Source organism: Rhizobium gallicum bv. gallicum R602sp (assembly GCF_000816845.1).
GTDB classification, from domain to species: Bacteria; Pseudomonadota; Alphaproteobacteria; order Rhizobiales; family Rhizobiaceae; genus Rhizobium; species Rhizobium gallicum.
Genome location: NZ_CP006880.1, coordinates 747,072 through 804,742, shown reverse-complemented (window position 1 = coordinate 804,742; position 57,671 = coordinate 747,072). Strand labels below are relative to the sequence as shown.

Genomic DNA, 57,671 nt, shown 5'->3' with positions numbered 1-57,671 from the left:
CACGCGCACAAGCCTGCCTTCGGCGATCAGGTCTGTTACGAGACACCATTGCACCTGTCCGATCCCCCGACCCGCCAGGAGCGTGTTGAGAAGAACGTGAGCGTCATTCGTCCGGAAGACAGGTTTGACCGGAATCTCGATTGTCGGAGATGCAGATCGCATCAGCGGCAACATATTCTTGCCCGACAGGACGACGAAGGTCGAAATTATGCTGAGACTTGACAACTGCTCCGGAGACCTCACCTCGCCGACGCGTTCGAGATAGCTGGGAGCGGCAACGAGAATACGTTGCATCCAGCCGAAGCGCCGGGCAATGACCTCCTGAGCCTCTATCCGGCCATAGCGTAGGGTGAGATCAAAATTCTCATAGATGAGATCGACGGTACGATCGTCCAAGACAAGATCGACGGCAATTTTTGGATACAGGTCCTGAAAATCCAGAAGGATGCCGTGAAGGTGCTTTGAACCGATACAGGATGGCGCGTGAATGCGGAGGTTGCCTTCGATGTCGCCTACGTTCAAGCGGATACCCTCAAGGGCAGCATCGATGGATGCGATCGCGCCGCGGCTTGCCTCGTAAAGTTCCACACCGTGTGCGGTCGGGCGGATATTCTGCGGCGATCGCTCGAGAAGCCGTGCATTCAGATGTCGCTCAAGATTGAGAAGATGTTTTGTAACAGCGGGCTGCGAGATACCGAGATCTCGCGCCGCGCCGGTCATGGAGCCCTTCTCTACTGTTCTGATGAATGCCTTCAGGGCTGCGTTCAAATCCACTTATAACTCCTGGCTATCACATCGGTGATGCCATAACTAAAATGCGAATGTGGCCATGCCGCGACTGATCGTGAGTTCAGAAGCCCGTATTTCGAGGTTTAAGGTCGGGGCCTTTTGGGGTGAGCTGATTCTCTGCCTCGAACTCAGTCGTGACGACCACTGCAACGTTCCCGAACGTTGTCCGAAGGATGTATGACTAACGCGCCGCGCGCTGATTTTTCTCGGTTGTGTGCTTAGCGCCGGAAAGGCGCTTCCAAGCGGGGATCGGACTGCTCCCAGAGCATTTTCCAAACTCAGACAATGTTGCCGCAATCTTCTCCTGCTCTGTGGGGTTTTGGCTGGTCATGGCGGCCGCGGGGCGCCGCTGTGTCTCGCTCGCGTCGCCAACAAACCACCAGCGCTCATTCTCGAAAGGAGATCAACAGAATGCTGCAACGCCCTTCCATTGACAATCGTCGGCCCGCGGTAACCATCCTCTCCATCGCCCTTCTTGGCCTCGCTTTATCAGCGTGTGTGTCGGCGGAAGAACGGCAGTACAGGGACGCGAATACCTGCCAGAGCTTTGGGGCACCCTACGGGTCTCGCGCTTATACGAACTGCATGCTGGAACAACAGGCGCGGCGCGACAACGCGCGACGGGAGTCGCTCGAGCGGACCCGATTGACGCAAGAGATTGCGAGAGACGCTCAGGTTATGGCCGATCGCGCGCGCTGGGACCGCTGCCGGCGGGATCCTGATCGGCGCGAGTGCAGGCGATAGTCGGCCGCTGATATTTCTGTACGCCGGCTCCACGTCGCCGCGGCAGACGCTGCGGCGCCCGACAACAAGGGGTTCCTCATGAGATTGCTTATCCCGCACTTTTTATGGCGCAGGTCCTCACCCAAGCGCGAGGCACGGCGTTCGTTGCGAACGGGGCTGGCCGCCCTGTCGGCGACAGCATTGGCCATTGCTCTCCTGCCGCAAATTAGCGGGGCTTCCGAAAACAAGGGAAACACGATGACCTATCCGCCCACCGAGCGCACCGACACGGTCGACACGCATTTCGGCACAACGGTGGCCGACCCCTATCGCTGGCTGGAAAGCGACATCCGTCGCGATGGGAAGGTTGAAGCCTGGATTACCAAGCAGAAAAATTTGACCGAAGACTACCTCGCCACGCTTCCAGGTCGCGACCTGTTCAAGCTGCGCCTCCAGGCGCTTTTCGACCACGAACGCTCCCGATGCCACCTGAAAAGCGCGGCGATCGTTATTTCTTCGTCCGAAGTGCCGGTTTGGAGGCGCAACCCGTCCTGTATGTCCGCGAGAACGGAACGGATCGCGTTGTAGTCGACCCCAACAGTTGGTCTGAGGACGGAGCAACCGCGCTCGCCGAATGGGCGGTTTCGCATAACGGCCGCTATCTCGCCTACGCCATCCAGGAAGGCGGCGCCGATTGGCGGATCATACGCGTGATGGATATCGACACCGGCAGGATCCTCGATGACGAGATCCGCTGGGCGCGCTTCACGAAGATCGGGTGGGCGCAGGATGATTCCGGCTTCTTTTACTCCCGCAATGCCGAGCCAGAAGAAGGTGCCGCCTTCGAAGCGCAGGTGCTCGAGCATACCGTCAACTTCCACCGACTTGAGACGCCGCAGTCACAGGACCGTCTTATCCACGCTTCCGACACTGATCAGCCGCTCATCCACATGGCGTTGACGACGGCGGACGGCCGCTATGTCGTGATCTATTCATCGCGGCTTGGAGGCGGCAACGGCATTACCGTCATTGATCTGGCGGAGGGATGGACGCCCGAAACGCTGGTCTCCTCGCTCGATCATGCATGGACCTTGATAGGAAACGTCGGCGCGCGGTTGTTCTTCACCACGCAGGAAGGCGCCGAACGCGGCAAGGTCGTCGCCATCGACTTCGATGCGAAAAAGCCGGCTTTCCAAGACATTGTCCCGCATCGGGACGATGCCGTCATTCTCGGAAGCAATATCGTCGGCGATCGGCTCGTGGTTTCCTACATGGTGGATGCAAAGACGCAGGTCGAGCGCTTCAAGCTGGACGGCACGCGCGATGGTGTTGTTGAACTTCCCAGCACCGGCACGGCTGGCGCCTTCAGGGGGGGGCCTGGCGACAATGAGTCATTCTACGTCTTCAGCAGTCAGGATACGCCAACTACGATCTATCGTTACGACGTGGCGACCAACACGAGCACTGTCTGGACGAAGCCCCGGATTGCGAGCGATCTCGATCAACTCGTCGTGGAGCAGCATTTCTTTGCCTCGAAGGATGGTACACGCATTCCGATGTTCGTCATGAGGCGTAAGGACGTGACAGGCCCGGCGCCGACCATGCTGTACGGCTATGGCGGCTTCGGAATTCCGCTCATCCCATATTTCTCTGCGGAAGCGCTAGCGTGGGTGGAGCAAGGCGGCGTCTACGCCATGCCCAATATCCGCGGCGGTGGCGAATATGGCCGGGCGTGGCACGAAGCCGGGCGGCTAGCGAACAAGCAGAACAGCTTTGACGACTTCATCGCCGCTGCGGAATTCCTGACGCGCGAGGGCATTACGCCGCCCGACGGGCTGGCGATCCACGGCGGATCGAACGGTGGCCTTCTGGTTGGAGCGGTGGTGAACCAGCGTCCGGATCTCTTTGCCGCGGCCTTGCCCGATGTCGCCGTGCTGGACATGCTGCGCTTCCCCCTGTTCACGGGCGGACCGTTCTGGACTCAGGAATACGGTGACCCGGCGGTGCAAGCCGACTTCAAGAACCTTCTGTCCTATTCACCGCTCCACAACGTCCAGGACGGCACGGACTATCCTGCCATCCTGACCACGACCGGCGACACGGACGATCGAGTAGTGCCGGCGCACTCGTTCAAATATGTGGCCGCGCTCCAGGCAGCCGCCCTTGGAAATCGGCCTCGGCTCCTACGCGTCGAAACGAAAGCGGGACACGGAGCGGGCAAGCCGACGGACAAAATCATCGCGCAGACGGCGGACATGTGGGCCTTCGCGGCACACTGGTCAGGCCTGCGCCTCCAAACCGGAAGGTAACCGACGGCGGCGGCCGTCCCGCCTTCGTCGGCAGCGAGTTCGTGGCTCGCTTGGTGTGCGCTTGTTGCTGATGGCGACAAGCGCACACGTCCATTTCGGGGATTTAGCGTCTGATCGCAGTGCTCTGGCGTGGTGGAGCGCAGTTTTGGGCTATTGTGGGATACTGTAGCGTGGTTGCGGGGGCGGGATTTGAACCTGCGGCTCTTCACGCTCGCGCCCATAGGAGCTAACTGCGTCGTGTCACCATGGCAGCCTCCACAGCACTCAAGCCGGAGGAAAGCGCCTTTAGGCCGTCCTCGCCAAGAAGGAACGCTACTTCCGCCGAATAGTTAACGGCGAGCATCGTCAGCTCGCCATAGGCAGTGCTTCCGGCAGCCGTCAACTCGAGATATTCGAGGCGGCGGTCGTCTTCGTGCTGCGTCCGCTTCAGCCAGCGGCGTCTCTCAAGTGAGAAAACCGCCCGGCTGACCTTGGTCTTGTGCATAGTCGAATGAACGCCGATCTCCTTTGCCGTCATACGCCCCGAACTCCCAAGTGCTGCCAACGTGCGCCACTCCGGCCGCGTCAGGCCATACTTGGCCTTGTAGGCGGCTGCAAAACGCAGCGCGATGAACTCCGCGGCGCGATTGAGGCGAAACGGCAGGAACTGCTCGAGGTCGAACTCGCCGTTATTCATGGCTTCCTTGATAGTTACAAAATCGACAGTTACGTTTGTAACCATATCTGCAGAGGAGGTGCAAGCGATGCTGGACAAGACGAGGAGCACGGCTGCCGATGCCGTCGTCAACAATCCGCAATACATGCCGGGCTTTGGCAATGATTTCGAGACGGAATCCTTGCCCGGTGCGCTGCCGCAGGGCCAGAACAGTCCGCAGAAATGCAATTACGGGCTCTATGCCGAACAACTGTCAGGCTCGCCTTTCACCGCGCCGCGCGGCACCAACGAACGGTCCTGGCTCTACCGCATTCGCCCGAGCGTGCGCCATACAGGCCGTTTTTCCAACGCCAGTTATCCCTTCTGGAAATCAGCACCCTGTCTCGATGATCATTCGCTGCCGCTCAGCCAGCTGCGTTGGAACCCGATCCCGGCACCGGCGGAAGAACTCAGCTTCCTCGCCGGCATCCGCACGATGACGGCGGCCGGCGATGTCATGACCCAGACCGGCATGGCGGCCCATGCCTATGTCTTCAATGGGGACATGGTTGATGACTATTTCTTCGATGCTGATGGAGAATTACTGGTCGTGCCGCAGCTTGGCGCCATCCGCGTGTTCACCGAAATGGGCATCATCGACGTCGAGCCTTTGGAGATCTGCCTTATTCCCCGCGGCATGATGTTCAAGGTAACGCGCCTCGGCGAGGGCGCCGAGTGGCGCGGTTATATTTGCGAGAACTATGGCGCCAAGTTCACGCTGCCAGATCGCGGACCGATAGGCGCCAATTGCCTTGCCAACCCGCGCGACTTCAAGACGCCGGCGGCCGCCTACGAGGACAAGGAAATCCCGTGCCGTCTCCACGTCAAATGGTGCGGCAAGTTCTATGCGACAGAAATCGGCCATTCGCCACTCGACGTCGTGGCCTGGCACGGCAACTATGCGCCGTTCAAGTATGATCTGCGCACTTTCGCACCCGTCGGCGCAATCCTCTTCGACCATCCGGATCCCTCGATTTTTACTGTGCTGACGGCGCCTTCGGGCGAAGAAGGGACGGCCAATGTCGATTTCGTCATCTTTCCGCCGCGATGGCTGGTGGCAGAACATACCTTTCGTCCGCCCTGGTACCACCGTAACATCATGAGCGAGTTCATGGGGCTCATCCATGGTCAATACGATGCCAAGGCGGAGGGTTTCGTGCCGGGGGGGATGAGCCTGCACAACATGATGCTGCCGCATGGGCCGGACGCCATGGGCTTCGAAAAGGCATCCAGCGTCGATCTGCAACCCGTGAAGCTCGACCAGACGATGGCCTTCATGTTCGAGACCCGCTATCCGCAGCAACTGACACGATACGCAGCCGAGCTTGAGACCCTGCAAGATAACTATCTCGAATGCTGGGACGGCCTGGAGCGCAAATTCGACGGAACACCCGGCATCAAGTGAAGCCGCTTACCGGCTACTCAAGAAACGGAACTCAAACGCATGAAGCTTGCAACCCTCAAGGACTCCACCCGTGACGGCCGCCTTGTCGTCGTTTCCAAAGACCTCAGCCAATGCTCCGAAGTCGGCCATATCGCGCGGACGCTTCAGGCCGCGCTCGACGACTGGGCACACGCCGCGCCACGCCTAGCAGCCGTTGCGGAGGGTCTGGAAACCGGCGCGCAGCCAGCCATGCGTTTTCACGAGCACGATGCCGCATCGCCGCTCCCGCGCGCTTATCAATGGGCGGATGGTTCAGCTTACGTCAACCACGTCGAGCTGGTTCGCAAGGCGCGCAACGCCGAGATGCCGGCAACCTTCTGGGCCGAGCCATTGATGTATCAAGGTGGCTCCGACAGCTTTCTAGGGCCACGCGACGCCATTTTGATGGCGGACGAGTCCTATGGTATCGACATGGAAGCGGAGATCGCCGTCATCGTCGATGACGTGCCAATGGGCTCCACCATCGACGAAGCGCGCAGCGCCATCCGGCTCGTCATGATCGTCAACGATGTTTCCCTGCGCGGCTTGATCCCGGCCGAACTTGCAAAAGGTTTCGGATTCTTCCAGTCAAAACCCTCCTCTGCATTCTCGCCGGTTGCGGTAACCATAGACGAGCTTGGTGATGCCTGGCATGGCGGCAAGCTGCATCTGCCGCTCCTCGTCGACCTCAACGGCCAGCCCTTCGGGCGCGCTAATGCCGGTATCGACATGACCTTCGATTTCGGTAAGCTTATCGCCCACGCTGCCAAGACCCGACCGCTTGGCGCCGGCACCATCATCGGCTCCGGGACGGTCTCCAACAAGCTGGAGGACGGGCCGGGTAAACCGATTTCGCAAGGCGGCGCCGGCTATTCCTGCATCGCTGAGATCCGCATGATCGAAACGATCGAGACCGGCGCGGCCGCAACACCCTTCATGAGGTTCGGCGATACCGTCCGCATCGAGATGAAGGATGCGCACGGGCGCTCGATCTTCGGAGCCATCGAGCAGGTCGTTGCGAGATACGAAAGGCAGTGAGGTCAGACATGGCCAGCGATACCGTTCTTTTCGATTACTGGCGCTCTTCGGCAAGCTATCGCGTCCGGATTGCACTCAACATGCTGGCAATCCCTTATCGGTCGGTTCCCGTCGATCTCCTGGCAAGCCAACACAAGCAGGCGGCTCATCTCGAGCGAAATCCCCAGGGTCTAGTTCCCGTGCTTGCCATCGACGACGAGATGCTGACGCAGTCGCTCGCCATCATCGAGTATCTTTCGGAAACGCGGCCGAACGCAGGCCTGCTGCCCTCGGATGCTTTGGGTCGCCAGCGCGTCAGGGCGCTTTCCTATGCCATCGCAATGGACATTCATCCTATCTGCAATCTGAGCGTCGTTTCCCACGTCATGCAGCAATCGGACGATCCGAACGCTGCCCGGCTGGCATGGATGGGCAAATTCATCCGCGAGGGTCTTGGCGCCTTTGAGCGTATGTTGAAGGCGCCGGAATCTGGTGAGTTCTGCCACGCAGATCAGCCCACCATGGCCGACCTTTGCCTCGTGCCGCAGTTCTACAATGCTCGGCGATGGAACGTCGATCTTTCTGCCTTCCCGCGCGCGACGGCCATCGCAGAGAAATGCGAAAGGCTGCCTGCGTTTGCTGCGGCTCATCCCGATCGGGCGGCGGCCTCGAATTCTTCGGCCAACTAGAAGAAGCACTTATTCATTCTTGAATACCAGGCAGACGCCGCCGCGCTTGCGCACCTCGGTGCAGACCTGATTTGCCTCCGTCCTCGTTTGACGGGCAGCGCGAGCGACATATCGCGGCCGGTAACCGAAGCTGCGGTCACGCTGGCGTAAAATCAGCGGTTTCTCGGCGTTCAGAGGCGCCGGCAACTTGCGAACGTCTTCGAGGAAAAGACTGCGTGCCGCTGCAGGATCGAAGTGCGCGGCGAGTTGCGCGCCCCAAGGCGCCCACTCGCCTTCGGGCTGCCAAGGCGCATTTTTTAAACGGCGGCTTTCGGCAAGAGCGGTGCAAGCCTCCAGGAAGGTCTTGTCCTTGTCGAGTTCACGTGCCGCTTTCTCGGGCGGGCTTTTTTTCCATTCTTCAACGCTGTGTGCGGTTATCGCCGTGACATAGCTTCGTGTTTCGAAAGGCAACGTGCCATGTTCGAGGAATGACGAAAGACCGTTTTCGCCGGCATTATAGGCTGCCGCCGCAAGCCCCAGGTTACCGAATCGGTTACGCAGTTCATTAAGATAGGCCGCCGATGCCTGCAGCGCACTCAGCGCATCATAACTGTTTTCCAAGCCGCGCAGCTTGGCAGTGCCCGGCATGAATTGGGCGATTCCTTCAGCGCCTTTCGGACTTAGCGCATCGGGGCGGAAACGGCTTTCCCGCCAGATGAGCCGTGCAAAATAATCAGGAGGAAGTCGGTTAGCACGCGCAAAATGATCGATGGCCGTGCAGATGTCGGCGCTGAAGCTCTCCTTTCTAACGCAAAGGGCCGGCCCGATTGCGGAAGCCTCTAGAGAATAAAGGCATGCCGGCGGCGCGGCACTCCATTCGGGCTGGGAATGCGCACGGTGGCTGCCAGAAAAAGTGGCAATGAACGCAGCTGCGATCGGCGCAAGTCTTTCAGCTGCCTTCCCTATGGAGCCCCTCATCGGTGCCCTCTCCCCTACTCCATCGGACCGTCGGGGCGAGACTATCACAAAATTGCGCGGAAGCCGCCTATCGCAGACGGCCGCGCAACTGCGAGATCACGCCAACATCGGCATTGGCGAAGGCGAGCCGGAGATAATTCTCCTGTCCCTCGCCGAAATAACTTCCGGGGATACAGATCACTCCAGCATCCTTCGCCAGCCTTTCCGCCACCTCGGCGGAAGGTGTGTTGCCGTAAGGATGCCGGATGAAGGCAAAGTAGGCGCCGACGGCGGCGATCGACCAGCCGTCCGTTGCTGCCATGACCGCTTTGAGCGCATCGGCGCGGCGGGAGATCTCCAACCGATTTGCTACGCGCCATTCCGCCAGGATCGGAAGCGCTGCCGCTACGGCGACCTGAGCCGCCCGCGGGGCGCAGATCTGCATGTTGTCCATGATCTTGGTGATCTCGCCGACAATGCGCGGACCTGCTGTGATCGCCCCCAATCGATGTCCCGGAATACAGAAGGATTTGGAAAAACTGTAGAGGAGGATGAGCGTTTCTTCCCAGCCCTCGATGGAGAGCAGGTCGTGCGGCGCTCCGGCATCGGTTGGCAGAAAGTCCCGATAGGTTTCGTCCAGGATCAGCCATGCCCCATATTTTTGGCAGAGCTGAAAGAGTTCGCGAAGCAGCGCCGGCGGATAGACAGCACCGGTCGGATTGTTCGGCGAAACGACCGCAAGGCCACGCGCTCCCGACAACAGGGCCTCTTCTGCCGATACCAGGCTCGGCAGGAAGCCTTTTGCGGCATCGCAATCGACGAGAACACGTCCGATCCCCAGCATCGAAAGCGTAGTTTCGTGGTTGAAATAGAAGGGATTGGTGAGCGCCATCGTCTCGCCCGCCTTGGCAAGCGCGATGGTGCTGCACATGAAGGCCTGGTTGCAACCGGAGGTAATATGGATGTTGGCGGCAGAAACGCTCGCGCCATAGACGGCCGACACATGTGTCGCATAAGCCTTCCTGAGCACCTCCTCCCCCTCGATCGCCCCATAGCTGGTCATGGCCGGAGAGGCGGCCGCCTCGCCGAGGAACCGCAGCATCTCGGGATGCGCCGGATAGCCGGGTACAGCTTGGGACAGATCAATCAGCGGCCCCTTGGCACCATCATAGTCACCCGCCCAGGCAAGTACGGAAGGAATGGGCGGCGGCGACAGACGGGCGATCAGCGGATTTGGATGAGCAAGCGGCATTCCAGGGCTTTCCTTCAGAGATCGATCAGGATTTCAAACGGCGCTTGACGGGCCGTTGTGCCGCAGCGCGGGCGCGGGAGACAGGCGTGAAGCTTTCAGCCGACCCCGCCAAGGCGTCAACGCGTCCTCGCCCGCGGATCGCACGGCGGGCCGACGCCTGCGGTTCTGCTCCGCGGTCGCTTTCCAGCGCTGAGAAGAACCAGTCGACAAAGACCTTGACGATCGGCGCGGAGCGCACTTCGTGTCGGCAGGCAACATAAAAGGCGTCACTGGCCGGAACGGAGAGATCGAAGGGGACGACGAGTTCGCCTTGAGCTATCAGGCTACCGGCCGTAATCGTATCGCCAAGTGCGACCCCCTGCCCGCTCAAGGCCGCCTCCGTCGAAAGCCGAGCATCGCTCATGAAGTGCTGCCTGCCCCGCGGCATGTCCAGCGCGTCAGCTGCCGCCAGCCACGTGTTCCATTCGCGTCCATCGTCGCCGTGAAGCAGAACATGGTCGCGCAGATCGCGCACCGAACGCACTGCCCGGCTGTTCATCAATGTTGGGCTGACGACCGGAAAAAGCTGCAGGTTGCTCCAAAGACGCGCCCAGCAGTCCAGCCAGGTCCCATCACCATAGAGAATACAGACATCGATATCCGGCGAGTAAAGCAGCTCAGGATCATTGGAGGCGACGAGCGTCAGGCTGATATCGGGGAACTGTTCGCTAAACTGGTGCATGCGCGGAATCAGCCAGAAGGACAGCAAAGCCGGAACGCATGAAATTCTAAGGCTCCCGCTTGTCGACGGACGGGTCACCAGGGCCGTTGCCGCCGCAATGTTCTCGAATGCATGTGTCAGAGCCGGCAATAGCAGGGCAGCCTGCGGCGTAAGCTTCAGGCGTTTGCCATTGCGCTCAAAGAGCGGCGTGCCGAAGACCGCCTCCAGCGCCTTGATCTGATGGCTGACGGCACCATGGGTAACATTGAGCTCGCGCGCAGCCGCCGAGACCGAGCCCCGGCGGGCAGCTGCCTCGAAAGCACGCAGAGAATTCAGAGGCGGCAGTCGGTTGAACATGGCTACCTGTATGTGAATAAATCTCACGCTTACTGCTATAACAATGTGAGTTGCATTTCCAACCGTTTTGTTGGGTAATGCAGAAAAAGCAAGAACGACGAGGGGAATGACGTGATGCCGCAGCAAGGTTCCGCTTCCCCGCCGTTAAAGACAAGAGGTGAACCGGAATGGTCTGGAATCAGACGAAGCTCGAAGAACTGCGCGCAAAATTTGCCAACAACCACGGCGGTGAGATATTCGATCCCGACTTTCGCAAGGTAGCCGACAAGATCTTTTCAAAAACCGGCACGCGCCTTGCGCCTTATGCCGGCGTTCCGACATTCCTCAGCGCACCCTATATGCAGGTTGCCGCCGACGAGCCGGATTTCGGCAATCTGCAGGTTGCAATCACCGGCGTTCCGATGGATCTCGGCGTCACCAACCGCCCGGGATCGCGCTTCGGACCGCGGGCACTGCGCGCAATCGAGCGCATTGGTCCTTATAACCATGTGCTGGGCACGGCGCCGCTGTTTGATTTGCGCGCAGCCGATATCGGCGACGTGCCCTTCCAAAGCCGTTACCGGCTGGAGCTCAGCCATGACGACATCGAAAAACGCATCGGCCAGATCGTCGAGGCAGGCGTCGCACCGCTTTGCGTCGGCGGCGATCACTCGATAACACACCCGATCCTCAAGGCCCTCGGCAAGAAGCAGCCGGTCGGCCTGATCCACATCGATGCGCATTGTGATACCGGCGGCGCCTTCGACCAGACAAAATTCCACCACGGCGGTCCATTCCGCAATGCCGTTCTTGACGGCGTGCTCGATCCGACACGCACAGTGCAGATCGGCATTCGCGGTTCGGCAGAATATCTCTGGGAGTTTTCCTACGAATCCGGAATGACCGTGATCCACGCCGAGGAGGTGACCGGGATGGGAATGTCCGCGATCATCGAGAGGGCAAAGCAAGTCGTCGGCAATGCGCCGACATATCTCTCCTTCGACGTCGACAGCCTCGACCCGAGCTTTGCGCCCGGCACCGGCACGCCCGAAGTCGGCGGCTTGACGACGCGGGAAGTTCTGCAATTGATCCGCGGCCTGAAAGGGATCAATCTTGTTGGCGGAGATGTTGTCGAGGTAGCCCCGCAATATGACGCGACGACGAACACCGCCCATGCCGGCGCCCAGGTCTTGTTCGAAATCCTGAGCCTGATGGTCTTCAGCCCGTCCATCGGCAGCAAGGCCAGCTAATAATCGGCAACGACCGGAAACTGCAACATGTCAGACCAAACAAAAGAGGGAACAAAGCCATGAAATCCATTCTCGACAAGGCGGTCAGCCGCCGAAACCTGCTGGCAAGCGGCGTCGCTGCCACCAGCATGCTCGCCATGCCCTCCATTCTGCGCGCGCAGGACAAGTCGCTGAAGGTCGGCGTTTATGGCGGCTACTTCAAGGATTCGTTCGACAAGAACGTTTTCCCGGAATTCACGAAGGCAACCGGCATTGCCGTCGAATCGGTGGCCGAACCGACGGGCGAGGCGTGGCTGGTGCAGCTGGAGCAGGCTGCCAAGGCCGGCCAGGCGCCTGCCGACCTTTCGATGATGTCGCAGGTCGCAATGCTCAAGGGCCAGGCGACCGAACTGTGGACGCCGATCGACACAGCAAAGCTCAAGAACGCCTCAGGCCTCATCGACCGCTTCGTGAACAAATATCCGGATGGCCGTGTTGCCGGCGTCGGGGCCGTCGCGTGGTACATCACACTCGTCACCAATACCGACGTCTTTAAAGAAGCGCCGACCTCCTGGAATGCCCTTTGGGATCCGGCAAACGCCGACAAACTCGGCTTGCTTGCCCTTGTTTCCAACTCGTTCCTGTTGGAAGTGACGGCCAAGACGCATTTCGGCGGCACGAACGCGCTCGATACGGAAGAGGGTCTTCTGAAGGCGTTCGAAAAGCTTGCCGAGGTGAAGCCGAATGTCCGGCTGTGGTATCGCGACGAGGCACAGTTCGAGCAGGCGCTGAAGTCCGGTGAAATCCCGATGGGACAGTATTATCACGACGTCACCGGCCTTGCGGCCGCCGACGGGTTCCCGGTCCGCTCGACCTTCCCCAAGGAGGGCGGAATCCAGGATTCCGGCTGCTGGGCGTTGTCGCGTGCCTCCAAGAAGGCGGAAGAGGCAAATATTTTCATCGACTACATGTGCCAGCCGGCCATCCAGGCACTGATGTCGCGCAAGGTGGGCACCGCGCCAACGATCAAGCGCGAGTTGCTCGACCTGACCGACAAGGAGTTTGCAGCCGTCGCCTCCGACATCGAGCCGATTACGCCACGCTACGATCTGTATCAGACCAAGTCCGATTGGCTGAACCAGAAGTGGACGGAACTCATAGTCGGTTGAGCTTTCGAGACTGAACGCTCCATAAAATGCATGCGCCTTGCCCCTTTGAGGGCCAAGGCCCATGCGGGGGCAGTCGTCCTATCCACGTGGCCCATGCGGGGGATTTATGTCCGGACTGACACTCAACAATGTCACCAAACAATTCGGCGCCTTCACCGCCGTCGATAATGTGCAGCTCAACGTTCCGCATGGCACGTTCGTCTGCCTGCTCGGACCCTCCGGCTGCGGCAAGACAACGCTGCTGCGCATGATAGCCGGTCTCGACGTGCCGACGAGCGGCGCCATTGTGCTCGACGGCAACGACATTACGGCCGTCCCGACCCACAAGCGCGATCTGGGGATGGTGTTTCAGTCCCTCGCGCTTTTCCCACACCTGACCGTCGGCGAAAACATCGCCTATCCACTGCGGATCCGGGGCACGGCCAAGGAAGACCAGAGGAAGCGTGTCGATGAGCTCCTGTCGCTGATCCATTTGCCGGGCTATGCAGACCGACCAGTGAACAAGCTTTCCGGCGGCCAGCGCCAGCGTGTCGCAATTGCTCGTGCACTGACAATTTCGCCGAAGCTCTTCCTGCTCGACGAACCGCTGTCGGCCCTTGATGCAAAACTGCGCGAGGCGATGCAGGTGGAGCTCCGGCAGCTGCAGCAGACGCTTGGAATCACGACGATCGTCGTGACCCACGACCAGCGCGAAGCAATGACGATGGCAGATACAGTCGTCGTCATGAACAGTGGCGAACTGCGCCAGGCAGCAAGCCCGATCGAGATCTACCGCCGTCCCGCCGACCGCTTCGTCGCCGATTTCATCGGTTCGACCAACCTGCTCACGACAGAAGCCGACAGCGCCGGCCGCGCAACGGTCTTCGGCAAGGTCATCGAAGGCGTTCTGCTTCCTCCCGGCCTCAACAGGGCAACGATCTCGGTGCGGCCGGAGGACGTGCATCTGACAGCGCCAGGTGGCAACACCATTGCTGGCAAGGTAACCTTCATTCGCGATCTCGGCGGCACGATCGAGACCTTCCTAGATCTATCCGGAACACAGGTCGTCGCCGTTTCGACACCACGCGAAAGACCTGCCGTCACCGTTGGCCAAGAGGTTGGCGTCAAGCTCTCGCCGGACGTCTGCGTGGTACTGCTCAAATGAGGCGTGAACCACCACAAAAAATTGCCGATTACTGGCCGCTTGCCTTCCCGGCAGGAATGCTGACGGTCTTCTTCGTCATTCCTTTCGCAACGATGATTGCCGTCAGCTTTTTCCAGCGGCAGCAGGGCGGCTTTTACACGCCCGCCTTCGTATTCGATAATTACGCCCGCTTCGTCAGTCTGTTTTTCGGTAGGGTGCTGGGCTTTTCGCTGATGCTTGCAATTGCCGTCGCGATCTGCTGCATCGTGCTTGGCATTCCATTCACCTATCTGCTGACGCGCATGGGGCGCAAAGCTCAGGTGATTTGGCTGGTGGCGCTGCTGGCGATCCTTTCGCTTTCCGAAGTTATCATCGGCTTTGCGTGGTCGACGTTGTTCTCACGCACCGCCGGCATCACCAATCTGCTTGTCATGGCAGGCGTCATGCAGCAGCCCGTGGCTCTGACCCCGAGCTTCGGCGCGGTGCTGGCCGGCATGGTCTATCAAGCCCTGCCTTACACGATCCTGATCCTCTATCCCGCGCTCGTTCGGCTTGACCCCACCTTGACGGAAGCGGCGCGCACGCTCGGCGCATCGCCGGTCAAGGCATTTTTCACGGTCGTCATACCGACATTGCGCAACACCATTATCGCAACGCTCATCATGGTCTTCATTTTTGCGCTCGGCTCCTATCTGCTGCCGCAGATTCTCGGGCGTCCGTCGCACTGGACCTTGTCTGTGCTGATCACCGATCAGGCTATCTATCAGTCGAACATGCCCTTCGCCGCCGCAATGGCCGTCTTTCTGGTGCTGGTGACGCTTGCCATGGTGGGGCTGACGGTGCTGATCGGCCGAAAGGGAGAAGCGGCATGAACACGCTGCTCCGCCGTCTGTATTTTTCGTTTATCGGACTTTTCCTGGCGGCACCCATGATCGTCGTTGCCGGGGTATCGGTGAATGCAAAACAGAGCCTCACCTTCCCGCCCCAAGGCTTTTCGCTTGGCTGGTACGGTGAGATATTCACCAATCCGGAATGGCGCAACGCGCTTTTCGCGTCGCTCACGCTTGCGGTTCTGTCCGCAGCACTTGCAGTGCTCATTGCTTTGCCGCTTGCCTGGTTCTTGTGGCGGAGAATTGCGCCATGGGCGAACATCTTCCAGCTTTTGGGCATCGCGCCTTTCACCTTGCCACCCGTCATCACCGCACTTGGCCTCTTGACTTTCTGGGCGACGACCGGCTTTTACGGCGCACCGTGGACCGCCGTGATCAGCCACGCGATCTTCTTCGTCACATTGCCGCTGGTGACGCTGTCGCTCGGCTTCACCGCAATCGATCGCTCCTTCGTCGAAGCGGCGGCGACGATGGGGGCGAATGAGAGGACGATATTTACGACGGTCGTCTTGCCGCTGATCCGGCCGTACCTGATTTCGGGTTACGCCTTTGCGTTTGTGCTTTCACTGAACGAATACATCGTCGCCTATATGACAGTCGGCTTTACCATGGAAACCTTGCCGATCAAGATCTTCAACGCACTGCGCTACGGCTATACGCCGACAATGGCCTCGGTAACGATCCTCTTCGTCGCGACAGCGGCCCTCATATTCGGCTTGATCGCCCGCTTCGGTGATCTTCCAAAGCTATTGGGAGCAATGGCATCAGAAAAATGAACGAACGCCTATTGGCTACTGCAACATAGGAAGATCGTGCAGAGCAGAAAGAGAGCCACCGCTGTTCCCGGCGGATCCGACACCCCTGAGCAGCACTTTGCCGAGGACTTCCTTTTCGAATTGTGCTCGCAAATCCTCAGACATGAAGCTGCGGAAATTCGTCTCGACCGACTCGGGAAGCAGCACGTTTACGCTAATCTAGAGAAAGAGTACCTACTCATCCGACAGTTCCTTCTCGAAAAGCCGCGTCGGAAGAAGCAGCACTCGCCACAGGAAATGGTGAAAGGAGCAAGGACTCGGTCGCCGATCTTGAGGTGCTTGTTGTCCTTGCCGACTTCGACGACCTCGCCCATGGTCTCATGACCCATGATGTCGCGCCTATGCATGTCCGGCATGACGCCGTTGAAGAGACGAAGTTCATCGCCAGACGGCTGTCGTCGAGATAGCGGGTCAACCCGTCGCCGAGCCAGCATTTAGTGGATCGCGGCCGCGACGTCGGATCGGCCCGACAACCTCGCCAGAGCGGCGCGCACCCCAGAGCCGCTCAACCTTCCAGCATGTGATCCGCCAGGCTGTAGCAGTGGCTCGTACCGTAGGCGTTCCGACCTCGGTTCATGTGCGTCAGATTGAAAGTCCGAATGGCGCGCAACACACGGGGGGTCGCGAGGAATTTGTGGATTGAGCCGGAGCCTCGCACAGTGATGCCGAAAATGTCCTCGCCGCGCGGGAAGAAATAGCCGACGTCTTCTGGCATCGTGACGCAGTGTTCGAGAAAGGATTCGTCCACATGGTCCTGCGCCGATGAATGGTCCGTGGTGAAATTCGAAAGATGCACCAGGACTCTCGCGCGGATGCCCTCGCCGTCTGCATAGAGAGTGAAAAGCTCCATCCAGCTCGCATTAACGCGGATAAGCGGCTTGTCGGAGGTCGACGGCAGACAAGAAACCGACCAGTAGTTCCGCTCGGTCTTGCGCGGGAGGGGGATGCAGTTTTGGCCGTAGAGCCTGAGAACCTCCAGAACTTCTTGTACCTGCGGGCGGCGAAGCAGCTTCTGAAACCGCGCGATGTACTTGAAGCGTTGTTCCAGAGACTCCGAGCGCTCGTCGGCGTCGCGCAAGTACATCTTGCCTTCGATCCAATTGCGCTGCTGCTCGGGATTCAGAAACTGGCGCAGGCCCGTGGTGCTGCGGCGGCGAGTCGTACTCATGACAGATGCATCCGCTCGTCCTCCCGTCCGAAGTGCCGCACCCGACACGATGCGACTTATGACCCTTGCCATCGGAGCGATTTTGCCCATACAAAAAGTGCGACAGCGCAAGCTATGGTACACTATCAGTCTGATTGAAAAATCGTATTTCTCGAAGCGAGGTGCGTATCCAAATTCCCGCACCGATTTCCGCTCACCTACTTGCGCGGTGCTTAAGGGAGGAAGTCGGGCATCGACCGGGTAGGCGTCAGGTGAACAGTTCTCTGCGGGAGCAGTGGCGGTTATGTCGCCTTCGACTGAACCAGTATCCTGTAATGACCCCATCACCTCAGTGAGCGATCTGTCGAGTGACATGCTTCATGAGATCGAAGCTCTCGATGCCCAGGCGATTGGGGCCAATCGCAAGAGGATGCTCGCATTGCTTTTCAGAAGGCGCATCTATTTGCACGCTCCGGCGCGACGGAGAAAACGTCGGCTATTGCGTGTTTCGCGAGTTCGTGCGAACCGACGGTTTTTGGCCTTGCCGGCCACGCGTTGGGCTGACGCACGCCGCTTCGGTACTGGCTTTCGCAAAGCGGTGAAATCACCTAAGCGCAAAGGGCGGGTCTCAACGGTTGCGACCCGTTGTTGGGCCGTCAGGACCCTGCGCTCGCTCCCGTCCCTCTGGACACCATGTGGATGAACATCATGGAACGATCCTGTCGCCTGAGCAAAAATAGCCTCGTTGGCACGATGGAAGCGGCCGTTTGTCGCCGGTAGAACGTGCCGGAGCATTTCGCAGCTAAAAACCGGCGGTCTCGCGCACCTCGATCGCCCCCATCCGAGCGAGCGAGTCCCGCTCTGCAATCGCCAACGCCTCCGCAAGGTTCTCCGCTTCGATGAGCAGGAAACCTCCCAGATACTCCTTAGTTTCTGCGAAGGGCCCGTCGGTCCAACTCGCCTTGCCGGCTCGAACGCGCAATGTTTTTGCGGTCCTCGGATCGGCCAGGGCATTGGAGGCGACATAGTGGCCGGATCGTTTGAGCTTTTCGTTGGAAGCCAAGGATTCCCGGTCGATCTCGGCCCATTCCTCTTTGCTGGCGGCGTCAACAAGGTTTTGATCAATGTAGAAGAGACAAAGGTAGCGCATCCTGTTCCCCCAATGGTGCCGTTCCATATTAGACGCAGTTGGAGCCCGCGATTCGACAAAGACCGGTAAAAATTCCGCTAGTTCCGACTTAAGCGAAATTATCGGCGATGATGGGCTTGGCCTGCTCGCGGTCATGATCGTTGCGATGTTTTAAACCCTTTTTTCGGCCGTTTGATCGCTCGCTAAGCCAGCCCTTCGGCGCACAGCGCCCGTTGCACCGCCGGGCGTGCCTCAACGCGCTCCTCATAGGCAATGAGGCGATCCGGAATTTTCAGCCCGGAATCGCGCACCCAGCGAACCATGACATAGAGCAGCGCATCGGCGGTAGTGAAGGTGTCGCCGAACAGATATCCGTCCTTCAGTCGCTGACCGATCATGGCTAGCCGCCCGGCGCCTGCAAACGGCTTCACCGTTTCGCGGGCTGACTGTCGAAGCAGTGAAAGCGCCAGCGCGCATCTGTTGCGCTTGGACCTGGAACACGCGTTTCATCAATGCCGGGCGCAGCCGGTGTTCGTCATGTCTCAGCCGAGATTTTCTCGGATCATCGATCAGGATATCAGGACGTCTTACGGCAGATGCCGACGAGACCGTCGCCGGGGGGCCGAACTTGCCGCGTTGCCATCAGAAGCTTTAGGCGACACTCTCCAAGGCGACGCGGTCCGTCGGAACGAGACGCGCCGTAGCAGCGAGAAGATCGGTCTGCGAGATCAGCCCGATGATCTGCCACGCCTGGTCGATCACGACAACGGCGTGTGTTTTCCCGTCCGTCAGGACTGGCAAAAGGCCAAGCGCGGGCGCGTCAGCCGAAGTTGTCGCCGGTGGCGCCATAAGAGCCTTAACCGGACCGGACGCAAAAGCGAGTTCTCGAAGTCCGACACTGCCTACGAGCTTGCCGTCAGGCTCTTTGACCGGCAGTGTGCGCACATTGTGTCGGAGCAGCAGCGCATGCGCCACCTCAACAGTGGTGTCGGGGCTGACTGCAACGACATCCCGCGACATGATGTCTGCGCATTTCAGATCTTTGCTGGACCGGACCGTCGCTTGAATTTCGACTTCTCGCAAAAGCCGGCTCAGATCTGCACGATCGATGTCGAACGTTTCCTTCAATACCTGGAGGGCCGCATCGACGTCTTCCTCACGAAATCCGACCCGCCGGTTTGCGGGCGGATCCTTCGTATGATGCATGCTGGTCGCGCTGACGACAACATGCGGATAATTGTGCCGTGACAGCTTGTGAAACAGAAGCCCGAGTGCCACCAGGATGCACGAATTCAAGCCCACCGGCACGAACGGGAAGAGCAAACCCCAACTTGCGACAGGCGCACCGCCGAGGACTGCGGTCAAGGCCGCCGCTCCGCCGGGCGGATGCAGGCAGCGGGTGAACGACATCGCCGCAATCGCAAGCGAAACGCCCACACCAATTGCGACGATTGGGTCATGAATGAGATTTGCGGCGATGACCCCCATGAAAGCAGAGATCGTGTTTCCACCGATAATCGGCCAAGGCTGCGCCAATGGGCTTGACGGAACAGCAAAGAGCAGCACAGCCGAAGCCCCCATCGGCGCGACAATCAGCGGAAGGTGGGGACCCTCGCCGAGGAGGCCACCGCAAATGAGGCCCGTCAGTGCGATGCATGCAAGCGCACCCACACATGCAACCAGCCGCTCGCGAAGTGTCGCACCGGCAAGGATGGGCGCAAACAGACGAAAACGCCAGCCGGACAAGGCTTCACGATGTGGGAGACGCATATATCACCTGTGGATTTGTCAATGAGATGTGGGCCACACCCGACAAAAGGATCGGGCGATGGCAACGGTTATGGACCTGCCCCACCAGCGGAAAGAAGGGCCGTTCGAAACGTATCCAGCTCTGAAGACCCCGCGTTCTTGCGTGCGAGAAACGAGGTTTGGGCCGAACCCGCAACAACCGTCTGGACACCGGACACCTGCAGCTGCGACAGGATCGACGCTGGAATGACACCAACGGCGCCTCCTGCAAGGACACTCGCAACCACGGCGTGGTAAGATGACATCTCGATCGTCATGAACGGCGGAAGACGGCAAAGCCAATCCTCGGCCATGCGCCTATAGGTGCACCCGGCCTCAAGCGCGGCGAGTGTGCCAACGGTGATGTCCGCGGCATGACGAACTGGCGGATGATCCGGAGGAAGAATGATCAGAACCTCCTCGCTCCAGAGCGGCGCGAGCTCAAGCTGGCAAAAATCAACGTCGGCAAGCCAGGCGGCTGCATGCTTGCCGATGGGCAATGCGATCAAGGCACAATCGAGTTCCTCCGCCAAAACGGCACGGGCGAGATCCCGCGTCGCACCCATTGTCAGCCGAAGAGAAATATGAGGAGCAACGGTTGCGAACCGTGGCAGAATGTGCGGTAGCCGGCTTGCCGCCGTGCTCTCCATTGTCCCTACACGCAAAGTCGCCGGCCGGCCGGAGGCCGACAACGAATGGCGCGCCTCGTCAGCCAATGCCGCCATTCGCTTCGCGTAAGACAAAAACAGCCGCCCTTCGCGAGTGAGGGTCATCTGCTTTCCATCCCGGTTGAAGAGCAAGACACCGAGATCCTCCTCCAACTGTTGGATTCGGGTCGTAACACTCGAACCGACGCGCCCAAGCGCCTCGGCAGCGCGCGTCACGCTTCGATGTTCGGCGACGGACAGAAAGACACGGAGCGAGGGAAAATCCACGTAAGTCTCTATTTCAGAATATTGAGCCGCTATTATTCTCAAAAACAGAATACGATCAAGTCGCGGTAGAGAACGGATTTTTCAAAGTTTCAGCCGCTGCCGAGAAGGAAATTGCGCAACTTGCCGAATGCTCGCAGCCTGTGACGATGCCAGCAGGGGCCGTCGACCTCGCTTGGGCGTCGGTCGCGATGCGTTCAGCGGCACGCAAGGAACTCGTTCGCCAGTGAGCGGATCCTGCATGCTCTTTGGGCATTGAGCGCAATATATCGGCAGCGCCGCATGACGCCAGTGAGCAACGAAGGGCAAACAAATGGCACGCCGCTTGCTACGCGATGGCCGTTCTTTTTGAAAGGTTCCGGTCAATGGTATTGCCTTTTGTTTTTCTGAGCATCGCAATCGGCTTCAGCGTAAGGGGATGCTTGCCGGCTTTCGCCGCGTATCCCGAGATGGCTCCACGGAAAATCACGCTCACCATGCTGGCGACAGCCATCTGCATCTCAGCCCTCGCTCTGGCCTTTTCCGGCCGCGGCGTCTTGCTGGGAGGCGCGACTTTGGCGTCCGGGCTCGCTGTTGCTTCGGTCGCTAGAACAATTCTTGGGCCGGCCACCATGGTCGCAATCGCGGCAACCTGCCTCGTTATTTACCTTTATCTGTCGCCTGCGCAGATCATATAAGAAAAACCGTAAAACGTCCTGTGGCGCAGAGCTTCACCCCAATCGTGATCCGGACGCGCGCGCGTGTGGTATCGGAACGTTCGCCTTTCTTGGAGACATCACGAGCCAAGTAGCCGATCCGGCAGGCTGAAGGCGAAGCCGGCGACAGGCCTCGCCGGCTTACGCTGCCCGAACGGTGTCGCTTTCGCAACTAAGCTGCCTGCACCTTCTTGGCTGTTCTTGCCCAGGCCGGCAGCCAGTCACCGTGTGTGGAAAGAAGATCGTCGACGAGCGACCAGATCTGGTCGAGGTCGAGTTCAGCTGCCGTATGCGGATCCATCATCGCAGCGTGGTAGATGTGTTCGCGATTTTCCGTCATCAGTGCCTGGACGGTCAGCTCCTGAACATTGATGTTGGTGCGGATGAGCGCTGTCAGCTGTGGCGGCAGGTTGCCAATGAAGGTTGGCTGAATGCCCGAGGCGTCGACCAGGCAAGGCACTTCGGCGGCGCAGTTTGCCGGCAGTGAGGTGATGCAGCCGTTGTTGCGGACATTGCCGTAGACGACCGACGGTTCGCCAGTCCAGACGGAGTTGATGATGGAGGAAGCATATTCCTTCGATTGTTCGACCTCGATCGTCTCGGCCGAGCGGTAGGCTTCGGCCTGTCCTTTCCAACGCTCGATCTGCTCGATGCAGCGCTTCGGATATTCGTCGAGCGGAATTCCGAACTTCTCGATCAGGTCCTCTCGGCCCTCTTTGATGAAGTAGGGCGTGTATTCGGCAAAGTGCTCCGAGCTCTCGGTGACGAAATAGCCAAGGCGAGTCAGCATCTCGTAGCGCACCTTGTTGGGGCAGCGCGGGTTCCAGCCGGGCTTCGGGGCACGACCTTCACGATAGGCGCGGACAAGATCGGGATAGAGATTCTTGTAGGAACCATCCGCCTGCCGGTGCTCGAACGTCAGATAGAAGGCCATATGGTTGATGCCGGCCGAGCGATAGCGGATTTCCTCGTAAGGAATGTCAAGGTCATGCGCCAGCTCCATGGCCGTGCCCTGGACGGAGTGGCAGAGGCCGACCTGCTTGATTGCCGGATATTTTTCCGCAATCGCCCAGGTGTTGATGGCCATCGGATTCACATATTGCAGCATGATCGCCTCCGGGCAGACGGCGAGCATGTCCTCGCATATCTTCCAAAGGTGCGGCACGGTTCTAAGCCCGCGCATGATGCCGCCAACGCCGAGTGTGTCGGCAATGGTCTGGCGCAGACCGTATTTCTTCGGCACTTCGAAATCGGTGACGGTACAGGGCTCATAGCCGCCGATCTGGAAGGCGACGACGACGAAGTCCGCGCCTGTCAGCGCCTTGCGCTGATCGGAGTAAGTTTCAGCCCTGGCCTTTACGCCCAGCGTCGAAATCAGCTTGTTGACAACGACGGCGCTTTCTTCGAGACGCTGCGGATTGATGTCCATCAGCGCGATCGTGGCGCTCGACAGCGCCGGACGCTGCAAGACATCGCCGACGATGTTCTTCATGAAGACGGTGGAGCCTGCTCCGATAAACGTGATCTTGGGATTTCGTGCCATTATAACCTCCGGCATTCGGCAATCATGCTACCTCGAAAGCGGCTTTCACCAGCCGTTCCGTGTAGGCGGTCTTGGGATTGGATAGGACTTCGTTGACAGGCCCCTCTTCCATGATGCGGCCATGCTGCATGACGATCACCCGGTGGCACAGCGCCCGCACGACCTTGAGATCGTGCGAGATGAAGAGGTAGCTCAGGCCCCGCTCGTCCTGCAACCTGCGCAAGAGCTCGATGATCTGCGCCTGGACGGAAAGATCGAGCGCCGAAGTCGGCTCATCGAGCAAGATAAATTCGGGTTCGAGGGCGATAGCACGGGCAATGGCGATGCGCTGGCGCTGGCCGCCGGAGAATTCATGCGGGAAGCGCGAGAGAATATGGCCCGGCATGCCGGCCGCAATCAACGCCTCGCGCACCCGGTCCATGCGCTCGGCTTTCGTCGCACCGAGCCTGTTGACGACCAGCCCCTCCTCGATGATCTGGCCGATTGTCATGCGCGGATTGAGCGACGAGAACGGATCCTGGAAGACGATCTGCATACGCGATCGTAGCGGCCTCATCTCGGCGCGCGAGCGGCCGTGGATGGGCTGGCGGTCGAAATAGATCTCTCCGCCGTCCGGATCGTTCAACCGGACGAGCGCCTGACCGAAGGTCGTTTTGCCGGAGCCGGACTCGCCGACGAGACCAAGCGTCTCATGACGGCGAAGCGTGAGACTCAGACTGTCGACAGCGACGAGTTCCTTCATTTCCGGCTTGAAGAACGTGCCGTGGCGCAGCATGAAGGAAACGCGCACCCCTCTGGCATCAAGAATGATCTCGGAATTTTCCGGCAATGGGTTGGCCTGACCACGCGGCTCGGAGCCGAGCAGATGCTTCGTGTAAGGGTGCTGAGGATTGGCAAAGAGCCTTTCGGTCGTGTTGTGCTCCCGCATCTCGCCATGCTGCATCACATAGACATAGTCCGAGAACTGCCGGACGACCGTGAGGTCGTGGGTGATCAGGATCACCGCCATGCGCAGTTCCTTCTGCAGGTTGCGGATAAGGTTCAGGATCTGTGCCTGCACGGTCACGTCAAGCGCTGTCGTCGGCTCGTCGGCGATGAGGACGTCCGGATCGTTGGCGAGAGCCATGGCAATCATCACGCGCTGGCGCTGGCCGCCTGACAGCTGATGCGGATATTGCTTCAGTCGGGCTTCGGGATCGGGAATTTGCACATGCTTCAAAAGCTCCAGCGCCCGCGCTTCCGCCTGCCGGCGGCCGAACTTCTGGTGTACACGGATTGCCTCGACGATCTGACTGCCGACCGTATAGATCGGGTTGAGCGAGCTCATCGGCTCCTGGAAAATCATCGAGATGCGGTTACCGCGCAACTTGCGCCGGGCGCTTTCGGAAAATTTCAGGATATTGGCGCCATCATAGTCGATGCCCGATTTCGGCGAGACAACGGCGCGCTTCGAAAGAAGCCCCATCACCGTGCGCGCTGTTACCGATTTTCCGGATCCGGACTCGCCGACGATCGCGATCGTCTCTCCGCGATAGAGCTGAAACGAGATATCCTTGACCGCCTCGACGAAGCCGTCTTCGACCTTGAAGGTCACCGCGACATTGCGTGCGTCGATGATTGGACTTTCCTTGCGGCCATCATGATCATGGCGAACGGGCGGTGCAAAGGAATTGACGAGAGAAAGGGCCATCTTCACCACCTCAATAAGGATCGACTGCGTCGCGCAGGCCATCGCCCAGCGCGTTGAATGCAAAGACGGTCACAAGCACAAAGCCGACAGGGGCAAGGATCCAGGGATAGGTGCCGATGACCGAGTAATTCGCCGTATCCTGGAGCATGAGACCCCAGGAGATCAGTGGCGGCTTCACCGCAAAGCCCAAGAAACCGAGGAACGATTCGAGCAGCACCACGCTCGGGATGTGCAGTGTCACCGATACGATCACGTGGCTCATCACGTTCGGAAAGATGTGCTGGAAGATGATGCGCCGGTCGGTCGCGCCGACGGCCATCGCCGCCCGCACATAGTCGATGCGCGCCAATGCCAGCGTCTTGCCGCGAACCTCCCGCGACATCTGCGCCCAGCCGAGTGCCGACATGACGACGATGACGAAGGCAAGGAAGACGTTGGTCGGAGCCGTCACTGGGATCAACGACGTCAGCGCCAGATAAAGCGGCAGTTGAGGAAATGCGAGAACCAGTTCGACGAAGCGCTGAACCCAGACGTCGAATGTGCCGCCGAAGTAACCGGAGACCATACCGACGGTCGTGCCAACGAGCGTGACGATAAAGACGACGGTGAGAGCGATCACCAGCGAAATGCGCGAGCCGATGATCGCGCGCGAAAGCACGTCACGTCCAAATTTGTCGGTGCCGAGAAAATGCACCGGCTGGCCATCTGTCGAACCGAAGAAATGCCGGTTCGCCGGGATGAGGCCGAAAAGCTTGTAGTCCGCCCCTTTCACGAAGAATCCGAGGTAGCGGGGATTGTCATAATCCGGACCAACGATCGGCTGGAAGGTGACGGGGTCGAGTTCTTCGGAATCGGCGAGCGCATAGACGCGCGGCTGAAAGACGAAGTTGCCATCCTTGTCGTGGAAGCTGATGGCCTGCGGCGGCGCGAAGCCGACATCGGTTGCCTTCGGATCCATCGGCGCGAAGAAATCCGCAAACACGGCCATGATGATCAGCAGCCCGACGAGGATGAGGCCCATCATGCCTGTCCAGGAGCGCTTCAGACGGCGCCACACGAGCGCGATGTAGCTTTCGTTGCCGTGCGGCGGCTTCTTGATGGTTTCTTCGTGCGGTGGTGGCAGGGAGGAGTCGAAGGCGAACATATCAGGCTCCTACAGACTGACGGACACGCGGGTCGAGCAGGGCAAGCAGCATATCGGCGATGATGTTGCCGACAATCAGCGTTGCCGACAGCACCATCATGAAGGTCGCGGTCACATAGACATCGCCAACCGCCATGGAGCCGACGATGGCGGGACCGACGGTCGGCAGGGCGAAAATGATCGCCGTCTCGATTTCTCCCGTCAGCATGTAGGGAAGCACGACGCCCTGGTACATGACGAGCGGATGCAGCGCGTTGGGCACCGCATGGCGCATGACGACCGCGCTGCCGGTCAAGCCTTTCGCCTTGGCCGTCTCGACATATTGCGCGTTCAGCGTATCAAGGAGATTGCCGCGCATGACCCGCATATTGTAGGCGAGTCCCCCGAATGTGGCGATCGCAACGACCGGCCAGACATGACTGACCAGATCGACGAACTTCGCCCACGACCATGGCGCGCCGCCATATTGCGGCGAGAAGAAGCTGCCGATCTCGGAAATGTTGAATTGGAACACCAGCAGGTAGACGATGATCAGCGCCATCAAGAAGCGCGGCACCGTCATGCCAAGAAAAGAAATGCCGGAAAGAAGGCTGTCGATCCAGGAATATTGGCGTGTCGCCGCCCAGATGCCGAAGGTGATGCCGAGCACTGAGGCAAAGAGATGGCACACCAGGGCCAAAAGCAGTGTGCGCGGCAGGCGCTCTCCGACGACGTCGGCAACCGGCTTGTTATAGTACATGCTGTAGCCGAAATCGCCGCGGGTGACGATGCCGCCGATCCAGTTGAAGTATTGGATGACCATCGGTTGATCAAGGCCGTGCTCGACGCGGTAGGCCTGGGCCTGCGCCTCCGCCTGCGCATAGGAGGCTCCGCTCTGGTTGATGAGCTGGGAGCGAATGTAATCGGAGTAATCGCCAGGCGGTGCCTGAATGATCGCGAAGGTCACCACACTCAGGATCAAGAGCACAGGGATCGCTGAGGCTATGCGCACGAGCAGGAATCGTAACATCGGACGGTTCGCTTCTCCTTGCCGCCAGTCGCTCCTCGGCAGCGCGGCCGGCTTGTTGGTTATGACCGGCCGCGCGCCACGCGCGGCCGGAAGCTCACTTCATTTGGGAGGGAGCTCTAGTTCAGCGGACCCTTTTCTCCCGGCTTGCCGGGAAGTTGCTCTGGGAAAAGTTCATATTTCTGCTGCTTGTCGGCAGCCACCCACAGCCGTTCGCGGATGACGGAATCTTCAGCCCAGTTGAACATAAAGATCGGTGTTCCCTGCGGGATGTTCGAGAAGCGCTTGTTGATGATCAGTGCCCCCGGATATTCCGTAAGGCCCACGGTGTTCACGTGCTCCGTCGAAATCTTCTGATACTCTTTCATAAGCCTGACCCGTTCGTCATTGTCCTGGCTTGTCCTGAATTTGTTGACGATATCGACAAGCTCTTTCTCGAAGGGCATCAGGTCGAGCTGGTCGTCCTTGCCGGCACGGTGATGCCAGCTGGTGCGCGGGCCGACAGGGGCGAGTTGCTCTGTATTCTGCACGACCGAAGCCAGTTCCGTGGTGTTGCGCTGGATCAGCCAGTCGAAGCGGCCGGCATAGTGCGCATCGTCGCGCTTCGGTCCGTCGAGGGCATTGATAATGATCTTGAGGCCCAGCTTCTCCATCTGGCCGACGACGCCTTCTGCGAGGCTCTTGTCGGTCGCATAGTCGTTATTGACGAGCAGCACGATTTCGACGTTCTTTCCGCCCGCCTGGCCGGCGGGGAAGTTCACGAAGCCGTCGCCATCCGTATCCTTCAGGCCCGCCTCGGCAAGTCCGGCCCTGGCGCCCTCAAGGTCGTATGGATAGTAGAGGGTCGATTGCCGATCGTAAAAACTCGTGCCGGAGGACAAGCCGCCGGAGTAGATGGCCGTGAACGGTCCCTTGACGAGCGAATCGCCGACGGCTTTGCGGTTGAACGCCATCGTGACAGCCTTGCGGAAATCCTCGTTGCGGTTCAGCTCGCGGATCGCCTGGCCACGCGCGTCCGGATCGCCCCAGCCGTTGGCCGAGAAATTCATCCGCAGGTTATAGCCAATCAACCGGGGGCCGAAGGCGAGACGGGCGGGTGCCGTTTTTTCGGCAGCGCGTTTCAGCGAAGCAACGAAATTCTCAGGCTGTTCGAGGTTCGAAAAATCGCCCGAGCCCGCGACCGCCTGAACGTCACGGTCCGCCCATGTCGAAAGCTTGTAATGCAGCTCGTTGAGATAGGGGAGTTGGTTGCCCTTTTCGTCGACCTTCCAATAATAGGGATTGCGGCGTAGCACGATGATGTCGTCCGGCCGGTATTCGACAGGCACCCACGCGCCCATCACCGGCATATTCATATATTCTGGCGGGAATGCATTCTTGAATTGGTCGTAGGTGTTTTTCGAATATTTGGGATGCTGCGGCTTCAGGACATGCGATGGACCCGGGCAGAAGTTGGGATAGGCCATCGTGTAGAGATATTGTTTCGGGAAGGCCTCCTTGAAGGTCCATTCGACGGTATAATCATCGATCTTCTTCAGGGTCGTGCCGGTGCCGAAGGCTTCCGGCGATGCGCCCCCGCCTAGGGGCGAGACGTTCGGGTCGATTACCTCGTCTTCCCAGTAGAACATGATGTCATCGGCGTTGAAAGGAGCACCGTCTGACCACTTCGCACCTTCGATCAGATGCATTGTCAGCTTGTGGCCGTCCTCGGACCACTCCCAGCTCTTGGCGAGGTTCGGAAGCGGCTCGGTATCCTTGGCCTCCACCTGGAAAAGCGGTGCGGTGCGCGTCAGGCATTCCGAAAGGCCGATATCGATACCGCCCCAGCCCTGCGTCTGGCCCGCACCGTAGTTCCACCCTTCCGGCCGCCCGCCGATGACATGGCGCATCGTATCGCCGTATACGCCGATACCGTCCGGCATGTTTTCGGTCTTGAAGACCAGCGGCTCCTTTGGAAGCCGATCCTTGACCGGCGGAAGCTTGCCGGTATCGACGAAATTCTTCTTCACCCAGTCAGGTTCGTTATATTCCGGCAGCGCCTTGAACTCCAAAATGGAGTCGCGGGCAACATATTTGATCTTGCCTTCAGCCGGAAACGGCGCCGGCTCCGGCGGAACGGTCGGTTCGGATGCATAGGCATTCAAGGCCGCGGCCGAGACGCTCAGCGCCAGTCCGGCGAGAACGCCAATTTTGCGAAAATGTCTCATCGTCTCTCCCTCGTGTTCGGAGCGCTTGCACTCTCCGGTTCTCCTCTAGCGGCGTGAAATCAGGTCTGAGGCGACAGCTTTTCCTCCCGGAAAACCGCCGCAACCCGCCTTCCACCAAGTTCAAACGGCCTGTTTCAAGGCCGCCTTTTCGGCGCGCAGCTCCTCGATCGAGCGCACACTGCGACGTGCAGCGCCGGCCCAATCACGCGTCTTTACGCTCGATTTCGACAGACGCTCCTGCGCAGCCGGCACGGCGTCGGCATATTGCGGCAGCCAGCGGGCTTGAGCCACGACCATTTCATCGACCATCTGCCAGACCTCTTCGGGCGTCGAGACGGCACCGACCAAGGGGTCGTGCAGCACCGCAAGCTTCAACAGTTCAATATCGCCGCTGATCGCCGCATGGACGGACATGCGCTGAACGTTGATCGACGAGATGCACGTTGCCGCACAGGCTTCCGGAAGGGTGATGCCGGAGACCATGTTGATGCCGAATCGATCGACGAAACCGGGCGACTCGATGACAGCGTCGGCCGGCAAGTTGGTGATGACGCCATTGTTCTTGACATTGAAGTGGCCGCGATAGACCCGGTTGGTCTCCAAGGCCTCAAGGATATGGCTTGCATGCTCGTTGGAGCGTCTGGACGGATCGATTGGCTTCGACGCCGATTCAAGAAACTGCGGGAACTCCGTCTCGAACCAGTTGCGCGTTTCCGTCGAGTGACGGAGATAGCCGCCTGTCTCACCGTGGATCCAGTCGGACATGTCGATCCACCTGGTGATTTCCTCCGGACGCTTGCGATACCACGGCAGATATTCGGAAAGGTGCCCGTTGCTTTCCGTCGAATAGACACCGAAGCGCTTCAAAACATCGATGCGCAGCTTCTCCTGCTGCGAATAGACCGGATGGGCTTCGAAGGCCGCAAAAAGCTCGTCTTTGCCGATCTTGCGGCCGTTGAGGCGCAGGTCGATGAACCAGGTCTGATGATTGATGCCGGAACAGACGTAATCGAGATCCGAAAGCGACCTGGCGCCGAGAACCTCGGCAATCTGTTCGGCTCCATGCTGCACCCCGTGGCACAGACCGACCGTATCGACCTTGCCATATTCGATCGCAGCCCACGTATTCATCGCCATCGGGTTTGCATAGTTCAGGAATTTTGCGCCGGGTTCAGCGACTTCGCGGATGTCCCTGCAAAAATCGAGAATGACGGGAATGTTGCGCTGCCCATAAAGAATGCCACCGGCGCAGATCGTATCGCCGACGCATTGGTCGATGCCATATTTCAGCGGAATGCGGATATCGTCGGCATAGGCTTCGAGCCCCCCGACGCGCACGCAGCTGATGATGTAGCGAGCGCCTTCGAGTGCCTTGCGGCGGTCGGTCGTCGCCGTGACCCTGGTCGGCAGCTTGTTCGATTGAACGATCTTGTCGAGGATCGCCTTGATCATCTGAAGGTTATGTTCACTGAGATCCGTCAGCGCGAATTCGACATCCTTGAACTCGGGAACGCACAAGATGTCCGTAAACAGCTTCTTGGTGAAGCCGACGCTGCCTGCTCCGATGATAGCGATTTTGAAACTCATAATCTTCACCTCAACCTGATCAGATGCTAGGTAAAGGACGGGCAGGAGAGGAAAGACCACATGCCGGCGCATGCAGTCCGAAAAAGCATAAATAACGCCTATATTTCCTCCCGGCCGTTCTCTCGACCGCAATCTCTTCCTCTTATGAAGGGGGATTATGCGGATATTCGCGGAGGTGGCCAGAGAAGGATTATGCTTTCGAGGGTAATTTTGTGCTGCGGGATTTGATCGCCAACGGCCAGTCCATGAGGACAATCTCCCTGCCGCGTGGGCGCCAGCGCCTGCACGCCATGCCGACGAGTGCTGGCTATGAGGTGCGGGAAAACGAAGTCTACGACTGGGACGGCAGGCGGCGCGGCCAGACCCCTTTTACGGTGCTGCAGCACACGATCAGCGGCACGGGCCGCCTGCGCTACCAGAACCGCAATTACAGGCTCCAAAGCGGCGATACGCTTTTGGTTCTCGTGCCGCACAATCACCGCTACTGGCTCGAAAAGGGCGACCGTTGGGAATATTTCTGGATATCGATGCACGGCGAGGAGACGCTGAGAATCCACAAGATGGTACTTGGGCTGGCCGGTCCGGTTCTAAGGCTCAAGTCATCGACCATTGATCATCTCGCCGACTGCAGCCTGCGCCTTGTCAAGGGTGCTTCAACGCCCGGAGCAGCGTCGGCGATCGCCTATGAGGCGGCCATGGCGCTTTATGACGACGTCTTCGGTTCTCCGGCTTTTGCGGCAGACCTCAGCGCCATGCAGCCGGTGATCGATCATATCCACGCCAATCTCGACCAGCCATTGCCGGTGAGCGAACTTGCGGGCATCGTCGGTCTCAGCCGCGCGCATTTTTCCCGCAGCTTCGCGGAAAGCGAAGGCATGCCGCCTGCCGAATACGTGCTGCAGCAACGGCTGCAGCGTGCGGCAAAACTATTGACGAAGGCCGATTTCCTGCCGGTCAAGGAGGTCTCGATCATGTGTGGCTTTGAAGATTCCAACTATTTTTCCAAGGTCTTCCGCCGCGTCTACGGCATCACGCCCACAGAGTTTCGAACCACGGGCATGTATGCAAGCATCGGCAACGCCAGACATCGATCGACATGATCAGGTCCCGGCTGAAGTCTCAGCGCGTCGCCGCCGGAAATCACACAGGGAAATTTCCCTAATTGCCTGCTTGCTCGCAAAGACACTGGAGCCAGAGCCTTTTTTCGGTCCGGGGAAGCCGGCAGACGCGAGTTTTTTGATCAATATTTCCAGTCCAGTCGAACCTTGACACCAAATGAATGTGACTTAATCTATTCTCGGATCAGAGCGTTGTTGGAGGCAACGGCTCAAATCGGATCCTGACCCGGGAGGAGATACTCGTGAGGAATACAGCACTCATTCTTGCACTGGCGGCGACCACTTTCTTAGCCGCGCCGCATGACAGCCCGGCACAAGAGGCGATCACGGGCGACATCGTCGGCAAGTCCGACGCACCCAACAAGCTGGTTTTCCGGATGACCACGGATGGCCCACGCAACAACGAGCCGGCTTACGCCCAAGGCTACAGCAAGCTGTTCAACGACTTCATCGGCAAGCATTCCGACTGGCAGATCGAGTTGCAGATGATGTCAGGGGATATCGGGCAGGAACAAGCGCGCATGCTCGAGCAAGCCAAATCGGGATCGGCCCCCGATTGTGCAGCCGTCGATTCTTTCGTGTTGCCGCTCTTCAAGAAAGCCGGCGTCTTGCAGTCCTTCTCACCTTACTTCACCAAAGAGGAAATCGACCAGCTCTTCCCCTTTATCCGTGAAGGCATAACCGGCTCTAACGGCAACATCTACGCATGGTGGTGGTCGACGGACCTTCGTGTCCTTTACCGCAACAAGGAAATTGTTCCTGATGCGCCACAGACCTGGGACGACCTGAAGAAGGCGGCCCTTTCCTCGGTCGAGCAGGGAATGGAAGGCGTTCTGTTCAACGGCGGCCGCTATGAAGGAACAACATTCGACTGGCTCGCCAATTTCTGGGCCCAAGGCGGCAAATTGGTGGATGACGATGGCAAGCCGATCTTTGGCGAGGGTGAAAATCGCGACAAGTTCATCAAAGCCGTCAACTATTACCGCGATCTCGTTGAGTCCGGAGCCGCTCCGAAACGCGTGGCGACAATCGGCAACTATGACGATTTCAATGCAGCGGCTGCAGCCGGCACGACCGCACTATTCGTCGGTGGCAACTGGCAATACGCGCAGCTCAAAACAGCGCTTGATGCCGATGAATTCGCCAAATGGGCTTTTTCACCGCTTCCTGGCCCGGCAGCGGACCAGCGCTCAACGGGCACCGGCGGCTGGACGGTGGCGGCTTTCAGCAAGGACAATGAAAAGGTGAAGCTCTGCGCAGAGCTTGCCCGCGATATCTATATGGGACCTGCCAATGCGCTGCAGGAGCAGCTTCCGACCCGCGCCGATCTCTATGACAAATACGAGGTGTTTTCCTCAGACGCCAACAAGACCTTTGCGGCAGCGCTGAAGTTCGGGCAGGCAAGGCCCGGCGCACCCGTCTATCCTGAAATCTCAAATCAGATTCAGATCATGATGGGCAAGGTCCTGACCGGCGTCCAGCCGACTGAGGCCGCCGTGGACGAGGCATTCGGCGCTTCGCTTAGCGCCTTCAAACGCAGTTGAACACCACCTGGCGGCGCGGGTCGGAACGACCTCGTGCCGCCAGGAAGCCCGTGCAACCGCTGCCTAACGATGAAACGGCCGGATCGGACCGATGATGGATGCAAGCATTGCCGCCACAGGCCCCCAAAGGATCGGCAGGAAAGCCGCCGGACGCCATAGTCCCTCCCCGCTGCCTTGGCTTATGCCGCTCATTCTTGTCCTTGGCGCCTTTTATCTTTACCCCTTGATTGACGTCTTTCGCTTTGCGTTCACCAACGTCTCGCTGCTTGGCACGGACGAAGAATACACGCTGCAGACGATCGTCACCACATTGTCAAAGCCCGAGCTCTTGCAAATCCTGTGGGTGACATTCGTCTTCACCGCGTCGAGCGTCGTTGTGCAGCAATTCTTCGGGCTTTTCATCGCCTTGATTGTCTTGCACAGCGAAAAGCGCCGGCTCTTCGGCTCGACGATCGTGCGAACAACAGCCCTTGTCGCCTGGGTTGTTCCGGGCATTGCCGGCGGCATCATCTGGAAAATGCTTTTCAACGAAGCGCCGTTTGGCGGATTGAACAGTCTCTTGCGCCTGATCGGCGTTCCGGCTGTGCAGTGGTTGTCGGATCCGCACATGGTCATGTGGTCGGTCGTAATTTCCAATGTCTGGCGAGGCACGGCGTTCTCGATGGTTGTGATGTATGCGGCGAGCAAGGCCATCGATCCTGTTCTTTACGAGGCTGCCGAAGTCGACGGCGCAAATCCGTGGCAACGGCTGATCTATATCACTCTACCTCAGCTGCGGACCGCTATCCTCGTCAACATGATCCTCATCACGATCCAAACCCTGAACACGTTTGACGCAATCATTTCGCTCACCGGCGGCGGCCCCGGCCGCGCGACCGAGGTTCTCTCGCTATACACCTTCAACGTCGTGTTCCGAAATTACGACCTTGCAGCCGGCGCGGTCTTGTCGATCCTGATGCTTACAATCAGTCTTGGCCTTGCACTCATCTATGCCCGTTTTCTGCCAAAAGGAGAACCGACTTGAGGCCTCTCAGACAAGATCGCATTGGCGATGCGCTAAGCTATCTGTTCCTTGCCATAACGTTTCTATTCTTCGCCTGGCCGTTGCTTTGGCTGCTGTCGCTTGCGCTCAGAACGCGCAAGGAAATCTTTCTGGGCGTGAGCCGTCTCATCCCCAAAGCGCCAACTTTGGAAAATTTCGGCGCCATCTTATCCTCCGACAAGTTCGCAGGATATCTTTGGAATGCGTTGATCCTGTCCTCGTGCAGCGCAATCGGCTGCCTGATCGTGGCGCTGCCTGCAGCTTATGCCTTCTCCCGATTTCCGTTTCGCGGCAAGGGAGCCTGGATGATGATCCTGCTCGCCTTTCAGATGATTTCACCGCTTGTTATCATGGTGCCGCTCTACCGCTACATGGCAGCACTTCACCTTACCGACAGCCATTTCGGTGCAACAATGGTCTATATTGCCCTCGCGGTACCAATGGTGACATGGATATTGAAGGGCTCAATCGACGGCATTCCGAAAAGCCTCGACGAAGCTGCCGTCATTGACGGCTGCGGTCATTTTAGCGTCTTTTGGCGCATCATCCTTCCCTTGTCGGCACCAGGCATCGCCTCAGCCTTCATCATCTCGGTCATCGCCGGCTGGTCGCAGTTTCTCGTCCCATTTCTTCTCATCAGCAAGGAATCTCTCATGCCCATTGGGGTGGGGATTTTCCAGTATGCCGGAACACAAAACGACTCCTCCCTCCAGTTGCTCGCGGCGGCCTGCCTTGTATCGGTCGTTCCAGCCATTATTGCCTTTCTCGCCCTCCAGCGGCTCATCCTCGGCGCCATGACGGAGGGCGCCGTCAAGGGCTGACATTGCATTCACATCTCAGGATCTCATCATGACGCTTACTCTGACCCAACGCCTCGACCGCATTCGCGTCCGTATCGCAGAGCTGGAATACTGGCGTTCACGCGAAACTATTGAGATAGACGGCTGGACCTTTGAAGGAGAGCCGATTGCAATCGGCGATTCATGGCCACGCAAAAACGGCACAGTGCGCTTTTCCGGCGCGATCACCTTGCCCGGCCATTGGCCCCTTGACGACGCTCGGCTCGTGCTTGACCTTGGCGGCGAAAGTCTGATCACGATCGCCGACGAGACGGGCAATGAGACACGACTCGGCCTTGATCCCTATCACCGGGAATTCCTTGTCCCTTCGCGCAGCATCCGCATCTCTTCCGAAACCGTCGCGCGCCTGCCCTTTGGCGAACCCGTGCGGCACCCGAGGTTGGAACATGGTGCAGTCATCTGGCTGGACACTGCCGTTGACAGGCTCTGGCTGCTCTTGCGGCAGATCACCGAGGCGGCCGAAATCCTCGACGGCCACGAGGTCATTCCGCATCTCCTGGATGTCGGCGAACACGCCATGCGCGGCCTCGACTGGCCATCGGCCACCGCCGCCTATGTCGCGCGTACGGCGTCCTCGCCGGTCCAGCGGAAGATCTGGCAGTTGCCGCCAGTTGAGATTTCACCTGAAGGTCTTAATCAGAGCCAGCGGGCCAGTGTGCTCGAAGCCTACGAAACACTTGTTGGACAGCTCAAGCAACTGCGCGAGCGTTTTCCGCCGCAAGGCGCAATCGCACTGACCGGACATGCGCATATCGATCTTGCATGGCTTTGGCCTTACAGCGAAACCCGGCGGAAGATGCGCCGTACATTCCACACGGCGTTGTCGCTCATGGAGCAATCGTCCGATTTCCGCTTTAATCAGTCCACAGCCCACTACTATGCGCAGATTGCCGAAGACGATCCAGGCTTGCTGGCGCGCATCATCGAACGGGCAAAGGCAGGCCAATGGGAGACGCTTGGTGGCATGTGGGTCGAACCCGACACCAACATGCCGACCGGCGAGAGCCTCAGCAGGCAGATCCTTTATGGCCAGCGCTATTTCGAAAAGACCTTCGGGGTTCGCCATACCGTCTGCTGGCTTCCCGATTGCTTCGGCTTTTCCGGCGCCCTGCCCCAGCTCCTGCGTCAAGGCGGCATGAACAGCTTCTTCACGATCAAGGTCAACTGGTCGGAAACCAATCAATTCCCGGCCGACCTCTTCTGGTGGGAAGGGCTCGATGGCAGCAGGGTCCTTGCCCACACATTCGACAATCCGATGCAGGGCTACAATGGCTTCGTGCGCCCGGATTGTTTCGTTCCGACCTGGAAGAACTTCCGCCAGAAGGACAAGCACCAAGCCACGCTGCTTGCCGTGGGCTATGGCGATGGCGGCGGCGGCGTGACGCCGGAAATGATTATGCGGGAAGAGCAACTGCGCTTTTTCCCGGCTTTGCCGCAAGCACGCTGGACAAGGGTCCACGACTTCTTCAAGGATGCGCATGACACCGCAGCCAGGAAGGACCTGACAGTCTGGCAGGGCGAAATCTATCTCGAACTGCATCGCGCAACGCTCACCAGTCAGAGCGCCGTTAAGCGGCTGCACCGAAAAGCAGAGCGCAGTCTGGTTACCGCCGAGACGCTGGCCGGCCTTGCTTATCTTCTGGGGGGCGAGCTGCCGGCATCAATGGAACGACCATGGCGTGTCGTCTTAAAGAACGAGTTTCATGACATCCTGCCCGGCTCCTCGATTGCCGAGGTCTATGTCGATGCCGCCAACGAACTCGACGCAGTCGTGGCAGAGGCGCGCTCAACTCAAATGGCGGCGATGAAATCGATAGCCGCGCAACTGCCGGTTGGAGAAGGCAACAATGTTCTGGTGGTCAATCCGTCGCTGTCTGAGCGTCCCATCCGCTTGACGCTATCAGACGGCAGCACAATCTCGGCCGAGGGAAAGATCGCGCCGCTTGGGATTGCTGTTCTGGCGACCGAAGCACTCCAGCCAAAGACCGGCCTTTCGGCAGGGCGCGACTATCTGGAAAACGCTGTCTTGAAAGTGAGGCTTGCCAACGACGGCTCGATCGCCAGCATTTTGCACAAGCCAACAGGCCGCGAGGCGCTTGAGGGCTTCGGCAATCGCCTTTACGTCTATCCTGCCGACAAGCCGCGCAATTGGGACGCCTGGGATGTCGAAGAAGACTACGCCGCTCGTGGCGAAGAGATCACTCATCTCGACAGCCTTGACCTGATTGAGAACGGGCCGCATCGGGCGGCGATCAAGATCGTTCGAACCTGGCGCCACTCGCGCATCACGCAGGTTCTGTCGCTTGGTGCCAACGCGCGGCGGCTGGACATACAGACAGAACTTGACTGGCATGACCGACGTGTCTTCCTTCGCACGCTCACGGGCGCTGCCGTGCGTCACGCGAGGGCGACCTGCGAATGCGCCTACGGGGTCGTGGAACGTCCGACCCATTCCAACACGTCCTGGGACGCTGCGATGTTCGAAGCACCTGCCCATCGCTTTGCCGATCTTTCGGAGCCTGGTTTTGGCGTTGCCATCCTCAATGACGCAAAGTATGGCCACAGCGTGCGCGGCAATGTCCTGGGCCTCTCCCTCCTGCGCGCGCCAGTCTATCCCGATCCGCTTGCCGACGAAGGCATCCAGACTTTTACCTATTCACTGATGCCACATGAGGGTACTTGGTACGAAGGGGGTGTGAGGGAGGAGGCCGAAGATCTAAACCAACCGCTGTTGGCCGTTGCCGCCACAGATCGCGCACCGGGCAGATGGCAGCCGCTTGCCGCCGTCGGGATTGATGCGGCACTTTCCGCCGTCAAGCCCTCGGAGGACGGCGATGGCCTCATCGTGCGCGTGTACGAGCCTGCCGGGCGGCGCGGGAACTTTGAGTTACGCCTTCCGCCGCGGTGGCAGAACATGGGCGTCGTCAGTATCCTCGAAGAGCCGATGGAGGTGCCGATTGCCGGTTTGCGCCCCTTTGAGGTCAAGAGCTGGCGAATAGCCAGGACTTGATGCGATACGCCTCGATGCAACAGCGCTCTTGGGGTGCTTTTCGCATCCACTATAATCGCCTAGTTTGCGTTGAGATTAGGTCACGGCGAAGGGATACCGGATTGATACTGTCGGGCTCGAATACGGAGCAGGCTGCGGCGGCCAATCGGGCCATGATTCTCGCCGCAATTCATCGCGGCGCCCCGATCTCGCGCACGGAGCTTGCCCACCAATCGCGGCTGACGAAACAAGCCGTCACCCGCATCGTGGATCGATTGCTCGACGAAGGTCTCGTTATGGAGGCGCGCCGCAGGCACGGCCTGCGCGGACAACCTGCCATCGAGCTGGAGATCGATCCCGAAGGGGTGTTTTCGGTCGGCGCGAATATTGATCGCGATCACCTGACGATCGTCGCTGTGGATGCAGCCGGCACAGTGCGCGGACGCATCCATCACGAAAGGCGCTTTCTGCTACCGGACGACTTCGCGGGCTTGATGGCAGACGCGCTGTCCTCTTTCCGACGCCGCAGGGTCATCGAAGAAGCTCGTCTGGCGGGAATTGGCCTTGCTATTCCTGACTGGCTCGGAGAGGTTAAAGTCGTCGGCTTTCCATCAGAATACCGGCAATGGGTTGGCTATGACGTGCGCGGCGCGCTGGAGGCAATTTCCGATCATCCGGTGTTCATCGACAATGACGCCAACGCTGCTGCACTCGGTGAAATCGAGTATGGTCTCGGCACGGAAATCGGCAGTTTCTTCTACATCCTCGCCAATGCCTGTCTCGGCGGCAGCCTCGTCATTGATGGGGTCCGTCATAAGGGCGCCAGCGGAATCGGCGGAGAAATTGGTTGGCTGCCGGTCGTCTTTGATGATGGCCCGTTTGCGGGAAGCACCCAGCCGCTGGGCGAAATGTTCTCGCTGTTTATCCTGTTTGACTATCTTGAGCGCAACGGCATCAAAGCGAAAACCCCGGGAGATCTTCTCAACCTCGACAACGCGGGTCGCGGCCGCGTCAGCAGGTGGCTGCGAAAGATCAGCATCAAGCTTGCCCAAGCAATTGTCGATATCGGCATGATCGTTGATCCGGAAGGCGTTCTCATCGGTGGCCGCTTTCCTGTCCGTCTCATTGATGAACTGCTTGTCTACGTCCACGAGGAGATTACTCGGCTTGGCGCACGAGCGCCGTCCGTTCACCGGGCGGCCGGCTCGGAAGATGCCGCGGCTCTCGGTGCTGCCGCAATCCCGCTTGCCCATCGTTTGGGGTTGCCATCCGCCGAACCGGGTCAGCGGTTTCGAAATCCAATCAGCAGCCGACAGTCCCAGGACCCGGTCACGGTTGCGTGACGGTTGGCAGGGCGCGTTAAGCCACGCCCGAAAGATCATGGACGTTCAGCGGGCAAAAGTGTGTCGGAAAACGGCCGTAATGCCGCGCCGACGGCGACCCCTGCCCACGGAAAGGACGCACGCCGCACGCAGGGTATCCAAGGCGCGATCACGAGATCGCGAATTTTGTCGTCCCGTTCGCGCGACAGGCGCGCAATGATTGCCTCGAAAACATCGTCGGGCAGAGCACCACCGATGAGGATGGCGCCCGGAGCGATAAATCCTGAAATCGCCAGGACCGCCTCATGAAGATGGCGCGCAGCAATCGCCACCCAGCCATCCGTTTCGCCCGGGTGGGCTGCCAGGTACTCTTTGAGCGAAGCCAACGTCGCGACTTCGTTCAGGCTCGCGCCATCAACACCCGAGCGCATGTCGCCGATCTGGCCCGCCAATCCGTGAACACCCCGAAACGGCCGGCCGCCGATCAAAAGCCCGGCGCGCACAGTTTCGTCGACGATGACGATCACCAGACCGCCTTCGCGGTCGCCTATGCCCAACATACGCTCGGCATTGACCGCCGCCTCGGTATCATCCAGAAAAAAGAGCGGGCCAACGTCCAATTCAAGGCTATCCTCAATTACTTTCCGATCGAGAGCCCCGGCCGAGAGAGCGATACCGCATCCCAGCAGTCTGCCAGAGAGGCCAGCGGCATGCCGGATGTGTAAAACAGCCTCCTTGATTTCTTCGGGTTTTGTGAAGGCGCGCTGTTGAAGGATCCTACCGGCAAGATCCATGACGACAGCTTCACCGCCATGCGCACCGAGGCGGATTCCCAAGGAATATGCGGCGTCGGCTCGCAACGAGAACTCGAGCGCCGTGTAGTGCGCAGTTGTAGGACGCTTTTTCCCGCTGACCAGACCAGCATCGGCTAGGCGGCGCATAATCCCTGTTATAGCCGGCTCCGTGAGCCCAAGATGCCTGGAAAGCTCCTGGCGGGTGAGCGGCCCAAAGCGGCGCAGGAGCCCCATGGCCGTGCGGGAATTGTGATCTGCAATGTCGACTGGGCTGATGCCTGGACGATCATCGTTGCGATCCCGCCCCCTTGATGCGCCAGATACCGAAAGCCGCCGTCCTGTTTTCAAATCAAGCCATTCCCGATACGATCGACAATGCAATAGCGGGTCTTCGCCTGCATCAAAATGAGAAAATGCGTCCACGAGCAAACCTGAAGGAATGGCGCCGCCCTCAAACGGCAGCCGAAGCGGCCGAACCGCCCCAGCGCGCTGGCCATTTGCCTGTGCACGTTCCAGAACCGGCGTGACACTTTCATCATTCAATCACGCCTGTCCGTAGCGCCGCGGCCACCAGAGCTGTATCCTTGTAGACTGCAAATGTATCCTTCAGCGCTTCGATATGCGTTCGCACGGTATGCACCGAGCACCCGAGGATGATCGCAATCTCCTGCGCGCTCTTTCCGTCGCACATGAGCGTCAGGATTTCCCTCTCTCGCTTGGTGATGTGGATCTCGTTCAAGTTCTTCCTCTTCGCTTAACGCATTGCGTGGCTCCTAATAGATATAGGTGCGTCGTGCGCTCGCCGGAGGCAGAACGAACCTGTTTTCATGAATTCTCGGTGCACATTGTGCAACAATACGACACCGCTACGCGGTCTGAGCATTGCGGGCGGTCTCGACTGCACCCCTTTGTTCCGTTCAGACCGGGCATCGAATCATGAAGGCCCGCAGCATCTCCGTCAGTCTCTAACGCGCTGTTTCTCTCAATGGCAGAACCTGGGGCCTTATATAAGCACTTGCGGAGCGAAGCACGACGGGAATCATGCCGAAGTGTCGGCTTGTTTGCACGCGAAGATGACCGCCGACACGACTTGGTTGAGTTATTTCAAAGAAAAGGCATTGTGATTGCATCATGCGCACTTTAAGGTTGCGTTTGATCTCGCTTGTTGCAAAGGTAGGTTATGCTTAGTTCCTTCCGTATTCTGGAGACTATGCAGCAGGGTGTCGCGCTGCTGGATGCAGACTTACGGGTTGTAATTTTCAACGATCGGATTGGGAAACTGTTGCGCGCCCCCAAGGGGGCAATTGAAGTCGGCGTCAGTGCGACAAGGATGGCTGCTCAGATTCCGATTCTTGCCCGGACGCAGCAATCCGATGACAGTCAAGAGAGCTGGCTCACGCATCTCCTCAAATGTTCGACTTTGTTCTATCAGGAGATTTCAATCGGTGAGAGGATCGTTTCGCTGACCTCCACGCCGGTGGACGACGGCGGATGGTTGGTCAGCTGCGATGACATTTCGGCGCTGGCCAGCATAAGAAAGGATATGGCCGATCAGAACCGCCGCTTCGATGCGGCATTGGCAAACATGCCGCACGGACTGTGCATGTTCGATGCTGACAAGAACCTGTTACTGTGCAACGCAGGCTATTGTCGCTTGTATGACCTGCCCGAAACGTTGACACGGCCGGGAACGCCTCTTTGGCAAATCCTCGACTATCGGCAAACAGCTGGAAACGCGCCGGTTCAGCGGGAGGCGTATTTCGATGTTGTCGTCGAAGCCGCGCTAAAGGGTTCCGCCGCCAGTGAGAATATCGTCTTGATGGATGGCAGGGTGATAAAGATCACACATAACCCGATGGAAAACGGCGGCTACGTCGCAACCCATGAAGACGTCACTGAATCCGTGCGTGCCGAAGAACAGATCAAACACATGGCGGGTCACGACCCGCTGACTGGCCTGCCCAATCGCGCGCTTTTACGTGAGAAGCTTGAAAAGGAATTGGCCCTTCGCAAGCGCTGCGCGCTGTTATGCATGGATCTGGACCACTTCAAACATGCGAACGATACATTGGGGCACGCCGCAGGCGACCTCCTGCTGAAGGAAGTAACCGACAGGCTGAAGAAATGCCTGGGTGAGGGCGATAGCATTGCCCGGCTGGGCGGCGACGAATTCATCGTCTTTCAGGAGGAGGTCCAAACGAAGGAACGCGCCGCTGCACTTGCGCAAAGACTTGTCAATGCTATCGGCGAAACGTTTATCGTCGAGGGGCAGCCTGTTCAACTCGGGGTAAGCATCGGCATTGCGATAACGCCTGACGACGGCGACACGGCAGATGGTGTGCTGAAGAATGCCGACACCGCTCTCTACAAAGCGAAAACGGATGGCAGAGGGACCTATTGCTTCTTCGAGCCTGCAATGGATGCCGGCATGCAGAAGCGGCGCAAACTCGAAGTCGACCTCCGGCAGGCCATCGCAGGCAGCCAGTTCGAAATCTACTATCAGCCGCAGGTCAATGCAGGAACCGAAGAGGTTGTCGGCTTCGAAGCGCTCTTGCGTTGGCACCATCCCGAGCGGGGCCTGGTTTCACCGGGCGAATTCATCGCGCTGGCGGAAGAAACCGGCTTGATCGTGCCACTCGGGGAATGGGTGTTGCGCCAGGCGTGCAAAGATGCCGCAAGCTGGCCAGGGCATGTAAGGGTTGCGGTGAACATTTCCCCAGTCCAGTTCAGAAGCCCCTCGCTTATCCATACGGTTATTTCTGCCCTTGCTGATTCAGGTCTGTCGGCTTTTCAGCTTGAACTCGAGATCACCGAATCCGTCCTCCTCACTGACAGCGAGACGGCCCTGGCAACCCTGCACCACATCAAGAAACTTGGAGTGCGGATTGCGATGGATGACTTCGGTACTGGATATTCCTCCTTGAGCTATCTGAGGCTTTTTCCGTTTGACAAGATCAAGATCGATCAATCATTCATCCGCGAACTTGGAGATTCCAAGGATTGCGCCGCCATCGTGAAGGCGGTGGTCGATCTGGGATCAAGCCTCGGTATCACGACGACTGCCGAAGGCGTCGAAACGACTGACCAGCTCGATCAAGTGAGGGAGCACGGCTGCACCGAAATTCAAGGATATTTCTTCGGAAAACCTCTGCCTTTCAGTCACGTCGAGAAACTCTTGCGCAAAGGTTAGCCTTCCCAGTCGCGCTGAGAAGCCTTCGGAAGCCAAGCGTCTGGCCGCTGCTTGTCTGACAAAAGCGCCGCAGACCATCGCGCTGATCATCCAGCCTCGCCGCAGTATTCCCAGAAAGCATGACCAGGTGCCGGACGTCTGGTCGTCCGGCACCACCCCCAGCGCAGATGGAAGAGCGCTAATCCTTGTGCCTTAGGAAGACCGTTGCGAGCGGCGGCAGTGTCAGAAGGACGGAATACTCCTTGCCGTTACTTGGCTGGCGTTCGGCCCAGACCTCAGTCTGGCCAAGATTGGCCCCCCCGTAGATCGCCGCGTCGGTATTGAGTACCGCCTGCCAGCGGCCCTCCGTGGGCACACCGACCCGGTAACCGTACCGCGGAACAGGGGTGAGATTGGACATAACCAGCATCAGCGACGAGCGGTCGGGCGAACTGCGAAGCATGCCGTAGACGGAGTTTTCCGCGTCGTCTGCGACCGCCCATTCGAAGCCAGCGGCATGAAGGTCGCTGAACTGGATCGCCGGCTCTTGCGCATAAAGCCTGTTGAGGTCACGGATCAGCCGCTGAATACCTGCATGAGCGGGATCGTCGAGCAGGTCCCAATGAACGGAACCATCGTGGTTCCATTCACTCTCCTGGGCAAGCTCGCAACCCATGAAAATAAGTTTCTTGCCTGGATGCCCCCACATGAAGCCGTAATAGGCGCGCAGGTTAGCAAGCCGCTGCCAGTGATCGCCGGGCATCTTTGCAAAAAGCGAACCCTTGCCGTGCACAACCTCGTCATGGGAAAGCGGCAGCATGAAATGTTCGGAATAGGCATAGATCATGCCGAACGTCATCGCCGCATGATGGTATTTGCGGTGGACTGGATCTTCCTGCATGTAATGCAGGGTGTCGTGCATCCAGCCCATGTTCCACTTGAAATCAAAGCCGAGGCCACCGTCCTCGGGCCGCGTCGTGACCCCTGGCCAGGCGGTCGACTCTTCGGCTGCTGTAAAGGCATGCGGGCACCGATGATGGATGATGCTATTCAGGTGCTTGAAAAATTCCACCGCTTCAAGATTCTCGCGTCCGCCATATGCGTTGGGGATCCATTCGCCCTCGTTGCGGCTGTAGTCGCGGTAAAGCATTGAGGCGACCGCATCGACGCGCAGACCGTCGACGTGATAGTGCTCCAGCCATTCAAGGGCACTGGCGATCAGAAACCCTTTAACCTCGTTGCGCCCGAGATTGTAGATCAGAGTGTTCCAGTCCTTGTGGAAGCCTTCGCGCGGGTCTTCGTGCTCGTAAAGCGCGGTGCCATCGAAGCGGGCAAGCCCCCATACATCGGTTGGAAAATGCGCCGGCACCCAATCGAGAATGACGCCAATGCCGGCAGCATGGCAGCGGTCGACAAAATAGGCGAAGTCATCAGGAAGGCCGTAACGGCCGGTCGGGGCGAAAAGGCCAAGTGGCTGGTAGCCCCAGGAGCCGCCGAACGGATGTTCCATGATCGGCAACAGTTCGATATGCGTAAAGCCGAGATCTTGGACATAGGGAACCAGCCTCTGGCTGAATTCGACCCAGTCGAGGGGCCGGTTTGCCTCCTCGGCAATCCGAAGCCAGGAGCCAAGATGCACCTCGTAAACTGAAATTGCGCCTTCGAGTGCGCGCTCGGCGCGGTGAGTACGCATCCAGTCTTCATCGCTCCAGCGGAAGGGTTTTGAGGGCGCGACGATCGAAGCTGTAGAGGGTGCAGCTTCGCTGGCACGGGCGACCGGGTCGGCCTTTTGCGGCAGGAGATTGCCGTTGGCATCAATGAGTTCGAACTTGTAGCGTTCTCCATGCGTCAGGCGCGGGATGAAGATTTCCCATACGCCGGCTGAAGGACGCAGTCGCATCGGATGCCGGCGACCATCCCAACTGTTAAAGTCGCCAACCACGGAAACCCGACGAGCATTGGGTGCCCACAGACAAAATCGCACGCCCTGTATGCCATCGATCTCCATCGGAATGGCCCCGAGCGTGCGGCCGAGATCATAGTGGGTGCCCTGAGAAACTAGATGCAGGTCAAGCTCACCGAGCAGCATTCCAAAAGAATAAGGGTCCTCCGTCTCCTGTACGGAATCCGGCCAGTTGATGCGAAAGAGGTAATTCGTCGTGCTGCCGATTGCCCCGGCAAACAGGCCACCTTCGTGAATCGTCTCCAGTCTCGTCAGCACGCGGCCGGTGTCAGCCTCGACCACGTCGACTGATGATGCCCCGGGCAACAAGGCTCTTACGACGGTGAAATCGCCATACTGATGGCGTCCGAGGATCGAGAATGGGGCACCGTGGCGGCCTTCGACGAGAGCCTGAAGGCCCTCCTGGACAGTGCCGATCATCAAGTCTGTGCGCTCGTATCTCATGCGACTTTCTCCAGCAGTCTCGAGGCGATGGCCGAGAAACCGCCAAGCGGCAGCGCCAGCCAGTTGGGTCGGTTGCGCGCTTCATAGGTGATCTCGTAAGCGGCTTTCTCGAGCAGGAACAGATCGAGGATGCGACTGCGCGAATTGGTCGGAATGTTGAGTTCGCGCACGTCTTCAATCACTTTGAAATAAGCACCGAGGAACGCCTGCTCGGCCAAGTCGATGAAGCGCCTAACGAGTGCGCTGTGTCTTTGGTCTTCCACTTCGCTTACCCGCTCCAGGTCAAGATCGGCGGATGCCGCCAAATAGTTGAACGACCTCAAGAGGCCCGCGACATCTCGCAGGGGATTGGTCTTTGCGCGGCGTTCGGCAAGATCGCGTGCGGGCTCGCCCTCAAAATCGATGATGTAGGCATCCCCCTCCGCAACCAGGACCTGGCCGAGGTGGAAATCGCCGTGATTTCGGATCATCAGCGTGCCGACCGCAGCCCTGGCGAGATCGTCAACAGCATTCAAGAGATCCTCGCGCTGCTGGACGAGAAAGGCGATCTGTTGCGCCAGCGCCGGCGCAAGACTGTCGCCGTTTGCCTTAAGCATGTCGAGGCTGCCGCGAATTTGCTCCCTTACAGCGTTTGCCCAGCGAACGGCGTCCTCATCGGTGATGCGGACGGGCTTGAAGGCTTCGTCTTCGGTTGGCCGCGCCAAGGCCGCATGCAACTCGCCGAGCCGTTTGCCAACGGTCGCAGCGAACTCGACGAGCGGCTTGAAATGCTCGTCGGCCGTCTTGCCGTCGACGCCGGTCACCACGACCTCGTCGGTCGAGCGACGCAGATTGGCCAGCATCCAGTTCCACGCATCGCCCTGATTGCGAATGGCTCTTTGAACGATAATCAGCGTGAATCGGCTGCCATCGGGTGTGATATGAACGACTTCGCCGAGCAGGTGCGCGGTATTGGCATATCCGACGCTTGTCAGCCGGCGCGTCATCTCCACTTCCGGATGGACACCGGGGAATATATGGCGGATGAGTTTTACCATCGCCATATCGCCGACGATCAGCGAGCTGTTGGATTGCTCGGCAGAGAGCCAGTGCACTTGTATGTCATCATCGACGCTCATGCAGTCGAGCTGGGCAGTCCCTACAAACTCGAGCTTGCCAGCGCGACCGGCAATGACGGCACGGTCACAGAGGCCCCGTATGACGCCGCGTGCAAGACCTTCCATCGCAAATCCGTCAGTCAGGAAGCCGACGCGACGGCCCTGACGGAGACGGGCAAGGGCAAGCTGCTGGGCAAGCGCACTGGGCTGGCTGTCATCCCACGATACGGCAAGCGGCAGCAGGTATGTCTCATTGCGAGCTTCCAGCTCCGCTTCCAGTTCTGCAAACAAGATGTTGCCGGCGAATGGAAACGGCATGGCGGAAATCAGGGACGCACGCCTTAACCTCTCGCCCTTGGCAGCGAACCAGCGCCGCTTGCCGAGATAGGCCGGCAGCACCTCGCTCGAAAGCGTACCTGAAAGCCGGGGCTCATCGAGCAGTTCCTGCAGGTCGCGACGCACGACCATGGTCACCATGTCCTGCATCTGCTCGGGAGGCTCGGCGCGCCATGCGGGGCCATCAGTCTCCTGGCTGAGCTGGAACCAAAAGAAACCATAAGGGGGCAGCGTGAGCAGATAAGTGAGTTGACCGATCGGCGGGAAAGGAGACATGCCCGTCAGCTCAATCGGGATGTAACCGGCAAAATTGGCAAGATCCAGCTCGACGGCTTGCGGCAGGCGCGACAGGTTGGCGACGCAAAGGATCGTTTCGCCTTGGTATTCCCTAAGATAAGCAAGGATTTTCCTGTTGCCGGGCGACAGGAACCGCAAGGAACCGCGCCCAAATGCAGTATGTTTGTTGCGCAAGGCCAGCATATGCCGTGTCCAGTTGAGCAACGAATGGGCATCGGCCCCCTGTGCTTCAACATTAACCGCTTCGTAGCCGTAAAGCGGATCCATGATGGGCGGCAGAACGAGGCGCGCGGGGTTTGCCTTGGAGAAACCGCCATTGCGGTCCGGGGACCATTGCATCGGCGTTCGCACGCCATCGCGGTCGCCTAGATAGATATTGTCGCCCATGCCTATCTCGTCGCCGTAGTAAATCACGGGAGTACCGGGCATCGAAAGCAGAAGCGCGTTCATCAGCTCGACGCGGCGGCGGTCGCGCTCCATCAGCGGCGCAAGACGTCGCCTGATTCCGAGGTTGATGCGCGCGCGCCGATCGGCGGCGTAGATATTCCAAAGATAGTCCCGTTCGTCGTCGGTGACCATCTCGAGTGTCAGCTCGTCATGATTTCTCAGGAAGATCGCCCATTGGCAACTCTCCGGAATTTCGGGCGTCTGACGCATAATATCAGTGATCGGAAACCGATCTTCCTTGGCAATTGCCATATACATGCGCGGCATCAGGGGGAAGTGGAATGCCATGTGGCATTCATCGCCGTTGCCGAAATAATCGCGGGTATCCTCTGGCCATTGATTGGCCTCGGCAAGCAGCATTTTGCCAGGGTGAGTGGAATCGAGTGCTGCACGGATCTTCTTCAGGATTCCATGCGTCTCTGGCAGATTCTCGTTGATTGTCCCCTCGCGCTCGACCAGATAGGGGATTGCGTCCAGTCGGAAACCATCGATTCCGGTTTCCAGCCACAAGCGCATCACGCTTAGAAGCTCTTTCAGCACGATCGGATTATCGAAATTGAGGTCCGGCTGGTGGGAATAGAACCGGTGCCAATAATAGGCGCCGGCGACAGGATCCCAGGTCCAGTTGGACTTTTCAGTGTCAAGAAAGATGATCCGGGTTTCCGGGAATTTCTGATCCGTGTCCGACCAGACGTAGAAGTCGCGCTCTGGCGAGTCGGGAGGCGCATGGCGCGCCCGCTGGAACCACGGATGCTGATCGGAGGTGTGGTTGATGACAAGCTCGATAACGACTCGCAGCCCACGTTGATGTGCGGCTTCCACGAAGGCCTCGAACTCCTCCATGGTGCCGTAATCAGAACTGACATTGGTGTAGTCGGCGATATCGTATCCATCGTCGCGGCGCGGGGACGGGAAGAACGGTAAAAGCCATATGACATTGGCACCGAGCGAAGCGATGTGATCGAGCTTCTCATGCAGCCCCTCGAAGTCGCCGATGCCGTCTCCATTGGCGTCGAAAAACGACTTGATGTGAAGCTGGTAAATAACCGCGTCCTTGTACCAGAGCGGATCGGAATCTTGCGTGCTTGAGTGCGTCTCGGTCTGCGCCTGACTGCGGCTTGTAGTTGCAACATCCATTTTGCTTTTTCTCCCTTATCTCACACGCCAGATCGAAAACGGCAGCCCGGCGTGCGGATCGAGCCGAAGGCGCTGAACCTTGCCGGTCCAGGTGAATTTGTGCCCGTCGATCAGATCTTCGAGATCGAGTGCGGCATGGTCCGGGAGGTTCCATGACCAGAGCGGAATTTCCACATCTGCCTCGTGGGCATTATGCGGATCGAGATTGACGGCGATCAGCAGGGCGTTCTCGCGCCCGGGGCTCACCTTTTCGTAGAACATGATGTTGTCGTTCCAGGCTGTGAGAAGCTGCAGGCCATGGTGGGAATGCAGAGCCGGGTTTTCCTTGCGGATGCGGTTGAGCATCGTGATTTCGGACTTGATGTTGCCCGGTCGATCGTAGTCCCACACCCGAATCTCGTATTTTTCTGAGTCGGCATATTCCTTGCGCTTGGCGTCCGGGCGACCCTCGCAAAGTTCAAAACCGTTATAGACACCCCATAGTCCCGACAGTGTCGCTGCGAGCGCCGCACGGATGAGATAAGCCGGACGAGGCGCATTTTGCAGAAAGTCAGGGTTGATGTCGTGCGTATTGACGAAGAAGTGCGGACGGAAGAATTCCTTGGGTTCTTCCGTCGTTATCTCACGCATGTACTGTTCCAATTCCCACTTGGCGTTGCGCCAGGTGAAATAGGTGTAGGACTGCGAGAAGCCGACCTTGGCGAGCCGGTACATCACCTTGGGTTTCGTGAAGGCTTCCGAGAGGAATACGACCTCCGGGTGCCGGGATCGGATATCAGCAATCAGCCACTCCCAGAACGGGAAGGGCTTGGTATGCGGATTATCGACCCGGAACAGCTTCACGCCGTTGTCGACCCACTTTTGAACAATGTCGCGCAGCGCAATCCACAATGACGGGACTGCCTCACCGGCGTAGAAGTCGACATTGACGATGTCCTCGTATTTCTTGGGAGGATTTTCCGCATAACGTATGGTCCCGTCCGGTCGCCAGTCGAACCAGCCCGGGTGCTGTTTCAGCCACGGATGATCGGGGGAAGCTTGAATTGCAAGGTCAAGGGCTATCTCCAGGCCCTCGTGCCTGGCGGCATCGACCAACCGCCGGAAGTCCTCGAAGCTGCCGAGTTCGGGGTGAATTGCGTCATGGCCGCCCGCCTGCGAGCCAATCGCGTAGGGACTGCCGGGATCGCCTGGTTCTGCACGCAGGCTGTTGTTCTTACCCTTGCGATTTGTTGTACCGATGGGGTGAACAGGCGGAAAGTAGAGCACGTCGAAGCCCATTGCACGAATGGCCGGCAACCGCTTGATAACATCATCGAATGTGCCGTGTCGGACCGCATCGCCGCTCTGGGAGCGCGGGAATATCTGGTACCAGCTTGCGAAGGCGGCAGCCGAACGCTCGGCATCGAGCGGGATGACTTGAGATCGGAGCCGGTAAGGACGCCTATCTGCCGCGGCCATCAGCTCGGCGGTTTCTGTGGCGAGCAGGATTTCGGTGCGCCGTGCATCCTGCGTGTCCGTCAGTTCGTCGAACAAGGCTTTCAGTCGGCTCTTGATCTGGCCGTCGGCGTGATCGAGCGCGTCCAGCACGAGGTTGATGCCCTCCTGGATTTCCAGCCTGAGATCGAGACGTGCCTCGTGCTTCTTGACCAGTTCATAGCGGTAGATCTGGAATGGGTTGCGCCATGCTTCCACGACGAACTCGTGCCGCCCAAGGCGCTTTGTCACGAATTCCGCACGCCAGCGGTCATTTTCGACGAGCTCCATGCGGACTTCGTTCCACCCGCTCTGGTCGGCCGGGCGCCAAAGAAGCGCCGCCGACAGAGGGTCGTGGCCATCTCCAAAAATATCGGCTTCAACCTTTATCGTTTCGCCGACAACGCGTTTGACCACGAAACGGCCCTCGTCGACCGCCGGCGTGATTTTTTCGATTGCCAATCTTGCAGACGCCGCGGCCTCGCTGGCGGCGGGGACAGCAAATGCCTCAATGATGGGAACGGACGACAATCCCTCGAAGACGCGAAGCTCACCCGGTTTCAACTTCAGTTGGGCGTCAAGGATCTCATCGTCGGCCTGCGGGTTGCTCAGCGGCAGGAATGAGGACGCGGCCTCCCGCACTAGGTTGAACGGAGCGCCGACGCTGCGCCGCAGGTCACGATTGAGGACGACGATACGCACTTTCTGTGAGCTTGGCATATCCTCCTGATCCGTCTGCATCAGTGCAACGGCCGGCGTTTGGCTGGTTGAGATGAGCTTGAGCGGCCGACGCGCGAAGCCGGCAGCCGTCTTGTTCGTCCAGGCGTTGACGGCGCGGATATCGCCGGAAAGGTCGAAGGCGCCCCGTTCGCGAAGGCCGCGCAGGCCGGTCCCGTCCCCGTGCATCGAATCAAGCGGTGCGGCAGCACCATACTCGAAGCCCATGGGGATCATCAGGCCGCTGGCAAATGTGGAAGACAACCGCAATGCTCGGACGGCCTTGCGCTGTAAGACCTCCCAGCTGTCGGTGCCGTGGGCGACGCGCTTGCCGAACGGCGGTTCCGGAAAGGTGATCTGATAACCGATCTGCCGCTGGATCTGGTATTCCTCCATGATCCAACGTTCCTCGAGGTCCCACCATGCCAGCGAGGAGAAGCTGCCATCAAAACCGGTACCCTGCAGGGCTTTGCGGACTTCGAAGTCGCTGCCCGGCGTCCAGGCAAGAAAGGTTGTTTCAGGCGCAGACTTGCGGGTCGACAGGATGATGTTGGACCAGGCTTCCGGCGACAGGCTTGCGATGCCGAGGCAGCGAAAGCCTGCAATTCCGAGGTCGGTAAGCAGCCTCATCCGAGCGAGCCAGTCGTCGAGATAGCCAGGATCGCGTGTCAGATCGATGCGCCGGCTACCGGCTTTGTGCGGCGGCACGCGCGGATCGGCGACGGTTGAACCTGAAGCCTCGTCGACCGCCACCCGATCAATGGCCAGGTCGAGCATGATCTTGAGCTTGTTGTCTGTTGCGGCCTGGACCAAGGCTCCGACGGCCTCGGTGACAGAACTGCCAAGCCCCAATGCCGGATCGAGGCGATCGAAGCCTTTCGTGACAAAGACACTGCTGTTAGGACGGCGTTCGAAAAGTGGAGCCGTCAGGACCGTGTCAAAACCAAGGTCTCTCGCATGCGCAAAGACCTCGCTCCACGCCGCCAAACCCTTCAACATCAGGGGATGCACGTAGTAGATCTGCGGCGGAAGTTGCGAGCTTCGCGACACGAATTGCGGGCGGGTGTTCATCGTGAGTCCCTAACCTTTTCAGCATTAACTGCAAGGCCGCCGTGCTTGTTCCTTTTTTTTGTTGGCGCAATCGACCATCATTTCCGGACACGACACCGGGTTGGGCACCGGAGCTCGCTGACCGGATGAACGATCTGGCGATTGTGGTGCCCGCTGTGGCCGCCTGTCCTAGAGGGTCCGGGAAGCCGCTTTTTGTAGTCGATACTGCCGCCATCGCAGCGCGTATAAGACAGCGCCGTCCGGGGCCGCGCCGATCAGCCACGCATCCGTTTAGGCAAGATCATGGAAGTATACCTAAGCGCCCCGATTTCCAGTCCTGAGCGCAGCCGCCTGTCATCGACTTGCGCCGAAATGGCTAAAGCGCTGGGAACGGAAAGGTGTCAGATCGATCGACGGTTTCCGCTTTGAGACGAGATCTGCCACGAGCCGCCCCGTGATGCCAGCCAGCGTCAACCCGAGATGGCCGTGCCCAAAGGCGTAGGTCACGTTCGGTGATGTCGGCGAGTTGCCGATGACCGGCAGCGAATCCGGCATCGATGGACGAAAGCCAAGCCATTCTGAGGTGCCCTCTCCCGCACCAGGCAAAAGCGCTTCGACGCCCCTGCGGATCATGGCCGTGCGGCCGGCATTGGACGGGGCGGAGAGGCCGCCGAGTTCCACCGTGCCGGCAGCGCGCAGGCCATCTGCCATCGGCGTCATGTAGAATCCGTGTTCCGGATAACAGACGGGGCGCATCAAGAGACAGCCGGCCGACGGGAAGAGCACATGATAGCCTCTTTCAGTGTCGATCAGGACCCTGTCGCCGATCTGGCTCGCAAGCGTGCCTGACCACGCACCTGCCGCCACCACGGCGTGATCGGCAGCGAGTTTTTCATCACCGGCGCGGAGACGGACGCCTGCTTCTGTCATCTCCAGCCCGCTGGCGTCGCCGTCGACAAACGTGCCGCCGCGCTCGCCGATGACCACGGCAAGCGCGAAGGCCAGCAGCTTCGGGCTCGAAAACGTATAGGCATCGCGGAACAAGACGCCGCGACAATATAATGGTGCAAGGTTGGGTTCGAGATCGCGGATTGCCGCGGGATCCAGCCGCTCCAGGGCAACACCGTGACGCTCGCGGAAGAGCATTTCAGGCTCAGCCGCCTGAAACTGCGCCTCTGTCTTATAGAGATAAAGACATCCATGGCGCCGCTCTAGCGCCTTTGCGCCGGCTTCGTGGACAAGCGGCCGCCAGCCGGCATCGGCCTGCATAAGAAGGCCGGAGAGCACTGTGGCGATCCGTTCGACTTCATCCTTGCTGCTCGATGCCACAAACGCACGCAACCAAGGTGCCAGGTGCGGCAGGTAGCGCCAGACGATTGCAAGTGGGCCAAGCGGGTTTGCAAGCATCCCTGGCACCCGCCATGCAATGCCGGGCGTTGCGACGGGCATGACGCTGTGAGGCGCGATCGTGCAAGCATTCCCGTATGAACAGGCTTGCTTGTAGGATGCGCCGGCGAGCGGTGGCTCGCGGTCAATGACGGTGACGCGATGCCCTGCCTTTTGCAGCCAGAGCGCCGAAGCAAGGCCCACCAAACCGGCACCGATCACGAGAACATGTCGCCGCTCCGTCTCCGGCAGCGGCGCGATTTCCAGATTTGCCACGCCCGATTGCTCAGACATGGCCGATCAACGCCCGGGGACGGTCGGCGAGTATCGAAGCGATGATCCGCAGCGCCGTCGTCAATTCTTCGCGCGAGGCGGCACATCCAATGTTGACACGGACGGCATGCTCGACCGGCTGCCGATCACAGGCAAAGGCGGCAGCCGGCATGACCGCGACGCCGTGAGCACGCAGGTTGGCGGCGAAATCTTCCGCCCGCCAGGGTGCTGGCAATCGCAGCCAGACAAACATGCAGCGGGGATCCGCTGCAAAGGAGTGGCCCGCCAGAATAGTGGTAACAAGCGTGTGGCGCGCTCGAAGTTCGGAAAGCTGGGCCTTCAAAATGGCCTGGGCGGTGCCATCCTCCAGCCACCGGCTTGCGATGAGGAGCGGCAACGGCGCTGGCATCCAGGCCGTTGTGCGCACTGCTTCGGCAGTCACCTGTGCAAGCCCCGGCGGGCAGGTCAGATAGCCGACGCGCAGGCCCGGCGCCAAGGCCTTTGAGAGGGCCGAAATATGGTAGGTCCTTTTCGGCGCAAGCGTGGCGAGCGTCGGAACTCGGGTACCGAGCATCGGTCCATAGACGTCGTCCTCGATGATCACCACGTCGTGACGTTCGGCCACGGCGACCAATTCGCGGCGCCGCGCCTCGCTCATCGTCACGACACTCGGATTGTGCATCGAAGGAACGGCGAACACCGCCCGGACAGTTTCCCGACGGCAGATATCCTCGAGCTCGCTTGCCGACATGCCCTCATCATCGCTGCCGATGCCAACGATGCGAAAGCGAAACATCTGCGCAAGCGCCTTCAGGCCATAATAGGTGAGCCGATCCGAGACGACCACGTCGCCAGGCTCGATCAGGCTGCTGAGGGCTGCCAGGAGGGCGTGCTGGGCACCGCTGGTGACGACGATATCGGCGGCGGACGGTTCAAAGCCGTTGAGCCCGATCCAGCGCCGGCCGGCGGCGCGTGCCCAGGCAGCTCCTTCTGGCGGCTGGTACTCCTGCATTTCCTGGAAGCGCGAATCGGCCGCAAGCGTGGGGAGTGTTTCGGCAAGGCGTTTTTGGAAATCATCGACGGCCGGACGGTTGACGGTAAGGTCAATGAGGCCGCTGGGCGGTGTCGCGCGATCGACGCGCGGCATCGCAACTTCCCTCATCACAATCGTCCCGCGGCGCGTACTTCCCACGACAAGATTGAGGTTCTGCAGCTCGCGATAGGCTTTGGTGACAGTCGAGACATTGACCGAACGCTCCTTTGCCAGATCCCGTTGCGGCGGCAACTGGCTTCCGGGCGAAAGCTCGCCTGAACGGATCTTTGCCTCAATCTCGCCGGCAAGCTCGAGATAGGCGGGCCGGCGGGTCGGTCGCTTCAGCACCCCGCTCTTTGTGTGGCTCTCCTGCATTTCTCTCGGCATACAAATTTCCGCATCTGCTTTCGAATGCCGATCCGCTGGTATAGCGGAAAACGCACTCGTTCTCGTTGCTTTCCCTTATCTATCTGCTCCGTATCATTTTTTTCTATAAGTTTCGAGGGGGCAATTGATCGCCATACAAAATTATTTGTCTCGCTTGACAAGGCTGACTACACCGAGACAATATCAATCGCACACCGAGACAAAAGGCAAAGAACCCGACCGGTGACCGGAGGATTTTCATGAATGAGCCTTTCATCGCCTTTGAAGGCGTCCGCAAATCCTATGACGGCAAAAACTACGTCGTGCGCGGGCTAGACCTCAGTGTCGCAAAGGGTGAATTTCTCACTTTGCTTGGCCCGTCAGGCTCGGGCAAAACCACGACACTGATGATGCTTGCCGGCTTCGAGGCTCCAACCCATGGCACCATCACGCTCGCCGGTCACCGCATCGACAGCGTACCGCCGCACCGCCGAAACATTGGCGTGGTCTTTCAGAACTATGCGCTTTTCCCGCATATGACCGTTGGCGAAAACGTGGCATTTCCACTCAAGATGCGGCGGCTCGGCAAGGCGCAAACAGCCGAACGCGTGCGCCGCGCACTCGACATGGTGCGCATGGAAAGTTTCCAAACGCGCCGGCCGAACCAGCTTTCCGGTGGCCAACAGCAGCGCATTGCATTGGCCCGTGCGCTGGTGTTTGAGCCGCAACTGATACTGATGGACGAGCCGCTCGGCGCTCTCGATAAGCAATTGCGCGAACACATGCAGCTCGAGATCAAGCACCTGCATGGCCGTCTTGGCATCAATGTCGTCTATGTGACGCACGACCAGAGCGAGGCACTGACCATGTCTGATCGCGTCGGCGTCTTCGATGACGGCACGCTGCAGCAGATCGCCTCGCCGCACGCCCTTTATGAAGCGCCGGCAAACCCGTTCGTCGCAACCTTCATCGGGGAAAACAATGCCATCGCGGGCGAAGTGGTCGAGCTTGTCGGAAAGACCTGCCGGATCAGGACCGCGGACGGCTCCATCATCTCGGCTCTTGCCGGTGACGGGCTGAAACAGGGGACGCGCACGACCTTGGTGCTGCGCCCGGAGCGCATCACGCTGTCGTCTCCTGCCGAAACTCCCAACCGCTTCACGGCCAAGATCGTCGAACTGATCTACCACGGCGATCACCTGCGGCTGCGCGTCCAGGCCTGCGGCTGCGAAGACGTCCGCATAAAGGTGCCTGCCGCATTGGCGGACACGTTTCGGGCCTCCGGGGACAACATCGTCATCGGCTGGGCGCCGGACGACTGCCGGGCGCTGGCTCTATCGTGACAGCGAAAAGCCTAAACTGCATTCAACCAAAACAGGGGAACAAATATGAACCGCATCTCGATACTGCTTCAGACCTCCATTCTTTGTCTCGCCATGAGCGCACCCGCACTTGCTGGGGATACGATCACGGTAACGTCGTGGGGAGGCGCATATACCAAAAGCCAGGAGAAAGCCTTCTTTGGTCCCTACTCGAAGGAGACCGGCGTCAAGATCCTGCAGGACGAGTGGGATGGATCCACCGCGAAATTGAAGGGCATGGTGGAAACCGGCCAGGTCACCTGGGATGTCGTTGATGTCGAACCAGGACATGCGCTGCAGGGTTGCGACGAAGGATGGCTGGAAGAGATCGACTATTCCGAGCTCGGCGGCAAGGAGGCCTTCATCGATGGCGCGGCCATGGACTGTGCGGCTGCCACAATCGTTTTCGGCACGATCTATGCCTACGATGCGTCAAAATTTCCGAATGGCGGGCCGACGACGATGGCCGATCTGTTCGACACAAAAAAATT

The 57,671-nt window shown here is 59.2% G+C and carries 44 protein-coding genes and 1 pseudogene (2 of these 45 cut by a window edge); 20 read left to right on the top strand and 25 right to left on the bottom strand.

Annotation, left to right across the window (positions count from 1 at the left end; all coding sequences use genetic code 11):
• On the bottom strand, nt 1-774 hold the 5' portion of the coding sequence (locus RGR602_RS27000) for a LysR family transcriptional regulator (protein WP_040115086.1). 162 nt of this gene lie to the left of the window's left edge; 774 of the gene's 936 nt are visible here — the first part of the coding sequence; its start codon is at nt 772-774; its stop codon lies off the left edge, out of view.
• Nucleotides 775-1,611: 837 nt separating this feature from the next.
• On the opposite strand from RGR602_RS27000, the gene RGR602_RS39535 reads away from it, so the two are divergent.
• Together RGR602_RS39535 and RGR602_RS26990 are read left to right on the top strand one after the other, a co-directional pair.
• On the top strand, nt 1,612-2,100 hold the full coding sequence (locus RGR602_RS39535; protein WP_323808296.1) for a hypothetical protein: 489 nt from the start codon (nt 1,612-1,614) through the stop codon (nt 2,098-2,100).
• A complete protein-coding gene (locus tag RGR602_RS26990; protein ID WP_246703752.1) occupies nt 2,046-3,821 on the top strand; it encodes a prolyl oligopeptidase family serine peptidase in 1,776 nt (591 codons plus the stop codon). Before RGR602_RS39535 ends, RGR602_RS26990 begins: the two co-directional genes overlap by 55 nt.
• Before the next feature lie 226 nt (nt 3,822-4,047).
• Here the strand turns inward: RGR602_RS26990 and RGR602_RS26985 are convergent, their stop codons facing one another.
• On the bottom strand, nt 4,048-4,497 hold the full coding sequence (locus tag RGR602_RS26985; protein ID WP_040116506.1) for a MarR family winged helix-turn-helix transcriptional regulator: 450 nt from the start codon (nt 4,495-4,497) through the stop codon (nt 4,048-4,050).
• Between the two features lie 67 nt (nt 4,498-4,564).
• On the opposite strand from RGR602_RS26985, the gene hmgA reads away from it, so the two are divergent.
• Genes hmgA through maiA form a run of 3 tightly spaced genes read left to right on the top strand, consistent with a single transcriptional unit; the run spans nt 4,565 to nt 7,644 of the window.
• Nucleotides 4,565-5,920 carry a homogentisate 1,2-dioxygenase gene (hmgA, locus tag RGR602_RS26980; RefSeq protein ID WP_133938222.1) on the top strand — a complete coding sequence of 452 codons (1,356 nt, stop codon included), beginning with the start codon at nt 4,565-4,567 and terminating at the stop codon, nt 5,918-5,920.
• Between the two features lie 39 nt (nt 5,921-5,959).
• Nucleotides 5,960-6,976 (top strand): fumarylacetoacetate hydrolase family protein, encoded by a 1,017-nt coding sequence (locus RGR602_RS26975; RefSeq protein ID WP_040115083.1) that lies wholly within the window; start codon nt 5,960-5,962, stop codon nt 6,974-6,976.
• A gap of 8 nt (nt 6,977-6,984) precedes the next feature.
• Nucleotides 6,985-7,644, top strand: a complete 660-nt coding sequence (gene maiA / locus RGR602_RS26970) for a maleylacetoacetate isomerase (RefSeq protein WP_133938220.1) — start codon at nt 6,985-6,987, stop codon at nt 7,642-7,644.
• A 9-nt stretch (nt 7,645-7,653) separates the two neighbouring features.
• Here maiA and RGR602_RS26965 read toward each other — a convergent pair whose 3' ends face one another.
• From RGR602_RS26965 to RGR602_RS26955, 3 genes are all read right to left on the bottom strand, one after another.
• A complete protein-coding gene (locus tag RGR602_RS26965; protein WP_052451772.1) occupies nt 7,654-8,601 on the bottom strand; it encodes a lytic transglycosylase domain-containing protein in 948 nt (315 codons plus the stop codon).
• A gap of 67 nt (nt 8,602-8,668) precedes the next feature.
• Nucleotides 8,669-9,832 (bottom strand): aminotransferase, encoded by a 1,164-nt coding sequence (locus RGR602_RS26960; RefSeq protein WP_040115080.1) that lies wholly within the window; start codon nt 9,830-9,832, stop codon nt 8,669-8,671.
• Nucleotides 9,833-9,857: 25 nt separating this feature from the next.
• Entirely contained in the window at nt 9,858-10,889 is a 1,032-nt protein-coding gene (locus tag RGR602_RS26955) for a LysR substrate-binding domain-containing protein (RefSeq protein ID WP_040115079.1), read from the bottom strand.
• A gap of 167 nt (nt 10,890-11,056) precedes the next feature.
• Between RGR602_RS26955 and speB the strand changes: the two genes are divergently transcribed.
• From speB to RGR602_RS26930, 5 genes are all read left to right on the top strand, one after another.
• Complete coding sequence (speB, locus tag RGR602_RS26950) at nt 11,057-12,118, top strand: agmatinase (RefSeq protein ID WP_040115078.1); 1,062 nt, start codon at nt 11,057-11,059, stop codon at nt 12,116-12,118.
• Between the two features lie 59 nt (nt 12,119-12,177).
• Nucleotides 12,178-13,266, top strand: coding sequence for an ABC transporter substrate-binding protein (locus RGR602_RS26945; protein WP_040115077.1), 1,089 nt, complete (start codon nt 12,178-12,180; stop codon nt 13,264-13,266).
• 106 nt (nt 13,267-13,372) lie between these two features.
• Entirely contained in the window at nt 13,373-14,410 is a 1,038-nt protein-coding gene (locus RGR602_RS26940) for an ABC transporter ATP-binding protein (protein ID WP_040115076.1), read from the top strand.
• Nucleotides 14,407-15,261, top strand: coding sequence for an ABC transporter permease (locus RGR602_RS26935; RefSeq protein ID WP_040115075.1), 855 nt, complete (start codon nt 14,407-14,409; stop codon nt 15,259-15,261). Before RGR602_RS26940 ends, RGR602_RS26935 begins: the two co-directional genes overlap by 4 nt.
• Nucleotides 15,258-16,055 carry an ABC transporter permease gene (locus RGR602_RS26930; protein ID WP_040115073.1) on the top strand — a complete coding sequence of 266 codons (798 nt, stop codon included), beginning with the start codon at nt 15,258-15,260 and terminating at the stop codon, nt 16,053-16,055. Before RGR602_RS26935 ends, RGR602_RS26930 begins: the two co-directional genes overlap by 4 nt.
• A 239-nt stretch (nt 16,056-16,294) precedes the next feature.
• On the opposite strand, the pseudogene RGR602_RS26925 reads toward RGR602_RS26930, so the two are convergent.
• The 13 genes and pseudogenes from RGR602_RS26925 to melA (RGR602_RS26865) form a co-directional block, all read right to left on the bottom strand.
• Nucleotides 16,295-16,480: pseudogene (locus RGR602_RS26925) on the bottom strand (alcohol dehydrogenase catalytic domain-containing protein); the annotation flags it as partial.
• 119 nt (nt 16,481-16,599) lie between these two features.
• Complete coding sequence (locus RGR602_RS26920) at nt 16,600-17,262, bottom strand: hypothetical protein (RefSeq protein ID WP_040115071.1); 663 nt, start codon at nt 17,260-17,262, stop codon at nt 16,600-16,602.
• A gap of 781 nt (nt 17,263-18,043) precedes the next feature.
• The gene (locus RGR602_RS26915; protein WP_040115070.1) at nt 18,044-18,391 is read right to left on the bottom strand and encodes a YciI family protein; all 348 of its coding nucleotides are present in this window, start codon (nt 18,389-18,391) and stop codon (nt 18,044-18,046) included.
• Between the two features lie 182 nt (nt 18,392-18,573).
• Nucleotides 18,574-18,768 (bottom strand): glutathione S-transferase C-terminal domain-containing protein, encoded by a 195-nt coding sequence (locus tag RGR602_RS26910; RefSeq protein ID WP_040115069.1) that lies wholly within the window; start codon nt 18,766-18,768, stop codon nt 18,574-18,576.
• Between the two features lie 253 nt (nt 18,769-19,021).
• On the bottom strand, nt 19,022-20,140 hold the full coding sequence (locus tag RGR602_RS26905) for an HPP family protein (protein ID WP_040115068.1): 1,119 nt from the start codon (nt 20,138-20,140) through the stop codon (nt 19,022-19,024).
• Nucleotides 20,141-20,208: 68 nt separating this feature from the next.
• Complete coding sequence (locus RGR602_RS26900) at nt 20,209-21,093, bottom strand: LysR family transcriptional regulator (RefSeq protein WP_040115066.1); 885 nt, start codon at nt 21,091-21,093, stop codon at nt 20,209-20,211.
• Nucleotides 21,094-21,418: 325 nt separating this feature from the next.
• Entirely contained in the window at nt 21,419-21,583 is a 165-nt protein-coding gene (locus RGR602_RS37695) for a hypothetical protein (protein WP_203226238.1), read from the bottom strand.
• Nucleotides 21,584-21,957: 374 nt separating this feature from the next.
• Nucleotides 21,958-23,328 carry an alpha-glucosidase/alpha-galactosidase gene (gene melA / locus RGR602_RS26890; RefSeq protein WP_040115064.1) on the bottom strand — a complete coding sequence of 457 codons (1,371 nt, stop codon included), beginning with the start codon at nt 23,326-23,328 and terminating at the stop codon, nt 21,958-21,960.
• A 22-nt stretch (nt 23,329-23,350) separates the two neighbouring features.
• Nucleotides 23,351-25,018 (bottom strand): ABC transporter ATP-binding protein, encoded by a 1,668-nt coding sequence (locus tag RGR602_RS26885; RefSeq protein WP_040116503.1) that lies wholly within the window; start codon nt 25,016-25,018, stop codon nt 23,351-23,353.
• Nucleotides 25,019-25,028: 10 nt separating this feature from the next.
• Nucleotides 25,029-26,162 (bottom strand): ABC transporter permease, encoded by a 1,134-nt coding sequence (locus tag RGR602_RS26880; RefSeq protein WP_040115063.1) that lies wholly within the window; start codon nt 26,160-26,162, stop codon nt 25,029-25,031.
• 1 nt (nt 26,163) lies between these two features.
• Nucleotides 26,164-27,171 (bottom strand): ABC transporter permease, encoded by a 1,008-nt coding sequence (locus RGR602_RS26875; protein ID WP_040115062.1) that lies wholly within the window; start codon nt 27,169-27,171, stop codon nt 26,164-26,166.
• Between the two features lie 116 nt (nt 27,172-27,287).
• A complete protein-coding gene (locus RGR602_RS26870; RefSeq protein ID WP_040115061.1) occupies nt 27,288-29,375 on the bottom strand; it encodes an ABC transporter substrate-binding protein in 2,088 nt (695 codons plus the stop codon).
• 120 nt (nt 29,376-29,495) lie between these two features.
• Nucleotides 29,496-30,962: an alpha-glucosidase/alpha-galactosidase gene (gene melA / locus RGR602_RS26865; RefSeq protein WP_040116502.1), complete on the bottom strand. Its 1,467-nt coding sequence runs from the start codon at nt 30,960-30,962 to the stop codon at nt 29,496-29,498.
• Between the two features lie 212 nt (nt 30,963-31,174).
• On the opposite strand from melA (RGR602_RS26865), the gene RGR602_RS26860 reads away from it, so the two are divergent.
• The 6 genes from RGR602_RS26860 (at nt 31,175) to RGR602_RS26835 (ending at nt 39,858) form a co-directional block, all read left to right on the top strand.
• Nucleotides 31,175-32,062 (top strand): AraC family transcriptional regulator, encoded by an 888-nt coding sequence (locus RGR602_RS26860; RefSeq protein ID WP_040115060.1) that lies wholly within the window; start codon nt 31,175-31,177, stop codon nt 32,060-32,062.
• 260 nt (nt 32,063-32,322) lie between these two features.
• A complete protein-coding gene (locus RGR602_RS26855) occupies nt 32,323-33,624 on the top strand; it encodes an extracellular solute-binding protein (RefSeq protein WP_040115059.1) in 1,302 nt (433 codons plus the stop codon).
• Between the two features lie 91 nt (nt 33,625-33,715).
• A complete protein-coding gene (locus RGR602_RS26850) occupies nt 33,716-34,648 on the top strand; it encodes a carbohydrate ABC transporter permease (RefSeq protein ID WP_040115058.1) in 933 nt (310 codons plus the stop codon).
• Nucleotides 34,645-35,487, top strand: coding sequence for a carbohydrate ABC transporter permease (locus RGR602_RS26845; protein ID WP_040115057.1), 843 nt, complete (start codon nt 34,645-34,647; stop codon nt 35,485-35,487). Before RGR602_RS26850 ends, RGR602_RS26845 begins: the two co-directional genes overlap by 4 nt.
• Before the next feature lie 28 nt (nt 35,488-35,515).
• Nucleotides 35,516-38,536 (top strand): alpha-mannosidase, encoded by a 3,021-nt coding sequence (locus tag RGR602_RS26840; RefSeq protein ID WP_040115056.1) that lies wholly within the window; start codon nt 35,516-35,518, stop codon nt 38,534-38,536.
• Between the two features lie 152 nt (nt 38,537-38,688).
• Nucleotides 38,689-39,858, top strand: coding sequence for an ROK family transcriptional regulator (locus RGR602_RS26835; RefSeq protein WP_223844149.1), 1,170 nt, complete (start codon nt 38,689-38,691; stop codon nt 39,856-39,858).
• Between the two features lie 35 nt (nt 39,859-39,893).
• Here the strand turns inward: RGR602_RS26835 and RGR602_RS26830 are convergent, their stop codons facing one another.
• Entirely contained in the window at nt 39,894-40,865 is a 972-nt protein-coding gene (locus RGR602_RS26830) for an ROK family transcriptional regulator (protein ID WP_223844148.1), read from the bottom strand.
• Here RGR602_RS26830 and RGR602_RS39305 point away from each other — a divergent pair.
• Nucleotides 40,812-40,943, top strand: coding sequence for a hypothetical protein (locus RGR602_RS39305; RefSeq protein WP_267285128.1), 132 nt, complete (start codon nt 40,812-40,814; stop codon nt 40,941-40,943). The two genes, RGR602_RS26830 and RGR602_RS39305, sit on opposite strands and share 54 nt — an antisense overlap.
• A 223-nt stretch (nt 40,944-41,166) precedes the next feature.
• Here the strand turns inward: RGR602_RS39305 and RGR602_RS26825 are convergent, their stop codons facing one another.
• Nucleotides 41,167-41,370, bottom strand: a complete 204-nt coding sequence (locus RGR602_RS26825) for a response regulator transcription factor (RefSeq protein WP_022716742.1) — start codon at nt 41,368-41,370, stop codon at nt 41,167-41,169.
• A 471-nt stretch (nt 41,371-41,841) separates the two neighbouring features.
• Here RGR602_RS26825 and RGR602_RS26820 point away from each other — a divergent pair, with 471 nt between their 5' ends.
• Nucleotides 41,842-43,821 (top strand): putative bifunctional diguanylate cyclase/phosphodiesterase, encoded by a 1,980-nt coding sequence (locus RGR602_RS26820; protein ID WP_052451771.1) that lies wholly within the window; start codon nt 41,842-41,844, stop codon nt 43,819-43,821.
• A gap of 178 nt (nt 43,822-43,999) precedes the next feature.
• On the opposite strand, the gene glgB is transcribed toward RGR602_RS26820, so the two are convergent.
• The 5 genes from glgB to RGR602_RS26795 all read right to left on the bottom strand — a co-directional run bounded on the left by glgB (nt 44,000) and on the right by RGR602_RS26795 (nt 55,840).
• On the bottom strand, nt 44,000-46,207 hold the full coding sequence (glgB, locus tag RGR602_RS26815; protein ID WP_040115053.1) for a 1,4-alpha-glucan branching protein GlgB: 2,208 nt from the start codon (nt 46,205-46,207) through the stop codon (nt 44,000-44,002).
• Nucleotides 46,204-49,521, bottom strand: a complete 3,318-nt coding sequence (gene treS / locus RGR602_RS26810; protein ID WP_040115052.1) for a maltose alpha-D-glucosyltransferase — start codon at nt 49,519-49,521, stop codon at nt 46,204-46,206. Before treS ends, glgB begins: the two co-directional genes overlap by 4 nt.
• Nucleotides 49,522-49,536: 15 nt before the next feature.
• Nucleotides 49,537-52,782, bottom strand: a complete 3,246-nt coding sequence (locus tag RGR602_RS26805) for a maltotransferase domain-containing protein (RefSeq protein WP_040115051.1) — start codon at nt 52,780-52,782, stop codon at nt 49,537-49,539.
• Nucleotides 52,783-53,115: 333 nt separating this feature from the next.
• Nucleotides 53,116-54,441, bottom strand: coding sequence for an NAD(P)/FAD-dependent oxidoreductase (locus RGR602_RS26800; RefSeq protein ID WP_170250202.1), 1,326 nt, complete (start codon nt 54,439-54,441; stop codon nt 53,116-53,118).
• A complete protein-coding gene (locus tag RGR602_RS26795) occupies nt 54,434-55,840 on the bottom strand; it encodes an aminotransferase-like domain-containing protein (RefSeq protein ID WP_040115050.1) in 1,407 nt (468 codons plus the stop codon). Before RGR602_RS26795 ends, RGR602_RS26800 begins: the two co-directional genes overlap by 8 nt.
• Before the next feature lie 239 nt (nt 55,841-56,079).
• On the opposite strand from RGR602_RS26795, the gene RGR602_RS26790 reads away from it, so the two are divergent.
• Both RGR602_RS26790 and RGR602_RS26785 read left to right on the top strand, forming a co-directional pair.
• Nucleotides 56,080-57,162 carry an ABC transporter ATP-binding protein gene (locus RGR602_RS26790; protein WP_040115049.1) on the top strand — a complete coding sequence of 361 codons (1,083 nt, stop codon included), beginning with the start codon at nt 56,080-56,082 and terminating at the stop codon, nt 57,160-57,162.
• Nucleotides 57,163-57,255: 93 nt separating this feature from the next.
• Nucleotides 57,256-57,671, top strand: the 5' portion of a protein-coding gene (locus tag RGR602_RS26785; RefSeq protein ID WP_407692070.1) for an ABC transporter substrate-binding protein. 586 nt of this gene lie beyond the right edge of the window; 416 of the gene's 1,002 nt are visible here — the first part of the coding sequence; it begins with the start codon at nt 57,256-57,258; its stop codon lies off the right edge, out of view.

Coding starts and splice junctions, on each gene's coding strand:
- RGR602_RS26945 (WP_040115077.1), top strand. CDS start 12,178: ATGAAATCCATTCTCGACAAGGCGGTCAGCCGCCGAAACCTGCTGGCA.
- RGR602_RS26840 (WP_040115056.1), top strand. CDS start 35,516: ATGACGCTTACTCTGACCCAACGCCTCGACCGCATTCGCGTCCGTATC.
- RGR602_RS37695 (WP_203226238.1), bottom strand. CDS start 21,583: ATGGCTGTCGCCAGCATGGTGAGCGTGATTTTCCGTGGAGCCATCTCG.
- hmgA (WP_133938222.1), top strand. CDS start 4,565: ATGCTGGACAAGACGAGGAGCACGGCTGCCGATGCCGTCGTCAACAAT.
- RGR602_RS26795 (WP_040115050.1), bottom strand. CDS start 55,840: ATGCCGAGAGAAATGCAGGAGAGCCACACAAAGAGCGGGGTGCTGAAG.
- speB (WP_040115078.1), top strand. CDS start 11,057: ATGGTCTGGAATCAGACGAAGCTCGAAGAACTGCGCGCAAAATTTGCC.
- RGR602_RS26935 (WP_040115075.1), top strand. CDS start 14,407: ATGAGGCGTGAACCACCACAAAAAATTGCCGATTACTGGCCGCTTGCC.
- RGR602_RS26790 (WP_040115049.1), top strand. CDS start 56,080: ATGAATGAGCCTTTCATCGCCTTTGAAGGCGTCCGCAAATCCTATGAC.
- RGR602_RS26985 (WP_040116506.1), bottom strand. CDS start 4,497: ATGAATAACGGCGAGTTCGACCTCGAGCAGTTCCTGCCGTTTCGCCTC.
- maiA (WP_133938220.1), top strand. CDS start 6,985: ATGGCCAGCGATACCGTTCTTTTCGATTACTGGCGCTCTTCGGCAAGC.
- RGR602_RS26905 (WP_040115068.1), bottom strand. CDS start 20,140: ATGCGTCTCCCACATCGTGAAGCCTTGTCCGGCTGGCGTTTTCGTCTG.
- RGR602_RS26870 (WP_040115061.1), bottom strand. CDS start 29,375: ATGAGACATTTTCGCAAAATTGGCGTTCTCGCCGGACTGGCGCTGAGC.
- RGR602_RS26850 (WP_040115058.1), top strand. CDS start 33,716: ATGATGGATGCAAGCATTGCCGCCACAGGCCCCCAAAGGATCGGCAGG.
- glgB (WP_040115053.1), bottom strand. CDS start 46,207: ATGAGATACGAGCGCACAGACTTGATGATCGGCACTGTCCAGGAGGGC.
- RGR602_RS26880 (WP_040115063.1), bottom strand. CDS start 26,162: ATGTTCGCCTTCGACTCCTCCCTGCCACCACCGCACGAAGAAACCATC.
- RGR602_RS26830 (WP_223844148.1), bottom strand. CDS start 40,865: ATGGGGCTCCTGCGCCGCTTTGGGCCGCTCACCCGCCAGGAGCTTTCC.
- RGR602_RS39305 (WP_267285128.1), top strand. CDS start 40,812: ATGCCTGGAAAGCTCCTGGCGGGTGAGCGGCCCAAAGCGGCGCAGGAG.
- RGR602_RS26875 (WP_040115062.1), bottom strand. CDS start 27,171: ATGTTACGATTCCTGCTCGTGCGCATAGCCTCAGCGATCCCTGTGCTC.
- RGR602_RS26965 (WP_052451772.1), bottom strand. CDS start 8,601: ATGAGGGGCTCCATAGGGAAGGCAGCTGAAAGACTTGCGCCGATCGCA.
- RGR602_RS26910 (WP_040115069.1), bottom strand. CDS start 18,768: ATGATCGGTCAGCGACTGAAGGACGGATATCTGTTCGGCGACACCTTC.
- RGR602_RS26800 (WP_170250202.1), bottom strand. CDS start 54,441: ATGTCTGAGCAATCGGGCGTGGCAAATCTGGAAATCGCGCCGCTGCCG.
- RGR602_RS26975 (WP_040115083.1), top strand. CDS start 5,960: ATGAAGCTTGCAACCCTCAAGGACTCCACCCGTGACGGCCGCCTTGTC.
- RGR602_RS26940 (WP_040115076.1), top strand. CDS start 13,373: ATGTCCGGACTGACACTCAACAATGTCACCAAACAATTCGGCGCCTTC.
- RGR602_RS26960 (WP_040115080.1), bottom strand. CDS start 9,832: ATGCCGCTTGCTCATCCAAATCCGCTGATCGCCCGTCTGTCGCCGCCG.
- treS (WP_040115052.1), bottom strand. CDS start 49,521: ATGGATGTTGCAACTACAAGCCGCAGTCAGGCGCAGACCGAGACGCAC.
- melA (WP_040116502.1), bottom strand. CDS start 30,962: ATGAGTTTCAAAATCGCTATCATCGGAGCAGGCAGCGTCGGCTTCACC.
- melA (WP_040115064.1), bottom strand. CDS start 23,328: ATGGCACGAAATCCCAAGATCACGTTTATCGGAGCAGGCTCCACCGTC.
- RGR602_RS26820 (WP_052451771.1), top strand. CDS start 41,842: ATGCAGCAGGGTGTCGCGCTGCTGGATGCAGACTTACGGGTTGTAATT.
- RGR602_RS26915 (WP_040115070.1), bottom strand. CDS start 18,391: ATGCGCTACCTTTGTCTCTTCTACATTGATCAAAACCTTGTTGACGCC.
- RGR602_RS26835 (WP_223844149.1), top strand. CDS start 38,689: ATGATTCTCGCCGCAATTCATCGCGGCGCCCCGATCTCGCGCACGGAG.
- RGR602_RS26930 (WP_040115073.1), top strand. CDS start 15,258: ATGAACACGCTGCTCCGCCGTCTGTATTTTTCGTTTATCGGACTTTTC.
- RGR602_RS26955 (WP_040115079.1), bottom strand. CDS start 10,889: ATGTTCAACCGACTGCCGCCTCTGAATTCTCTGCGTGCTTTCGAGGCA.
- RGR602_RS39535 (WP_323808296.1), top strand. CDS start 1,612: ATGAGATTGCTTATCCCGCACTTTTTATGGCGCAGGTCCTCACCCAAG.
- RGR602_RS26885 (WP_040116503.1), bottom strand. CDS start 25,018: ATGGCCCTTTCTCTCGTCAATTCCTTTGCACCGCCCGTTCGCCATGAT.
- RGR602_RS26920 (WP_040115071.1), bottom strand. CDS start 17,262: ATGAGTACGACTCGCCGCCGCAGCACCACGGGCCTGCGCCAGTTTCTG.
- RGR602_RS26805 (WP_040115051.1), bottom strand. CDS start 52,782: ATGAACACCCGCCCGCAATTCGTGTCGCGAAGCTCGCAACTTCCGCCG.